The organism is Exiguobacterium sp. s34 (genome assembly GCF_018617435.1).
In the GTDB taxonomy this organism is placed as follows: Bacteria; Bacillota; Bacilli; order Exiguobacteriales; family Exiguobacteriaceae; genus Exiguobacterium; species Exiguobacterium aestuarii.
This window is the reverse complement of the sequence record NZ_JACSKE010000003.1, coordinates 113,725-171,395: the sequence shown is the minus strand read 5'-3', so window position 1 is coordinate 171,395 and position 57,671 is coordinate 113,725. Positions and strand designations below refer to the sequence as shown.

General features: G+C 47.1%; 60 protein-coding genes (2 of these 60 only partly in view). 11 read left to right on the top strand and 49 right to left on the bottom strand.

What is annotated here, in order from left to right; genetic code table 11:
* The 3 genes from KNO87_RS07805 to KNO87_RS07795 all read right to left on the bottom strand — a co-directional run.
* Window positions 1-227 carry the 5' portion of a DUF3939 domain-containing protein gene (locus KNO87_RS07805; protein WP_214794816.1) on the bottom strand. The gene continues 268 nt to the left of window position 1, outside the view, so the window shows 227 of its 495 coding nt (coding positions 1-227); it begins with the start codon at window positions 225-227; its stop codon lies off the left edge, out of view.
* Between the two features lie 114 nt (window positions 228-341).
* A complete protein-coding gene (gene acnA, locus KNO87_RS07800) occupies window positions 342-3,056 on the bottom strand; it encodes an aconitate hydratase AcnA (protein ID WP_214794814.1) in 2,715 nt (904 codons plus the stop codon).
* 195 nt (window positions 3,057-3,251) lie between these two features.
* On the bottom strand, window positions 3,252-4,850 hold the full coding sequence (locus tag KNO87_RS07795) for a peptide chain release factor 3 (protein WP_214794812.1): 1,599 nt from the start codon (window positions 4,848-4,850) through the stop codon (window positions 3,252-3,254).
* A 178-nt stretch (window positions 4,851-5,028) separates the two neighbouring features.
* Here KNO87_RS07795 and KNO87_RS07790 point away from each other — a divergent pair, with 178 nt between their 5' ends.
* The 3 genes from KNO87_RS07790 (at window position 5,029) to KNO87_RS07780 (ending at window position 7,600) form a co-directional block, all read left to right on the top strand.
* Window positions 5,029-5,460 (top strand): DUF2621 domain-containing protein, encoded by a 432-nt coding sequence (locus KNO87_RS07790; protein WP_074033193.1) that lies wholly within the window; start codon window positions 5,029-5,031, stop codon window positions 5,458-5,460.
* Window positions 5,461-5,714: 254 nt separating this feature from the next.
* Window positions 5,715-6,044, top strand: coding sequence for a DUF485 domain-containing protein (locus KNO87_RS07785; protein WP_214794810.1), 330 nt, complete (start codon window positions 5,715-5,717; stop codon window positions 6,042-6,044).
* Window positions 6,041-7,600: a solute symporter family protein gene (locus KNO87_RS07780; protein WP_214787747.1), complete on the top strand. Its 1,560-nt coding sequence runs from the start codon at window positions 6,041-6,043 to the stop codon at window positions 7,598-7,600. The genes KNO87_RS07785 and KNO87_RS07780 overlap by 4 nt, the downstream gene beginning before the upstream one ends.
* A gap of 33 nt (window positions 7,601-7,633) precedes the next feature.
* Here the strand turns inward: KNO87_RS07780 and KNO87_RS07775 are convergent, their stop codons facing one another.
* Together KNO87_RS07775 and KNO87_RS07770 are read right to left on the bottom strand one after the other, a co-directional pair.
* On the bottom strand, window positions 7,634-8,086 hold the full coding sequence (locus KNO87_RS07775; RefSeq protein ID WP_214795362.1) for a CcdC family protein: 453 nt from the start codon (window positions 8,084-8,086) through the stop codon (window positions 7,634-7,636).
* A gap of 19 nt (window positions 8,087-8,105) precedes the next feature.
* Complete coding sequence (locus KNO87_RS07770; protein ID WP_012726450.1) at window positions 8,106-8,804, bottom strand: cytochrome c biogenesis CcdA family protein; 699 nt, start codon at window positions 8,802-8,804, stop codon at window positions 8,106-8,108.
* A gap of 188 nt (window positions 8,805-8,992) precedes the next feature.
* On the opposite strand from KNO87_RS07770, the gene KNO87_RS07765 reads away from it, so the two are divergent.
* Window positions 8,993-9,175: an aspartyl-phosphate phosphatase Spo0E family protein gene (locus tag KNO87_RS07765; RefSeq protein WP_214787745.1), complete on the top strand. Its 183-nt coding sequence runs from the start codon at window positions 8,993-8,995 to the stop codon at window positions 9,173-9,175.
* Between the two features lie 77 nt (window positions 9,176-9,252).
* Here KNO87_RS07765 and KNO87_RS07760 read toward each other — a convergent pair whose 3' ends face one another.
* The 7 genes from KNO87_RS07760 to KNO87_RS07730 all read right to left on the bottom strand — a co-directional run bounded on the left by KNO87_RS07760 (window position 9,253) and on the right by KNO87_RS07730 (window position 16,681).
* Complete coding sequence (locus KNO87_RS07760; RefSeq protein WP_214787742.1) at window positions 9,253-11,016, bottom strand: ABC transporter ATP-binding protein; 1,764 nt, start codon at window positions 11,014-11,016, stop codon at window positions 9,253-9,255.
* Window positions 11,006-12,760, bottom strand: coding sequence for an ABC transporter transmembrane domain-containing protein (locus KNO87_RS07755; protein WP_214795360.1), 1,755 nt, complete (start codon window positions 12,758-12,760; stop codon window positions 11,006-11,008). Before KNO87_RS07755 ends, KNO87_RS07760 begins: the two co-directional genes overlap by 11 nt.
* A 124-nt stretch (window positions 12,761-12,884) precedes the next feature.
* Window positions 12,885-13,118 (bottom strand): YneF family protein, encoded by a 234-nt coding sequence (locus KNO87_RS07750; protein WP_012726454.1) that lies wholly within the window; start codon window positions 13,116-13,118, stop codon window positions 12,885-12,887.
* A 125-nt stretch (window positions 13,119-13,243) separates the two neighbouring features.
* Window positions 13,244-15,235 carry a transketolase gene (gene tkt / locus KNO87_RS07745; protein WP_214787739.1) on the bottom strand — a complete coding sequence of 664 codons (1,992 nt, stop codon included), beginning with the start codon at window positions 15,233-15,235 and terminating at the stop codon, window positions 13,244-13,246.
* Window positions 15,236-15,434: 199 nt separating this feature from the next.
* Window positions 15,435-15,668 (bottom strand): DUF896 domain-containing protein, encoded by a 234-nt coding sequence (locus KNO87_RS07740; protein WP_012726456.1) that lies wholly within the window; start codon window positions 15,666-15,668, stop codon window positions 15,435-15,437.
* A gap of 60 nt (window positions 15,669-15,728) precedes the next feature.
* Window positions 15,729-16,373, bottom strand: coding sequence for a YneB family resolvase-like protein (locus KNO87_RS07735; RefSeq protein WP_214789824.1), 645 nt, complete (start codon window positions 16,371-16,373; stop codon window positions 15,729-15,731).
* Between the two features lie 71 nt (window positions 16,374-16,444).
* Entirely contained in the window at window positions 16,445-16,681 is a 237-nt protein-coding gene (locus KNO87_RS07730; protein WP_214787737.1) for a hypothetical protein, read from the bottom strand.
* A gap of 203 nt (window positions 16,682-16,884) precedes the next feature.
* On the opposite strand from KNO87_RS07730, the gene lexA reads away from it, so the two are divergent.
* Entirely contained in the window at window positions 16,885-17,505 is a 621-nt protein-coding gene (lexA, locus tag KNO87_RS07725) for a transcriptional repressor LexA (protein WP_214794808.1), read from the top strand.
* Window positions 17,505-17,945 carry a metal-binding protein gene (locus tag KNO87_RS07720; RefSeq protein WP_214794806.1) on the top strand — a complete coding sequence of 147 codons (441 nt, stop codon included), beginning with the start codon at window positions 17,505-17,507 and terminating at the stop codon, window positions 17,943-17,945. The genes lexA and KNO87_RS07720 overlap by 1 nt, the downstream gene beginning before the upstream one ends.
* Before the next feature lie 139 nt (window positions 17,946-18,084).
* Here the strand turns inward: KNO87_RS07720 and glnA are convergent, their stop codons facing one another.
* The 4 genes from glnA to hflX all read right to left on the bottom strand — a co-directional run bounded on the left by glnA (window position 18,085) and on the right by hflX (window position 22,518).
* Window positions 18,085-19,425, bottom strand: a complete 1,341-nt coding sequence (gene glnA / locus KNO87_RS07715; protein WP_214787731.1) for a type I glutamate--ammonia ligase — start codon at window positions 19,423-19,425, stop codon at window positions 18,085-18,087.
* A gap of 47 nt (window positions 19,426-19,472) precedes the next feature.
* Complete coding sequence (locus tag KNO87_RS07710; RefSeq protein WP_214794804.1) at window positions 19,473-19,877, bottom strand: MerR family transcriptional regulator; 405 nt, start codon at window positions 19,875-19,877, stop codon at window positions 19,473-19,475.
* 92 nt (window positions 19,878-19,969) lie between these two features.
* The gene (locus KNO87_RS07705) at window positions 19,970-21,268 is read right to left on the bottom strand and encodes a methionine gamma-lyase family protein (protein ID WP_214794802.1); all 1,299 of its coding nucleotides are present in this window, start codon (window positions 21,266-21,268) and stop codon (window positions 19,970-19,972) included.
* Between the two features lie 2 nt (window positions 21,269-21,270).
* Window positions 21,271-22,518, bottom strand: coding sequence for a GTPase HflX (hflX, locus tag KNO87_RS07700; protein ID WP_214787723.1), 1,248 nt, complete (start codon window positions 22,516-22,518; stop codon window positions 21,271-21,273).
* Window positions 22,519-22,619: 101 nt separating this feature from the next.
* On the opposite strand from hflX, the gene KNO87_RS07695 reads away from it, so the two are divergent.
* On the top strand, window positions 22,620-23,624 hold the full coding sequence (locus KNO87_RS07695; protein WP_214794800.1) for a site-specific integrase: 1,005 nt from the start codon (window positions 22,620-22,622) through the stop codon (window positions 23,622-23,624).
* 42 nt (window positions 23,625-23,666) lie between these two features.
* On the opposite strand, the gene KNO87_RS07690 is transcribed toward KNO87_RS07695, so the two are convergent.
* Both KNO87_RS07690 and KNO87_RS07685 read right to left on the bottom strand, forming a co-directional pair.
* On the bottom strand, window positions 23,667-24,722 hold the full coding sequence (locus KNO87_RS07690) for an enoyl-CoA hydratase/isomerase family protein (RefSeq protein ID WP_214794798.1): 1,056 nt from the start codon (window positions 24,720-24,722) through the stop codon (window positions 23,667-23,669).
* Between the two features lie 82 nt (window positions 24,723-24,804).
* Entirely contained in the window at window positions 24,805-25,602 is a 798-nt protein-coding gene (locus tag KNO87_RS07685; protein ID WP_214794796.1) for an enoyl-CoA hydratase, read from the bottom strand.
* Window positions 25,603-25,760: 158 nt separating this feature from the next.
* Between KNO87_RS07685 and KNO87_RS07680 the strand changes: the two genes are divergently transcribed.
* The gene (locus KNO87_RS07680; RefSeq protein ID WP_214787710.1) at window positions 25,761-26,180 is read left to right on the top strand and encodes a MarR family winged helix-turn-helix transcriptional regulator; all 420 of its coding nucleotides are present in this window, start codon (window positions 25,761-25,763) and stop codon (window positions 26,178-26,180) included.
* 48 nt (window positions 26,181-26,228) lie between these two features.
* Here KNO87_RS07680 and KNO87_RS07675 read toward each other — a convergent pair whose 3' ends face one another.
* Window positions 26,229-26,777: a GNAT family N-acetyltransferase gene (locus KNO87_RS07675; protein WP_214794794.1), complete on the bottom strand. Its 549-nt coding sequence runs from the start codon at window positions 26,775-26,777 to the stop codon at window positions 26,229-26,231.
* A gap of 15 nt (window positions 26,778-26,792) precedes the next feature.
* The gene (locus KNO87_RS07670; RefSeq protein WP_214794792.1) at window positions 26,793-27,743 is read right to left on the bottom strand and encodes an alcohol dehydrogenase catalytic domain-containing protein; all 951 of its coding nucleotides are present in this window, start codon (window positions 27,741-27,743) and stop codon (window positions 26,793-26,795) included.
* Between the two features lie 157 nt (window positions 27,744-27,900).
* On the opposite strand from KNO87_RS07670, the gene KNO87_RS07665 reads away from it, so the two are divergent.
* Window positions 27,901-29,058, top strand: coding sequence for an MFS transporter (locus KNO87_RS07665; protein ID WP_214794790.1), 1,158 nt, complete (start codon window positions 27,901-27,903; stop codon window positions 29,056-29,058).
* A gap of 105 nt (window positions 29,059-29,163) precedes the next feature.
* Here the strand turns inward: KNO87_RS07665 and KNO87_RS07660 are convergent, their stop codons facing one another.
* Complete coding sequence (locus KNO87_RS07660; protein WP_214794788.1) at window positions 29,164-29,583, bottom strand: hypothetical protein; 420 nt, start codon at window positions 29,581-29,583, stop codon at window positions 29,164-29,166.
* A gap of 463 nt (window positions 29,584-30,046) precedes the next feature.
* On the opposite strand from KNO87_RS07660, the gene KNO87_RS07655 reads away from it, so the two are divergent.
* A complete protein-coding gene (locus KNO87_RS07655) occupies window positions 30,047-30,595 on the top strand; it encodes a DUF4256 domain-containing protein (RefSeq protein ID WP_214794786.1) in 549 nt (182 codons plus the stop codon).
* Window positions 30,596-31,275: 680 nt separating this feature from the next.
* Here the strand turns inward: KNO87_RS07655 and KNO87_RS07650 are convergent.
* The 23 genes from KNO87_RS07650 to KNO87_RS07540 all read right to left on the bottom strand — a co-directional run bounded on the left by KNO87_RS07650 (window position 31,276) and on the right by KNO87_RS07540 (window position 54,003).
* Window positions 31,276-32,457, bottom strand: a complete 1,182-nt coding sequence (locus KNO87_RS07650) for a glycine C-acetyltransferase (RefSeq protein ID WP_214787695.1) — start codon at window positions 32,455-32,457, stop codon at window positions 31,276-31,278.
* A 13-nt stretch (window positions 32,458-32,470) separates the two neighbouring features.
* A complete protein-coding gene (gene tdh, locus KNO87_RS07645; RefSeq protein ID WP_214787693.1) occupies window positions 32,471-33,547 on the bottom strand; it encodes an L-threonine 3-dehydrogenase in 1,077 nt (358 codons plus the stop codon).
* A gap of 122 nt (window positions 33,548-33,669) precedes the next feature.
* Window positions 33,670-34,290 (bottom strand): histidine phosphatase family protein, encoded by a 621-nt coding sequence (locus KNO87_RS07640; protein WP_214787690.1) that lies wholly within the window; start codon window positions 34,288-34,290, stop codon window positions 33,670-33,672.
* 90 nt (window positions 34,291-34,380) lie between these two features.
* Window positions 34,381-34,641 (bottom strand): stage V sporulation protein S, encoded by a 261-nt coding sequence (locus tag KNO87_RS07635; protein WP_012726477.1) that lies wholly within the window; start codon window positions 34,639-34,641, stop codon window positions 34,381-34,383.
* A gap of 26 nt (window positions 34,642-34,667) precedes the next feature.
* Window positions 34,668-35,462, bottom strand: a complete 795-nt coding sequence (locus tag KNO87_RS07630) for a TIGR00282 family metallophosphoesterase (protein ID WP_214794784.1) — start codon at window positions 35,460-35,462, stop codon at window positions 34,668-34,670.
* Between the two features lie 48 nt (window positions 35,463-35,510).
* On the bottom strand, window positions 35,511-37,070 hold the full coding sequence (gene rny, locus KNO87_RS07625; protein WP_198930002.1) for a ribonuclease Y: 1,560 nt from the start codon (window positions 37,068-37,070) through the stop codon (window positions 35,511-35,513).
* A 191-nt stretch (window positions 37,071-37,261) separates the two neighbouring features.
* Window positions 37,262-38,311, bottom strand: coding sequence for a recombinase RecA (gene recA / locus KNO87_RS07620; protein WP_074033216.1), 1,050 nt, complete (start codon window positions 38,309-38,311; stop codon window positions 37,262-37,264).
* 76 nt (window positions 38,312-38,387) lie between these two features.
* Window positions 38,388-39,614, bottom strand: a complete 1,227-nt coding sequence (locus KNO87_RS07615) for a competence/damage-inducible protein A (RefSeq protein ID WP_214794782.1) — start codon at window positions 39,612-39,614, stop codon at window positions 38,388-38,390.
* Window positions 39,615-39,676: 62 nt separating this feature from the next.
* Window positions 39,677-40,255 (bottom strand): CDP-diacylglycerol--glycerol-3-phosphate 3-phosphatidyltransferase, encoded by a 579-nt coding sequence (pgsA, locus tag KNO87_RS07610; protein ID WP_214794780.1) that lies wholly within the window; start codon window positions 40,253-40,255, stop codon window positions 39,677-39,679.
* A gap of 32 nt (window positions 40,256-40,287) precedes the next feature.
* Entirely contained in the window at window positions 40,288-41,160 is an 873-nt protein-coding gene (locus KNO87_RS07605; protein WP_214787679.1) for a helix-turn-helix domain-containing protein, read from the bottom strand.
* Window positions 41,161-41,187: 27 nt separating this feature from the next.
* Entirely contained in the window at window positions 41,188-41,964 is a 777-nt protein-coding gene (locus tag KNO87_RS07600) for a YmfK family protein (protein WP_012726484.1), read from the bottom strand.
* A 93-nt stretch (window positions 41,965-42,057) separates the two neighbouring features.
* The gene (ymfI, locus tag KNO87_RS07595; protein WP_214787676.1) at window positions 42,058-42,753 is read right to left on the bottom strand and encodes an elongation factor P 5-aminopentanone reductase; all 696 of its coding nucleotides are present in this window, start codon (window positions 42,751-42,753) and stop codon (window positions 42,058-42,060) included.
* On the bottom strand, window positions 42,750-44,009 hold the full coding sequence (gene yfmH / locus KNO87_RS07590; RefSeq protein WP_214794778.1) for an EF-P 5-aminopentanol modification-associated protein YfmH: 1,260 nt from the start codon (window positions 44,007-44,009) through the stop codon (window positions 42,750-42,752). Before yfmH ends, ymfI begins: the two co-directional genes overlap by 4 nt.
* Entirely contained in the window at window positions 44,006-45,244 is a 1,239-nt protein-coding gene (gene yfmF, locus KNO87_RS07585; protein ID WP_214794777.1) for an EF-P 5-aminopentanol modification-associated protein YfmF, read from the bottom strand. The genes yfmH and yfmF overlap by 4 nt, the downstream gene beginning before the upstream one ends.
* Before the next feature lie 7 nt (window positions 45,245-45,251).
* The gene (locus KNO87_RS07580; protein ID WP_214794775.1) at window positions 45,252-45,803 is read right to left on the bottom strand and encodes a cob(I)yrinic acid a,c-diamide adenosyltransferase; all 552 of its coding nucleotides are present in this window, start codon (window positions 45,801-45,803) and stop codon (window positions 45,252-45,254) included.
* A 49-nt stretch (window positions 45,804-45,852) separates the two neighbouring features.
* Window positions 45,853-47,559, bottom strand: a complete 1,707-nt coding sequence (locus KNO87_RS07575) for a sensor histidine kinase (protein ID WP_251126609.1) — start codon at window positions 47,557-47,559, stop codon at window positions 45,853-45,855.
* The gene (locus KNO87_RS07570; RefSeq protein ID WP_026825821.1) at window positions 47,559-48,275 is read right to left on the bottom strand and encodes a response regulator transcription factor; all 717 of its coding nucleotides are present in this window, start codon (window positions 48,273-48,275) and stop codon (window positions 47,559-47,561) included. Before KNO87_RS07570 ends, KNO87_RS07575 begins: the two co-directional genes overlap by 1 nt.
* Window positions 48,276-48,435: 160 nt before the next feature.
* Window positions 48,436-49,620 carry a c-type cytochrome biogenesis protein CcsB gene (gene ccsB, locus KNO87_RS07565; protein ID WP_214794771.1) on the bottom strand — a complete coding sequence of 395 codons (1,185 nt, stop codon included), beginning with the start codon at window positions 49,618-49,620 and terminating at the stop codon, window positions 48,436-48,438.
* Window positions 49,620-51,164: a cytochrome c biogenesis protein ResB gene (gene resB / locus KNO87_RS07560; RefSeq protein WP_214787659.1), complete on the bottom strand. Its 1,545-nt coding sequence runs from the start codon at window positions 51,162-51,164 to the stop codon at window positions 49,620-49,622. The genes ccsB and resB overlap by 1 nt, the downstream gene beginning before the upstream one ends.
* A gap of 19 nt (window positions 51,165-51,183) precedes the next feature.
* The gene (locus KNO87_RS07555; protein WP_214794769.1) at window positions 51,184-51,765 is read right to left on the bottom strand and encodes a redoxin domain-containing protein; all 582 of its coding nucleotides are present in this window, start codon (window positions 51,763-51,765) and stop codon (window positions 51,184-51,186) included.
* Window positions 51,766-51,901: 136 nt separating this feature from the next.
* On the bottom strand, window positions 51,902-52,660 hold the full coding sequence (locus KNO87_RS07550) for a pseudouridine synthase (RefSeq protein WP_214787653.1): 759 nt from the start codon (window positions 52,658-52,660) through the stop codon (window positions 51,902-51,904).
* A gap of 4 nt (window positions 52,661-52,664) precedes the next feature.
* The gene (scpB, locus tag KNO87_RS07545; RefSeq protein WP_214787650.1) at window positions 52,665-53,258 is read right to left on the bottom strand and encodes an SMC-Scp complex subunit ScpB; all 594 of its coding nucleotides are present in this window, start codon (window positions 53,256-53,258) and stop codon (window positions 52,665-52,667) included.
* Window positions 53,236-54,003: a segregation/condensation protein A gene (locus KNO87_RS07540; protein WP_214692804.1), complete on the bottom strand. Its 768-nt coding sequence runs from the start codon at window positions 54,001-54,003 to the stop codon at window positions 53,236-53,238. Before KNO87_RS07540 ends, scpB begins: the two co-directional genes overlap by 23 nt.
* A gap of 83 nt (window positions 54,004-54,086) precedes the next feature.
* Between KNO87_RS07540 and KNO87_RS07535 the strand changes: the two genes are divergently transcribed.
* On the top strand, window positions 54,087-54,554 hold the full coding sequence (locus KNO87_RS07535; protein WP_214794767.1) for a DUF309 domain-containing protein: 468 nt from the start codon (window positions 54,087-54,089) through the stop codon (window positions 54,552-54,554).
* Between the two features lie 30 nt (window positions 54,555-54,584).
* Here the strand turns inward: KNO87_RS07535 and KNO87_RS07530 are convergent, their stop codons facing one another.
* The 5 genes from KNO87_RS07530 to KNO87_RS07510 form a co-directional block, all read right to left on the bottom strand.
* On the bottom strand, window positions 54,585-54,866 hold the full coding sequence (locus tag KNO87_RS07530) for a hypothetical protein (protein ID WP_214794765.1): 282 nt from the start codon (window positions 54,864-54,866) through the stop codon (window positions 54,585-54,587).
* A gap of 92 nt (window positions 54,867-54,958) precedes the next feature.
* Window positions 54,959-55,315 carry a GNAT family N-acetyltransferase gene (locus tag KNO87_RS07525; protein ID WP_214787644.1) on the bottom strand — a complete coding sequence of 119 codons (357 nt, stop codon included), beginning with the start codon at window positions 55,313-55,315 and terminating at the stop codon, window positions 54,959-54,961.
* Between the two features lie 89 nt (window positions 55,316-55,404).
* Complete coding sequence (locus KNO87_RS07520; protein WP_214787641.1) at window positions 55,405-55,845, bottom strand: peptidylprolyl isomerase; 441 nt, start codon at window positions 55,843-55,845, stop codon at window positions 55,405-55,407.
* 115 nt (window positions 55,846-55,960) lie between these two features.
* The gene (locus tag KNO87_RS07515) at window positions 55,961-57,262 is read right to left on the bottom strand and encodes a pyrimidine-nucleoside phosphorylase (RefSeq protein WP_214794763.1); all 1,302 of its coding nucleotides are present in this window, start codon (window positions 57,260-57,262) and stop codon (window positions 55,961-55,963) included.
* A 28-nt stretch (window positions 57,263-57,290) separates the two neighbouring features.
* Window positions 57,291-57,671, bottom strand: partial view of a purine-nucleoside phosphorylase gene (locus KNO87_RS07510; protein ID WP_214740965.1) — the end only. It continues 429 nt past the right edge of the window; 381 of the gene's 810 nt are visible here — the last part of the coding sequence; the start codon falls outside the window, past its right edge; it ends in the stop codon at window positions 57,291-57,293.

The following is a 57,671-nucleotide window of genomic DNA, read 5'->3' as shown; positions in this document are numbered from 1 at the left end:
TGTTTCGGTACCCCGGACAAATGATGTTTCAATCGCTTGGTGTCAATTTCTTGCGTGTCATCGAGTAAGACCGTACGATTGACGCCTTTTGGCAACGTCTGTTCATATTCGTGAATCGCATGACGCAATTCAGGTAAAGTGATGTCGATTTCCCGATCAGGTTCTACCTCTTTTTGCTGTGTCAATCGTTTCCACCAACTCTTGCCCTTATTTTCTTCCCGCACCATAAGCACACCCCTCCCTGTCTTCCTGTTCCCGATTCTTTTAAAACTTTCACCATAAAATCGCATATTCATGAAAAAACCTTCCTTTTTTCAAAGGAAGGTTTGATCAGCGATTGTTTATTTGAGTTTGTTACGGAGAACCATCTGTAAGATTCCACCGTGACGGTAGTAATCAATTTCCACTTCCGAGTCGAAACGAGCGATGACTTTGAACTCTGTCACCGTTCCGTTTTCGTGTGTCGCTTTTGCGTTTAAGATATCGCGTGGACGAACAGACTCATCGACTTGGATATCGATTGCCTCCTCACCAGTCAATCCGAGTGACTCTGCTGATTCACCCTCTAAGAATTGAAGTGGAAGCACACCCATCATGACAAGGTTTGAACGGTGAATCCGCTCGAAACTTTGTGCGATGACCGCACGAATGCCAAGGAGGTTTGTTCCTTTCGCTGCCCAGTCACGAGATGATCCCATTCCGTAGTCGTTTCCAGCAAGGACGACAAGACCAGTACCTTGTTCTTTATACTTCATCGCTGCATCGTACATCGGCATGATCTCACCTGTTGGCCAGTAAGTCGTGAATCCACCTTCTGTACCTGGTGCGACTTGGTTACGGATACGGATGTTTGCAAACGTACCACGCATCATGACTTCATGGTTACCACGGCGTGATCCATATGAGTTGAAGTCGATCGGTTCTACTCCTTTTGAAAGTAGATATTGACCGGCTGGTGTCGTTTTCGAGAACGATCCAGCTGGCGAGATATGGTCAGTCGTGACCGAATCCGCGAACTTCCCGATGACGCGTAATCCATTTAATGCATGCACTTCCCCCGCTTCTGGTTCAAGTTGTTCGAAGAACGGTGGGTTTTGAATGTATGTCGACTCGTCTGAGAAGTCATACAAGTTACCTTCTGGTACGTCAAGCGCGTTCCAGCGTTCGTTACCAGTGAAGACTGTCTCATATTCTTTACGGAACGCTTCTGGTGAAACGACGTCTTGTACGACCATTTTGATTTCATCGTTTGATGGCCAGATGTCTTTGAAGTACACTTCATTTCCATCTTTGTCCGTACCGAACGAATCGTTCATGATGTCGAAGTTAACCGATCCCGCAAGTGCGTAAGCGACGACGAGTGGTGGTGACGCCAAGAAGTTCGCTTTCACGAGCGGGTGAACGCGTCCTTCAAAGTTACGGTTCCCAGAAAGGACAGAAGATACGAGCAAGTCGTTCTCCGTGATTGTTTCTTCGACTTCACGGTCAAGTGGACCCGAGTTTCCGATACATGTCGTACAGCCGTAACCGACTGTGTTGAAGCCGAGTTCGTCCAAGTAAGAAGTCAAGCCTGCTTTGTCGAGATAGTCCGTTACGACTTTCGAACCTGGTGCGAGTGATGTCTTCACGTATTTCGGAACAGTCAAGCCGCGCTCTACCGCTTTCTTCGCAACGAGTCCAGCACCGACCATAACGTAAGGGTTTGACGTGTTCGTACAGCTCGTGATCGCAGCAATCGCGACATCTCCCGTGCTCATGTCGACTGCTCCATCTTCATAGTTGACAGTTGCCTTCTTCTCGAGTTCCGAGCGGTCAAGTCCGAAACCACTGTTCCCAGCAGGAGCGCTTAAACTATCGATGAACGACGTTTGAACGTCTGAGAGGTTGATTCGGTCTTGCGGACGTTTCGGACCTGCAAGTGAAGGTTGAACTTTCGACAAGTCGAGCGTCAACACTTTCGTGAACGTCGGATCAGCTTGATCTGGCGTGTAGAAGAGGTCATTTGCTTTTGAGTATTCTTCAACGAGTGAAATCAATTCTTCAGAACGGCCGGTTGTACGCATATAGTTCAATGTTTCCGTATCGACTGGGAAGAATCCACATGTCGCACCGTATTCTGGAGCCATGTTTGCGATTGTCGCACGGTCTGAGAGTGGCATCGTGTGAAGCGATGGGCCGAAGAATTCAACGAATTTGCCGACAACTTTTTCATGACGGAGCATCTCTGTCACGACGAGGGCAACGTCTGTCGCTGTCACGCCTGGATTGACTTCACCGATGATTTTAACACCGACGACTTCTGGTACTGGGAAGTATGACGGTTGGCCGAGCATACTCGCTTCCGCCTCGATTCCTCCTACTCCCCAACCAAGGACACCAAGTCCGTTGATCATCGTTGTATGCGAATCTGTCCCGACGAGTGAATCCGGATACGCAACCGTACCTGCTGCATCGTCTTTCTCAAGGACGACAGATGCCAAGTACTCCAAGTTTACTTGGTGAACGATACCCGTTGCTGGTGGCACGGCACGGTAGTTGTCGAATGCCGTCTGAGCCCAACGTAAGAACTTATACCGCTCTTCGTTACGTTCGAATTCGATATCCATGTTTTTCATCAATGCGCCTGCAAATCCGTACGCATCTACTTGAACAGAGTGGTCGACGACGAGATCGACAGGGATTTCTGGGTTGATTTTGTTCGGGTCTCCACCTAGGTCCGCCATCGCTTTACGAAGTGACGCGAGATCTACGACTGTCGGTACACCTGTGAAATCTTGAAGTACGACTCGTGCCGGCTTGAACGGTACGTCAATGTCTTTCGAGACGTCGGCAGTACCCCATTTTGCCAAGTTCTCGACATGTTCTTTTGTAATCGCGCGACCGTCTTGTTGACGGAGTACCGATTCGAGAAGAACGCGAATCGAGTAAGGTAAACGACTGATGTTCGTTAACCCTTCTTCTTCTAACTTTTTCAATCGATAAAAATCATACGATTGCCCGTTCGCCTCGAACGTTGTCCGAGATGCGAAGGCGTCTAAAACATTCGTCTGTTCCATTGCAATTTCCCCCTTTTTGAAAGCGCCGACCACACGACAATGCGTAATCGCTTACTTTTCACATATTTATCATAATACAAGTATAGCGTGACGTAAAATACATTCCGTCACAAATTAGTCATAAGTAAAACTTATCAATTCATTCAGAAAGGGATAAACGACAAAAAAACACCTCAAAACTGAGGTGTTTACAAATTATTCTTCTGTTCCAATCTCTTCGTTGACATCAAGTGCCTCGACGAGCGTCAAATCGTCTGCATGACGTTCAGCGAACCGCTCATACGTGAACTCGTTCGCGAAAAGGAAAACTGGACGTTCCCAACGGTCTGTAACGAGCATGTTCCGTGAGTCCTGGAAAGGTTTCAACGCTTTCAATTCCTTGTCCTTTACCCAACGTGCAACGCTGTACGATACAGGTTCCATCCGGATGTCTACGCCATATTCATTGTTCAAACGATATTCAAACACTTCGAACTGGAGTTGGCCGACCGCACCGAGATAAATCTCATTGTATTCGTTGCGATAAACTTGGATTGCCCCTTCTTGCGCGAGTTGCTCTACACCTTTGTGGAAGTGTTTCGACTTGAGCGAGTTGACAGGCGACACACGCATAAACAACTCAGGTGGGAAAGTCGGCAATGCTTCAAAGGCGATCTTTTGCTTCGATGTCGTGATCGTATCCCCGATTTGATACGTACCTGAGTCATAGATCCCGATGACATCTCCTGCGAACGCTTGGTCGACCGTTTCACGATCGTTGGCCATCAGTTGTGTAGACTGGCTCAATTTGATTTTCTTACCAGTCCGGGTAAGCGTGACGTCCATTCCACGCTCGAACACACCTGAACAGATGCGGACGAATGCAATCCGGTCACGGTGAGCCGGGTTCATGTTGGCTTGAATCTTAAAGACGAACCCACTGAAGTCTTCTGATGTCGGATTGATTGGGCCTACGTTCGATTTACGGGCTTCTGGAGCTGGAGACATCTCCAAATAATGGTTCAAGAACGCAGTCACACCGAAGTCAACGAGTGCCGTCCCGAAGAATACAGGCGTCAACTTACCGCTCTGAATCGCCTCTACATCAATCTCGTTCCCCGCTCCGTTGAGAAGGTCAATCTCATCGCGAAGATTCGTCAAGTTTTCTTCAGAGAGATGATCAGCGAGCACCGGGTCGTTTACCCCGTCCTCACTTAATTGAAGGGTTGACTTGTCTCCGCGGAACAAATGAACTTCATTTTTCATCCGATCATAGACCCCTTCGAACTGCATCCCACTCCCGATCGGCCATGTGATGGCAACGGAAGGCATGCCGAGTACTTCCTCAAGTTCTTCCATCAATTCGAGCGGGTCTTTTGCCTGACGGTCCAATTTGTTCATGAACGTAAAGATTGGAATACCGCGCATCCGACACACTTGGAAAAGTTTTTTCGTCTGCGTCTCGATCCCTTTAGCTGCATCGATGACCATGACCGCGCTGTCGACCGATGTCAATACGCGGTATGTGTCTTCACCAAAGTCATTGTGACCTGGTGTATCCATGATTGATACGACTTTATCTTGATAGATGAATTGCATGACAGACGATGTAACCGAGATTCCACGCTGCTTCTCAATTTCCATCCAGTCTGACTTCGCATGTTTTGAATTTTTACGCGCTTTGACGGTACCGGCTTCACGAATCGCGCCACCGTGCAAAAGTAATTTCTCTGTTAATGTCGTCTTACCCGCATCCGGGTGAGAGATGATCCCGAATATTCGGCGTCTCTCGACTTCTTGTTTCAATTGGCTCATATGTGATAGACCTTTCCTTTCTCGACTCACTTCATGCTTATTCTCGTAGCAACGCTATCTATTCTAACGAAATCGGTTGAGTTCGTCTATCCTAACGAGACGTGCTCCTTTTGCAAATGGATTCTTTTTTGTATACTAACGATGATAGCAAGTGAATGTATAGAACGGGGGAAAGACGATGCCAGAAAACTTGATGATGTATTTCATTGTATTCTGGGGATTCGTCATGATTGGACTCATGACGATTGGCGGATACTTCATGTTTCGTAAGTTTTTAAAACGAATGCCGAAAGAAGACGGACGTTCCCTTCTAGACATTGAAGACGACTATATAGAGAGAACACGACACCTATGGACGCCAGAGACACGGACGTTATTAGACCGACTCGTCTCACCGGTTCCAGAACTGTTTCGTGACGTCGCCATCCGAAAAATCGCTGGTAAGATCGGCCAGTTTGCGCTCGAATCGCGCGCGAAGAAAATGACGACCGAACTCGTGGTGAAAGGGTATATTGCCGCAACGCCGAAACGAGACCATAAGTTTTTAAAGAAAGCACTAGCCGAGGAACAAATCGACTGGACGCCTTACGAGCACTATTTTCAGCAATAGACTCTATCCGACCTGGGTAGAGTTTTTTATTTGTCGAATTGTGCTTTTTGCCTATTGGGTCAAAAGTACCTTTTCTCAAACTATTTACTTTTCAAACATAACGTTCAATTTTTAGACAATATTGAAAACGCTTACAATAAATTGGTATGACCAATATTACAATAATGTTGAAGGATTCGACATGAAAAAAAGGCATGACTCCTCTCATTTTTACATCGCATAATGGATTTATCTTACAGCTTAGGAGGGATTTTATGCATGACGTGACGCAAGTTGCACAAACGACCAGTAGTCATTCCGCTCAGTCGATCACAGAGCACGAAACGTTCCATCGATTGATGCGTGAAAAAAATCGATTCATCGTTCCAGCTATCATCTTCTCACTCATTTTTTATTTCACACTCCCCGTTTTAACAAGTTATACGACCATTTTGAATATGCCACTTGTCGGAGACATCACTTGGGCATGGGCGTTCGCCTTCTCCCAATTTATTATGACGTGGACATTATGCGTACTCTATAGTCGACGTGCCCGCCGGTTTGATGCACTCGTGAGACAATTGAAAGAAGAGGTGAAATCATGAACTGGACAGCGATTGCCCTTTTTACTGCCATTGTCGGCCTCACCCTTGTCATTACATACTTCGCAGCAAGAAAAACGAAAACCGCCAGTGATTTCTACACGGCTGATGGTGGGTTGACTGGTTTCCAAAACGGTCTCGCGATTGCAGGCGACTATATGTCTGCCGCTTCTTTCTTAGGGATTGCAGGTATGATTGCGCTAGCTGGATTTGATGGCTTTTTCTATTCCATCGGATTCCTCGTGGCTTATCTCGTCGTCCTCTATCTCGTCGCGGAGCCGCTCCGCAACCTTGGAAAGTATACGATGGCCGATATGATCGCAGCACGCTTCAACAAACCACGCGTGCGTGGCGTCGCGGCGATGAATGCGATTGTCATCTCCATCTTTTATATGATTGCCCAGCTCGTAGGTGCTGGGGCTTTGATCGAGCTGTTGCTCGGTATCCCATATACGACGAGTGTCGTCGTTGTCGGTATATTGATGACGGTCTATGTCGTGTTCGGCGGTATGACAGCGACATCATGGGTACAGATCACAAAAGCCGTCTTATTGATGATTGGTACGGCCATCATCTCGTTCCTCGTATTCGCACGGTTTGATTTCTCGATCACAACAATGTTCAATGAAGTGAGCAAAGCGACACCGCTTGGTAGTGACTTTCTGAACCCAGGAAACAAGTTCAAGCTCCCGCTCGATACGATTTCGTTAAATATGGCGCTTGTTCTTGGTACAGCTGGTCTCCCACACATTTTGATTCGCTTCTTCACCGTCAAAGATGCACCGACCGCGAGACAGTCGGTAGTGTATGCGACATGGATCATCGGTGCCTTCTATATTTTGACAATCTTTTTAGGTTTCGGGGCAGCAGCTTTCGTTGGACGTGATGCCATTCTCGCTGCGAACCCTGCAGGTAACATGGCCGCTCCTCTCCTCGCGCAAGTACTCGGTGGCGATCTCTTGTTCGCTTTCGTAGCAGCAATCGCATTTGCGACTATTCTTGCCGTCGTCGCCGGGCTCGTTTTATCGGCCGCTTCTGCTTTTGCTCATGACTTCTATGGTCATATCATTCGTAAAGGGGAAGCAACAGAGAAGGAGCAAGTGAAAGCCGCTCGTATCGCCTCTGTTGCAGTCGCCCTCGTCTCGATGGGACTTGCATTCTTTGCTCAATCGATGAACGTGGCGTTTCTCGTATCACTCGCATTTGCTGTTGCGGCAAGTGCGAACTTACCGGTCATTCTCTTCACGATCTTCTGGAGACGGTTCAATACTGGTGGAGCAATCTGGGGAATGGTCGTCGGGTTGTTCTCTTCTTTAATCTTGGTCGCACTTAGTCCGAACCTTTGGGCACCAGACGGCTCAGCCATTTTCATTGGAGAAGCGCTCTTCCCACTCTCGAACCCAGGAATCGTCTCGATTCCACTCGGGTTCATTGCAGCCATCATCGGTACGCTCGTCACGAAGTCCGATGAAGTTGCAGGAAACTACGAACGTATTCTCGTCAAAGCAAACACAGGAATCGATGCGGAGACGGAAGTGGCCGTCACAAAAGAATCGTAAATAAAAATGGAGTGGCCATGAGCCGCTCCATTTTTACATGATCGCAATCCGTTTATATTTTTGATACATCGCAATCCGCCAAGGGACGATCATCCCCCAGGCAATCAAGTAGAACAACCCACCTGTAGAGAAGATATCGACTTCATGCCCGACCCAAACTTTCATCGCTGTACGAATCGCGAGTAGCGCGAATACGACGATAAAAAATGCTTTCGAGCGTGACAGATACACTTCTCCATCCCGCTTTTCAAAGTTTGACGTTTTGATGAGGAACAGACTAAAGATTAGTCCTACCGCTAACGCCTCAAGCACTTCGAACCATGACAAACGAAATGCAGGAATCAAAAATTGAATCATCCCGGTCGTCATGGCAAGTGGTGGAATTAAGATTTTTTTTGCATTTGTCGGTTTCGCTGATGCTTTCACACGAACGAAACTCGCCACGATCCCCATCAATAATGCAATGAGAGTCGACCCCCATAACATTGACATCTCGGTCAACCCCTTAAAATCCGGTGAATCCGACAAGCTCGCTCATCCAAGCAGCGAACCGGTTCATTCCGTCAAAATATAATAATACGCCGAATGCCATCATCAAATAGCCTCCGACTTTTGCAACTTTCGCACTGTTTCGTGCTAAGTACTTGATTTTGCCAACAAACGCGACCATCACTAAAAACGGAATCGCGAAACCGATGACATACGCCAACATGTAGCCGAGACCTTGACTCGGGTTAGTCGCGGCAAGTGCAATCACACCAGCTAAAATTGGACCCGTACACGGTGTCCATCCCGCAGCAAAGCCAATTCCGATTAATACGGTCCCAAAATATCCACTCTTCCGTTCGCCGATATCCATTTTCTTCTCGCGCATCATAAACTGAGGTTGCCATAGACCTGCCAAAAAGACGCCGAACACGAAAATTAAAATGGCGCCAAACATCCGCAAACTATCTTTATATTGGATGAATACATCAGCAATTAACGAGGTCGATAATCCGAGCACGAGGAAAACGATTGAAAAGCCGAACAAGAACGAAAACGTGTGGAACCAAGCTGTACGCTGTTTCAATCCTTCATTTTTTAATTCAGATACGGAAACCCCTGTAATATACGAGAGAAACACCGGATATAACGGGAGCGTACATGGTGACAAAAACGATAAGACGCCCGCCCCAAATGCGAGCCATAATGTGACTTCCATGACGATTTCCACCTTTCACGACCATTATAGCGAAAACCTATTTAAATTGCTCGAATCTTTTCTTTCGAAATGAAACATCATTTTGTAATTTTTGAAATGGAAATGAAACTTGTCATCTGTAAACGTAGGTGCTAAGATTTGGATATTCTAGTTCGCAAAATTCTAATTTACATGATGGGGGAACGAACGTGGCAGTCACCGCAGCAGATACACTACACCAGGCCATTGAACAGAAACGTGATGAACTGTATAAAATCGCGTCAACACACACTTGGACCTCACCAGAAGTTATTTTGGTCAGTCAAGAGCTTGACTCTCTCATTACACGTCACGTCCTATCAAAGCATAAAAAAGATCAGCATTCGAATTAACCTTGATGGCTCGTCACTTATGGTGACGAGCTTTTTTTCCATGGAAAAAGGACACCCCAATAGGTATCCTTTCCAATTCAAGACATCAGACGTTGCCCCGACTGCAATTCGTACATTTTTTTGTATAGACCATTTTGTTTTAATAATTGTTGATGATTGCCACGCTCCACGATTTCTCCACGGTGCAACACCAGAATCAAGTCAGCATCTTGAATCGTTGATAGCCGGTGAGCGATTGCAATCGTAGTACGGCCACGGCGCATGCGGTCGAGCGCGATCTGTACACGTTCTTCCGTTTCTGTATCGATTGAACTCGTTGCCTCATCAAGAATGAGTACTTTTGGATTACGGGCAACAGTCCGGGCAAATGCGAGCAATTGCCGTTCGCCGCTCGAAAATGTCGCGCCACGCTCTCCGACGACGTGTCCATACCCCGCATCTAACTTCTCAATGAACGTGTGTGCCTGGACGAACTCGGCAGCTTCACGAGCACGTTCTGAATCGATGTTTGGATTGAATAGTTTCAGATTTTCTTCAATCGTCCCGGTGAATAAAAAGGGATCCTGCAATACGAGTCCGACCTGTTGACGAAGTTCTTGCTCTTCAAATTGCTCGAGCGGCTGTCCATCAATCGTGATTCGACCAGTTCCATACGGATAAAAGCGGGTCAAAAGGTTGATGATTGAACTTTTCCCACTTCCGGTGTGTCCAACGAGCGCGACCGTCTCACCAGGTTTTGCAACGAATGAAATCTGTTTCAATACGTCGACTTCTCCGTCGTAGCTAAATGTCACATCCTCGAATCGCACTTCTCCTTCTGTAACCTTTGCCTCGCCCGGCATCTGTTTCCCTGGAGCGGGTTCATCCGTATCTAAGATTTTAAAGACCCGGTCCGCCGAGACGACGGCTTGTTGGAACTCACTCAATCGCTGCATAATATCGAGGACAGGTCGGAAGATCCGTTCAATGTAACTGATGAACGCGTAGACGACCCCGACCTGAACTTGTTCACTCATTGAGAGCACCCCGTAATATCCAAGCAACCCAATGATTGAGAAAGCAAGAAGGAGTTCGATGATTGGTCGTAGCAACATGCTGTCGAGCTTTAAGTTACGATATCGTGCCTCTTGGTGCGCCTCATTCGTCTCTTCAAACTGACGAATGAGCCGCTCTTCTTGACGAAACTGTTGGATAATCCCCATGCCGTTGATTGATTCGTTCAACTGGGCGTTTAGCTGTGACAACAGGTCTCTCACTTGCGCGAAATATTTCGTTGAGAAACGACGATATGCCCAAATGATGAGCCAGAAGAGCGGCAATAAGACGAGTCCCATCGTCGCAAGCGGCGGTTCTAATATGTATAGGAAAATATACGTCCCAATCAATTGAACAGCCGACTGCACGAACGTACTCATCACTCCGACGTACAGTTCTTTTACTGCCTCCGTATCATTGGTGATTCTTGATACGAGGACGCCCGCTGGTGTTCGATCAAAATAAGCGAGCCGCATCCCCATGACGTGGCGGAAAATATCCATTCGTATGTTTTGAACAATCTTCAATGCAATCTTCTGGAATGAGATGGATTGCAGATAGTCAAATAGGATCGCCGATAAGTGAAGAACCATATAGACCGTGAAGAGTGCAATGACCCAGTTCGTCGGGTAGACACCGGGAGTGACAAATTCATCGATGAATACTTTGATTAAAAAAGGACCAGCCAACTTAGCACCTGTCGCAATTAATAGAAAAACGAAGGCGACACTGAGTGACTTTCCGTAACGCTTCGCATAGCTGAGTAACCGTTTGATGACTTCCCATTCTTGAACATCATGCTTCATCATATCCACCCCCTTCTACAATCGCTTCAAGTTGTTGGCGATCATACGTTTCACGATACCAACCTGCTTCTCGAAGCAATTCGTCGTGACGCCCCCTCTGTACGATTTTCCCATCTTCGATCACAAGGACCTCATCCGCGTGTTCTACGGCAGAGAGGCGATGCGCAACGATGACACGAGCTTGATCAGGATTTCCGACACGGAAGTGTTCGATGATGGACTCTTCCGTCTTCGCATCTACGGCAGATAGCGCATCATCTAAGATTAAGACATCCGCTTCAGTCATGAGCGCACGCGCAATGGATATACGTTGTTTCTGTCCACCTGACAAGGTCACTCCACGTTCCCCAACGAGTGTCGCATACCCTTCCGGGAGACGGACGATATCTTCATGCACCTCAGCGACTTTGGCCGCCTCGATGATTTCCTCCATGCTCGCCTCAGGTCTTCCGAAAGCGATGTTGTTCGCAATCGAATCCGAGAATAAGAAATGGTCTTGTGGCACGACCGCAATTTTGTCCATTAACAGTGATTTTTTCACTTGGCGGATATTGATGCCTCCGATTTTAATCTTTCCATCTTTTACGTCATACTCACGGGTCAACAGACGGACAATCGTCGTCTTACCTGCACCTGTCCTTCCAACAATCCCGATTGTCTTCCCACGCTCAATCCGAAAATGGACATCATGGAGTACAACGGTATCGTCATACGCAAAGTTTCGCACATCGACTTCCACCTCTGAGTGTGCAAGTGTCGTCGCGGCCATCCGGTCATCTTGAATCTCTGGTTTGACGGCGATCATTCGTTCAATCCGGTCGTACGACGCCCGTCCACGCTCGACAATGTTGAAGAGCCATCCAAAAGCTAACATCGGCCATGTCAAAAGTGCCAAATAGGCAGTGAAGCTTACAATTTGTCCGATTGTCAATTCACCTTGTTCAATCAAGACCGCCCCATAGCCAACTGAGAGGATATACGACAAACCGACAATACCAAAGATAGTTGGATCATACAGGGCATCGATTTTGGCAACCCGTACGTTTTTTGCCATGACCTCACTCGATAAGTTCTCGAACGAGTCTACGTCTCGTTCGACTTCCCCGGTCGACTTCAAGACACGAACCCCACTCACACTTTCCTGTACTTTGTCATTCAATTCTGAAAATGCCGCTTGGGCGACCCCAAATCGGCTATGTAACATCTTCCCATATCGCGTTGTCAGAGCGACCATGATCGGGAGTGGGAGCAAAGCGACGAGCGTGAGCTTCCAACTGATTGTTGTAATCATCGTGATGATGACGAACGTTCCAAGTGTCACGCTATCGACAAGTGTTAAAATCCCTGCCCCTGCCGTCATGGATACGGCTTGTACATCATTTGTTGCGTGAGCCATCAGGTCGCCGACACGTGACTTTTTGTAAAATCGTTGATCAAGATCTGTAAAGTGCCGATACAGTTGGCTTCGAAGCATTCTCCCTAGTCGAATTGAAGCGCCGAAGATAAAATAGCGCCAAAAGAAGCGGGCAACATAATTTCCGATTCCGACGGCAGCCAGACCGCCTAGTAACATCCAAAGCGTGTTCGACGAAAGTGAACCACGGTTGATCTCATCTACGATCCGACCGATGATGCGCGGTGGAATTAATTCTAATCCCGCCACGAATACGAGTAAGACGATGCCAAGTGCATACGTCCTCCACTCGAGACGTAAAAACCAAGATAATTGTTTAAATACACGAATGTGAAACGCCCCCTTTGTCTTTACATGAAGATTATTCATTAATCGTAGCGAAAGTTTGTTCGATTGTCTAACAAAAAGAGGAAGCAAAAAAGCACTTCGGAGACCGAAGTGCTTTCATGACTGATTATGATTTCTTTTCGTTTTTCATCTGCACGTTCATGGCGCGCATCACTTGGTTGACTTTCTTCTGTGATGGCTTTTGACCCATTTGCATCATCAACGTACGAATCATATCTTCATTGATTGGCGGGTTCTGTTCAAGGTAGTTCATCATGTATTTACGCGCGATGAAGAATCCGATCGCGATACCCCCGATGAGTGCTGCCACGACAAGAAGAATCCAGAATAATGTACTCAAGGCTTTACCTCCTCTACCATATGAAACATCGTTTTTTACTATACACTAAATTGAACAACTTCGCTAGTCGTGCAGAAAAAAAGTGACGGCCAAATGAGCGGCCGCCACAACATTCTAGCATTCGATTAAAGTGATTTCACTGCATTGACGACGTTGTCGACTGACATCCCGTATTCCTTCATAAGAAGGTCTCCAGGTGCAGATGCCCCGAACTTGTCGATTCCGAGTACTTTTCCACCGAATCCTACATATTTGTACCATCCAAGTGTCGCACCCGCTTCAAGTGATACACGCTTCGTGATTGAAGATGGAAGGACAGATTCTTTATATTCAGCAGATTGAGCTTCAAAGAGTTCCCATGATGGCATTGAAACAACTGCCGCATTCACACCTTCTGACGCGAGCTGTTCACGCGCTTCGACGAGGACGTGTACTTCCGAACCTGTTCCGAGTAAGAGGACGTCTGCATCTTTCGATTCTCCTGCAACGACATATGCTCCTTTTCCTGCCGTTTCAATCGATGTGCCTTCAAGCTCAGGCAACGCTTGACGAGTCAAGACAAGAAGTGACGGTGTCGTTTTCGATGTCACAGCTTGTTTCCAAGCAGCAATCGTTTCTTTACCGTCTGCCGGGCGAAGAACAGAGAGGTTTGGCATCGCACGGAAGCTCATCAAGTGTTCAACCGGCTCGTGTGTCGGACCATCTTCACCGACTGCGATTGAGTCGTGCGTCAAGATGAACGTCGATGGGAGTCCCATGAGTGCAGCAAGACGGACTGCCGGGCGAAGGTAATCCGAGAAGACGAAGAATGTCGCACCGTAAGGAAGTACGCCACCGTGAAGTGCCATTCCGTTTACAGCTGCCGCCATTGCGAACTCACGAACACCGAACCAGATGTTACGTCCAGCTGGATCTTCATCGAAGTCCACTGCACCCTTAATCATCGAGTTGTTTGAACCGGCAAGGTCAGCCGATCCACCGAAGAGTGTCGGTACTGCTTTTGCGATTGCGTTCAACACTTCACCGCTCGTTTGACGTGTTGCTTTTTTCGAACCGATTTCGAATGTCGGCAACTCACTGTCCCAACCTTCAGGAAGTTCGTTGTTCATCGCACGCTCGAACTGTGCACCGAGTTCTGGGTGTGCCGATTTATATGCTTCTACGAGTTCGTTCCAGTCTGACTCGTATTTTGCGCCAGGCTCGACAACTTTCTCGTTGAACAAGTCGTATACTTCGTTCGGCACGTAGAACGATTCGCCTTCCCATTTATAGAACTGTTTCGTCAATTCGATTTCAGCGTCTCCGAGTGGTGCACCGTGTGAGGCTGATTTCCCTGACTTGTTCGGTGAACCGAATCCGATGACCGTTTTCACTTCAATCAATGTTGGTTTTGACGTCTCAGCTTTCGCTGCGTCGATTGCTTTTGCGATTGAATCGATATCTGTTCCGTCTTCAACACGAATGACTTGCCATCCGTATGCGTTGAAACGGTCTTCTACGCTTTCAGAGAACGACTTGTGAAGATCGCCATCGAGCGAGATATCATTTGAATCGTAAAGCACGACAAGTTTACCGAGCTTCAAGTGACCAGCGAGTGATGCTGCTTCCGCTGAAACACCTTCCATCAAATCTCCATCTCCGCAAATCCCGAACGTGTAGTGGTCAACGACGTTGAACTCGTCGCGGTTGTAAGTCGCTTCTAAATGCTTCTCTGCCATGGCCATCCCGACAGCCATCGCAATCCCTTGTCCAAGCGGTCCCGTCGTCGCATCTACACCAGCCGTATGACGGTACTCTGGGTGACCAGGAGTCTTCGAGTCCATTTGACGGAATGATTTAAGGTCGTCCATCGACAAATCATATCCAGACAAGTGAAGGAGCGAATACAAGAGCATCGATCCGTGGCCTGCCGAAAGTACGAAACGGTCACGGTTGAACCAGTTCGGGTTTTTCGGGTTATGACGCATTTTGTCTGTCCAAAGTGTAAACGCCATAGGTGCAGCACCCATCGGCATCCCTGGGTGACCAGAGTTCGCTTTTTGGACCGCATCAATTGAGAGCGTCCGGATCGAGTTAATCGCTAATAATTCTTTAGTAGTTGTTTCCACTAATTTCATCCTCTCTGTGTTAAGAAGGTTTTCTACCCGTCATATTTTATCACACTCATTCGTGTGTCACAACTAATTAATTAGTATAACACATTCATTGAAATCGTTTCCTTCAATTGCATGAAATGAACCGAAATCCGTTCGTCTGATGAGCGTTCGTGTATAACAAAAATGCACATCCTATACGAAATAGGATGTGCATTCAGCATCACTCGCCACGATAGCGTTTTTGATCTTCTTTCAATTTCTCAGGCGTGACGTCGTTGCCATCTGGATCCACGACTTTCATGCCCATCATTTGCGACTTGAACGATTGACGGAACGCCTTCAAATATTCTTGGCGTAGGTTTTGTTGCTCGTTCATTTCATCTTGAGACAGTCCTTCTGTCTTCGCTTTGTTGGCGAGGAAATTGATTCGCTCCAATTGTCCTGGTGCTAACATCTGACTCGCCCCCTCTCTAGTGAATTTGTTCTTATACTTTACAAAATCAGAGAGGAAGAATCAAGTTTCAGCAACTGACTGGTGCTCGAGATACCGTCGATTCACGGTCGCTTTCGACACTTCATACCCGAATCCACGGAGCGTTGCCGCAATCTCGGCAAACGTCAACCCACGTTCGCGCAGTTGAATGATCTCTTCAATTGGTACTTCGATTCGATGTCGCCCACCTTGATCGTTGTTCTGAATGTTCCGTTGCGGATTGAATCCGTTGGCGACGGCACGACGCATCCCACGAGAAATTTTAGCGTTGTGAATTTTCCGCTGATATTCTTCAACGACACTGACAATCTCCAACACCATCTTCTCGGCATCGGAAACGACGTAGTCCGATGTCGATTGCATCGTCAACAACCGAACGTCGTGTTTCATTAATGTGTGCAAGATGGCAATCTTGGCATTTCCTCGCCCCAAGCGACTGTCGTCCGTGACAAGCACGGCGTCCAAATCAGACGTCGACACGTGGTCAAGTAAATCAAGCAAACCCTTTCGATTCACCTCGTACCCACTTTCTTGTTCCGTGATGATATCTATGACTTCTGCCCCTAGTTGCGAAGCCAATTGCTGTAATTCATCGACTTGCCGACTGAGTGATGTCTCTTGGGTGGACTTGTTCGTCGATACCCGACAATAGACGACGACTCGCATCGCATCACTCCCTTTCATCGCATTCATTCCTTACGATACACAGTTCGAGAACGGTACGCAATGATGAACGATCACTCAGCGGCATACCATTTTGTTTTACGTTCGTTATGCTCTTCTCGCTCCGCCATGATCTGTGCTTCGAGTGATTCTGCCTGGACATACGCGACCTCTTCTTCAATCGTGCGTTCCGATGTGACGACTGGTTCAACCGCTGCCGGTTCCCCCCGCATCTCTCCTGCCAAATAAAAAGCGAACATCCCGACCAAGAGCATTCCGACTAAAATGATTCCGTTGAGTGTATCTTTCATAATTGCATTGCCTCCTGTATAAGAATATATGTTCGTTAGAACGTTTGTTCGTTTATCTGTTCTCATCATAAAACAAGAACCCGTGTTCGGTCAACAGAAAATAACGAACGAATGTTTGTACGCTCATGTGTTCTTGTGTTACACTAGACACATAAAGAATAGGATGCGTTTGCAGGTTATTCGATTACATCGAGGTGAACATAATGAAAAAAATGTCAGCGCGACAACAACAGATTCTTGATTTCATCAAAGATGAAGTTCGAGCAAAGGGATATCCACCTTCTGTTCGTGAAATTGGAGAAGCCGTCGGCCTTGCTTCTAGTTCGACCGTACACGGTCACCTAGATCGTCTAGAAAAACGCGGGTTGATTCGTCGAGACAAGACGAAGCCTCGCGCGATTGAGATTTTGACTGAAGATATGCCGACAATGGAAGAACAAGAGTCCGTCATGTACGTACCGGTTATCGGGAAAGTTACCGCCGGGACACCGATTACCGCCATCGAGAACGTGGAAGAACACTTCCCGCTCCCGGCACATATCGTTGGTTCAGATAATGTATACATGTTGTCGGTTTCTGGGGATTCGATGATTAACGCTGGGATTTTGGACGGAGACCGCGTGCTCGTCCGCCAGCAGAGCACGGCCGACAATGGAGAGATTGTCGTCGCCATGACCGATGAGGGTGAGGCGACGGTGAAACGAATCTATAAAGAAGCTTCAAAAGTTCGTCTCCAACCGGAAAATGATGAGTTAGAAGCGATGTATTTTGACAATGTTTCGATTTTAGGGAAGGTTATCGGTGTATACCGGACGATTCACTAATGGCTAGTGGCAAGACACATACTCGAACGAATCTCGTGGCAACCGGAGCACTTGCGGTTGCCACGCCTTTTCTTGAAATCGATGTTCCGTTCGCATTGATCATCGGTGCGATTATCGGCACACTCTGGCTCTCCCCGGACCTCGATTTAAAATCAGATGCCTATTATCGATGGGGTCCACTTAAATTGATATGGCTACCTTATGTGAAGCTCATGCCGCACCGCTCGCTCTTCTCGCATTTACCTGGTCTGAGTGATGTGATTAGGATTGCATACATCGGCTTTCCGCTCATCCTGCTATTACCTTTTACGGCATATGAGGCGGAGATTCGGTCATGGGTGGACGTTCACGGCATGCCGTTCTTTCTAGGACTCGTATTCGCGACGACATTGCATACGGCACTCGACTATACATCGACATTTATAAAAAAAGCATTTTGACCGACGAAAGGACCACCTTCCGACTGATCACGGAAGGTGGTCCTTTATATATATCTGCTTCATCTGAAGCACAACAAAAAGAGCAATGAACGATCCTTCTGAAGAAGGACATCCATTGCTCTTTTGCATACTTCTATTATTAGTAGAGCGTCATGTACTGATCGCGCTCCCACTCCGTTACTTGCATACGGAACATATCCCACTCGATTTCTTTCAATTCGAGGAAATGTTCGCCGATGTGCTCACCGAGTGAATCCATCACGACTTTATCCGCACGAAGGACTTCGAGTGCATCAAAGAGTGTTGCTGGGAGATCGTCGATTCCGTTCGCTACACGCTCTGGCTTGTCCATCACGTAGATGTTGCTGTCGATTGGTTTTGGTGCGTTCAAATCTTTTTCGATTCCGTCAAGACCTGAAGCCAAGAGGGCAGCAAGTGCAAGGTACGGGTTAGCCGCTGGGTCAACCGAACGTACTTCGATACGAGTCGAGAGACCACGTGCTGCTGGAACACGTACGAGCGGTGAACGGTTACGTGCGCTCCATGCAACGTAGCAAGGTGCTTCGTAGCCTGGTACGAGACGCTTGTAAGAGTTCACAGTCGGGTTACATACTGCCGTGAACGCACGAGCGTGCTCCAAAATACCAGCTGTGAATGCGCGAGCTGTGTCTGAAAGTTCCATGTCGCCATTTGGATCGTAGAAGACGTTCGTGTCGCCTTTGAAGAGTGACATGTTCGCGTGCATTCCTGAACCGTTTACACCAAAGAGTGGCTTCGGCATGAATGTCGCGTGAAGACCATACTTCGCAGCAATCGTCTTAACGACGAGCTTGAACGTTTGGATGTTATCTGCCGTTGTGACAGCATCCGCGTATTTGAAGTCGATTTCATGTTGTCCTGGTGCAACTTCGTGGTGTGATGCTTCGATTTCAAAGCCCATGTTTTCAAGTTCGATCACGATTTCTTTACGGCAGTTCTCACCGAGGTCAACTGGTGCCAAGTCGAAGTATCCACCTTGGTCGTTGAGCTCAAGTGTCGGACGGCCTGATGCGTCTTTCTTGAACAAGAAGAACTCTGGCTCTGGTCCAACGTTGAACGCTGAGAAACCGAGTTTTTGCATTTTCTCAAGGTTACGTTTGAGTGTACCGCGTGGGTCACCGCTGAACGGTGTACCGTCTGGATTATAAATATCACAAATTAAGCGAGCGACTTTTCCGCTGCCATCTGTCCACGGGAAGACAACCCATGTGTTGAGGTCTGGATATAAGTACATGTCTGATTCCTCGATGCGGACGAATCCTTCGATTGACGATCCGTCAAACATCATCTTGTTATCAAGTGCTTTGTCCAATTGGCTGATCGGCACCTCGACGTTTTTGATTGTTCCGAGGATGTCCGTGAATTGAAGACGAATAAAGCGTACGTCTTCCTCTTGTGCGATGCGTTTAATGTCTTCTTTTGTGAACGTTTTTCTGGCCATGGTAAAATGTCCCCTCTCACATTGTGTAATGGTTGATGTGTGCGTCGTTATCGATAAAAACGCGAAAGCTCACCTTGAATGAGCGACGTCTTATTGAAACGGCCGGCTTCTTGAAGCTGTGTTTTCAATAAATGATGTAACTCTTTTTCCGAAACCTTTGGTGCTTCATTGACCGGTGCGGTCGGAGCAGTTGTTTCCGCTTCCTTCTCACCTTCTTGCTCTAACATGTGGCGAATTGCCGCCAAATTAAAGCCTTGGTCAATGTAATCCTTGATTGCGAGTAGACGTTCGACATCATTAAAGGAATAAAGCCGTCGTTTCGATTCCGTCCGACTAGGCGAAATCAGACCCTGTTCTTCATAATACCGAATCTGTCTACCAGTCAGTTGCGTCAGATCTTGGACGATTCCAATCGGAAACAACGGGTTGGAGCGACGAAATTGATCAGCCATCCTTACCCCTCCTTTTCTGTCTCACAATGTGAGAATAATACATGACAACAATCCTGTCAATAGATGTTAAGAAAGTTAACATGACAGAATGGTTACAAATGCGTGTGTTGATTTTGATCGTTGAATTCGACCAATCCTTTGTCGTGTAATTGGCTCAACGCCAACATGAGAGCGACTTTTACGTGAGCATACGTCAGACCACCTTGAACGTACGCTGTATAAGGTGCCCGAAGCGGGCCATCCGCTGATAGCTCGATCGACGAACCTTGAATGAACGTTCCAGCCGCCATGATGACATCGTCTTCGTATCCCGGCATGTAGGCCGGGACGGGTAACGCATGTGCGTTTACCGGCGATGCCATTTGGATGCTTTGACAAAATGCAATCATCTTCTCGCGGTCGCGGAACGTCACCGATTGAATCAAGTCCGTTCGAGGAGTCGTATAGTGCGGGTCTGTCTCAAATCCAATCAAAGACAGGAGACTAGCTGTCAAGTGGGCTCCTTTGAGCGCCTGCGCCACAGTGTGAGGGGCCATATAGAAACCTTGATACATCTCCTGAAGCGAATAGAGTGAAGGACCTGCCTCACTACCGATACCTGGTGTTGTCATCCGGAAAGAACAACGTTCAATCAATTCTTTTGTTCCGGCAATATAACCACCCGTTTTCGCCAATCCGCCACCTGGGTTTTTGATGAGAGAACCCGCCATCAAATCTGCCCCGACATGCGTCGGCTCGATCGTCTCGACGAACTCTCCGTAACAGTTGTCAACGAACACATATACGTGCGGATGCGCCGCTTTGATCCGTTCGATCGCGACTTTGATCTCTCCGACAGGAATACTGCGACGATTCGCATATCCTTTCGAACGCTGAATCCCGACGAGTTTCGTCTCCGGACGAATCCGTTCAAGAACGAGGTCGATGTCGATTTCACGATCCTCTTTTAATTCGACGGTATCGTAATGGACACCAAGTTCTTTTAATGAACCACGACCGTCTCCACGGATACCGACGATTTCCTCGAGCGTGTCGTAAGGTTTACCTGTGATATACAGTAATTCGTCACCCGGTAACAGGACACCGAACAAGGCAATCCCAATTGCGTGGGTACCCGAGATGATTTGCGGTCGGCATAATGCGAGCTCTGCTCCGAACACGTCTGCATAAATCGACTCGAGCGTGTCACGACCGAGATCATCATATCCATACCCCGTCGTCGGATTAAAATGAAAATCCGATACTTTGTGCTTTTTAAACGATTCGAGAACACGATACTGGTTGAACTCAGCCGTCTCCTCAATCTTTTCAAAAAATGGTTTCACTCGCTCCTCGGCCTTTTTCACATACGGCGCGAGTGCATCATAATGTTCAATCTTTTCTTGCCACATACTTACACCTCAAATTGTTTTAGCGTCGCATATAGACGCGTGTCTTCTCTCATATAACCGATCAACTCGACCGAGCCGTCATCTAAGAAACTCTCCTCAAGACGATACATCGCCTCTTTCGCCGGGTGATAATGTTCAAAAGCCGTCACCGGTAAGACGACGTGGACTTTTGTCAAAATGTCCGAGATTTTATCTTCGAGTGCACCAATCAACTGTTCGATATCTTCTGGTGCAATTGCCGAGATCAACAGGGGTCCACCGACGAAGTCTTCCGTAAGACGGTCTTTCTTATTATATACCTCGAGTTGTGGGACCTCACTCGCACCGAGTTCTTCCAATACGGCATTCGTCGTATCGATTTGGTTCAAATAATGTGGGTTCGACGCATCGATGACATGAAGGATCAAATCGGCACCGACCACTTCTTCCAAAGTAGAACGGAAGGCGGCAACGAGTTTCGTCGGTAAATCACGGATAAATCCGACCGTATCTGTGATCAGCACTTTCCCACCGCGTGGAAGTTCGAGTTCACGCGTCAAGGGGTCAAGTGTTGCGAACAACTCATCCTGTTCATACGTATCTGCATCCGTCAATCGGTTAAAGATTGTCGATTTCCCGGCATTCGTATACCCGACGAGCGCGACCTGGAATACGCGATTTTCTTTCCGACGTTCCCGGTAGCGATCCCGGTGTGCGACCGTTCCTTCGAGTTGTTTCGTAATCTCATCGATACGACGCTTGATGTGGCGACGGTCCGACTCAAGTTTTGTCTCACCCGGTCCACGTGTCCCGATTCCACCACCGAGTCGCGATAACTGTGTCCCTTGTCCGATGAGACGTGGTAGTAAATAGTTCATCTGCGCGAGTTCGACCTGCAATTTCCCTTCGCGCGATTGCGCACGGCTCGCAAAGATGTCTAAGATGAGCTGCGTGCGATCGATCAGCTTCATCTCATCCGGGTCGTTCAAGGCGATGCGAATGTTCTTCGACTGCGCCGGTGTCAACTCGGCGTTGAAGATTAACAAATCCGGCTCGAACTGTTCGACGAGCATCGCGAGCTCCTCAATTTTCCCTTTCCCGATAAAGGTACGACGGTCGACTTGTTGACGTTTTTGGTCGAGCCGAGCGACGACTTCACCTTGCGCCGTATCCACGAGTTCGACGAGCTCGCCCATCGACTGTTCATATGTCCAATCATCGACATTCGGTAACTGACAGCCGACGATGACAACTTTTTCACGTTCTATCATGTAATCCCTCATTCCATAAAGTCTCACCTTTCATCTTACCACGAATCAGCGTATAGAGAACGTCCGTTTGTGGTAGGATAAAGGAAGAAGGAGGCTCGACCATGACGAAACGTAGAAAAGACTATCCGCTCCCCGAATTTATCGAAACATACTTGTATCATCTCGGAGCAAGCGGCCGTCAACCCTCGACGCTTAAACGCTATCGCTACGACTTGATTGATGTGCACAAGTACTTTCACGACCACAATGTCGAATTGAACGAACCGACGGACTGGTTAGACGTTCCAATCGAATCATGGAAAACGTTCGTGAATGATTTTCTAATCGAAGAAAAGCATTATCAACAGGCGACCGTCGCCCGAATCGTCACGGTCATCAATAGCCTGACCCACTTTTTAAATCCATTACGAAAAAAAATGCTAGCCTACTCGCAACCGGCACATACGTTGTCCGTCGACCAGATCGCGCTCGAGTCTGAATTTGACCGACTCGTTCATACGATTCGTTCGACGAGAGGATTGAGCGAGAATCAGTTGCAAGCCCATCCCTATCTCGTCAATCGGAATGAACTGATCGTGACGCTCTTCTATAAATACGGCTTGCGCGTCCATCACATCATTCGTTTGCGAATGAGCGACCTGCATCTGGCCGACCACACCTTTGACGTGTATGACCGTCTTGGAAATCAGTTCACCTTGAAACTGTCACAGGAAGACCAATCGTTACTCATGAATTATTTGGCTGATATCCCTACACCAGTACGACCACGTTGGTACTCGGAAGACCCGGTCTTCGTCTCATTCGATTTCGCACGGATGACGTTCCGCTGGGTGTATGCGAAAAATCAACCGAAGCAATTGACGATCGTCATGATCACGAAGATGATGCGGCAGCTGAACGAACGGAGCAGACTCGCGCGTTCGGTCACCCCGTCAATGCTACGGAACGCTCATGTATTAAAGACATATGCGACCGACATGACTCCAATCGAGCGGATGAACCTTACGTGTATGCATAAAGAATCTTCCTTACGTCGATACGAACAGGCGTATGAAGAATTTGGAACTGAATTATTCAAATCAGACGAAAGACCCGCCCTCTCGTGAAGGGCGGGTCTAGTTCTGTCATTACGCGTCAACGACCCTGAGCTATACCGTTTTGAAAAAAGATTCAACTTGCTGTTCTGTCACTTCGTCAAGTGTAGTAGGACTCCATTTGGGAGAACGATCTTTATCAACTAGAACTGAACGAACCCCTTCATAGAAATCATGACATTTCATAAAATTCAATGCGAGGTTTTGTTCCATATCAAAACAAGCTTGAAGAGATAGCCCCTTCCCTTTCTGAATTTGACGAAGGGTTACTTTTAGTGACGTCGGTGATTTAGATAGAAGTGTCCTCATCGTGATTCCTTCCCATTCATCACCTTGATTTGCAGATACCTGGAGTGATGAAATGATTTCTTCAATCGTTTCAAACCGAAAGTGATGATCAATTTTGTCTTGTATCGATGATATTGACGAAGGAAGAGAAACAGGGCTTCGAAATGACTCCAATAGTTGATCGAGTTCTGTTTCAACTGCATTTGGCGTCCAATGTTTTTCCATCATGCTTTCTTTTAATCTCGGCCAATCTTTGCTCTCCATATAATAGTCAGCCGCTCCAACGTAAAGTACATCGGTTGCATGTATGACACTAGCGGTTAGCGCGACGTAAGTACCAACCAAACCAGGCATTCGATTCAAAAAATAACTTGCCCCGACATCAGGGAAAAAACCGATGTTCATTTCAGGCATTGCCCACTTTGATGACTCGGTGACAATCCGATGTGAGGCACCAATGGAGAGGCCAACGCCACCTCCCATAACTACGCCATCCATCAATACGACGACTGGTTTTGGATAATGATGAATTGCATTGTCTAATCCGTACTCAAGCGAAAAGAACTGATTGGCGTACGCTTCATTACCTTTTTCTTTTAAATCGTATAAGGTTCGCATATCCCCACCTGCACAAAAACCCTTTTCGCCTTCTCCATAGATGCATATCAATGACACACGGTCATCTGACTTCCATTGCTTTAACAGTTCATTCATCGTATCTACCATGTCAACATTTAAAGAGTTTAACGCACGGGGGCGATTCAGCTTGATCCATCCAATCCCATTTTGAACTTCTGTGACGACACTTTCTCGAGTATCCACTATCGATCACCGCCTTGAGTATAGGTAATATGACTACTACACAACATAAACTTGCTGAAAACAGGTTGAAATGATCCAATCATTATTTATCTTGGAATTCTGCCTCACGTTTTTCGATAAAAGCATTGACTCCTTCTTTCATGTCTTCCGTTGTAAATAACTTCGCCCAGAGGTCCGCTTCAATTGCGAGACCTTCGTCTAATGTTGTTTCCAACCCTTTATTTACCGCTTCCATCGTTGCCGCAATCGATAATCGACTCTTTTTAAGCGCAATGGCTTCGGCAAGTTGTTTCGCTTCATCCATCAACTCGACAAGGGGCACTGATTTGTTGACTAAGCCAATCGATTCCGCTTCTTTCCCACCAATGACTTTACTAGTCAAAATCATTTCAAGAGCCTTCGATTTATTTGTGAGCCGTGCCAACCGCTGTGTTCCTCCAAAGCCCGGTATTAATCCTAAGTTCAGTTCAGGTTGTCCAAGTTTGGCTTCGTCTGCAGCAATCCGCATGTGACAACTCATTGCAAGCTCCAAACCTCCACCTAAGCAAGCTCCATTAATCGCAGCAATGACAGGTTTGTTTAATTGTTCGATCTTGTTTAAGACAGCTTGTGCTTCTACAGATAGTAATTTTCCTTTATCTTCACTATCGAACGCTGATACAAACTCTTTGATATCAGCACCCGCAATGAAGAATTTTCCTTCCCCTGTAATCACGACTGCCTTGATCTCTGAATCATTCGCGACATAATCAACGCAAGCTGATAATCCACTAACCGTCTCTGAACTGATTACGTTTGCTGGTGGATTATTGACGAAAAGATAGGCTACGTGATTTTCGACTTTTACATGGCAATTTGAAAATTGTTTTTCATTACTCATTTTTTGTTGTCCTCCTCATTTTGCATTACGTTTCATCATGAAGTTGATTTCTAGCTGTCAAACCTAGATTCGCATATCAAATTGTTTTGTACCAAAACTGTTTCACCACGAAATTTAACATGATATGATAAGTAGTGTCAAGATAAGGGGAGAACGATATGGAATTGAAAGATTGTATTAACTTTTTACTAAGCGCAAGCCAGAATAAGGTTTTTAAATATTTCAGCAAGCTACTAGAAGAATATGAAGTGACTCCAGCTCAATATGGGGTATTGAATTGTTTATGGAGGGAAGGACAACTTTCCCCGAAACAGATTGCAGAAAAGTTATATTTAGAGGCTCCGACAATTTCAGGAATACTCGATAAAATGCAAAAGGCAGGACTCGTCGAGCGTTCGATTGACCCTGATAATCGTAGAAACGTATTGGTTGTACCTACTCAAAAAGCTGAAGAATTGAGAAGTGGAATCGAAGCTGCGACAATCGAACTGAATGAAAAAGTTTTCGACCATTTATCGGATCGAGATGTGGAAATTTTAAAAAAGTCATTAGAAATTATCATACAAACCGATTATTGACTTGCAAAAAGGACATTCTCCCATCAAGAGAGAATGTCCTTCCTATTTTTATCTTACCCATTCATTCCGTAGCAACCCGTAAACGACATGGTCGACATAACGATCATATAGCCATTCCGCATCTCGAATGACCCCTTCTTCTTTAAAGCCAAAGCGTTCAGGGAGAGCCCGACTCTTCAAGTTCTCTGTCGCGACTCGAATCTCAATTTTATTTAGATTAAGATCACGGAATCCATATTCGATGATTGTCTCGAGTGCCTGACTCATGATTCCCTTGCCTTGAAAATCTTGTCCGAGCCAGTAACCGATCGTACCACATTTGATACCACGGTCGATTTCGTTGAATCCGATCGTCCCGGCAAGCACGCCTTTATACATCAAAGCGAACGATTTTGGGAATCCACCCGTTTCAATCAATCCTTTGATTCGTCCTTCTATGTTCTGCTTTGAATCCTCTACTGACTCGATATAATCAAGCCACCCCAGCCACTCTCTTAGGTAAGGTTTCGATTCCATCGTCAGTTGAAATAATGCTTCCGCGTCCTCTACATTAAACATTCTCAGTGTTATATCGTCATTTATTTTATAATCAAGCATATGAATCCATCCTTCTCACTCATCAAATGATGTATTTTCGTTTTTATATGTCACGGAAACTTTAATTGGATTGATGACACCTTCACTTAATTCTTGAAACGTACCAATCAAGCTATCTTGTTCAATGTCTAACTCAAAAATCTCTTTTATGTATGGAGTTCGCCGACTCGCTTCAAAATACCAGCTGAAGTGTTCTGTATAATCCCAGCCATCACTAGACCCAACAATATGTAGTTCTTTCTCATAAAATTGAGGTTGTAGCACCAATTCTTCTCGATTACCGTCTGATAAAATACAGATCGATCCATTCGGCTTAACAGCTTCTTGAAGGTTCATGAATCCATCATTGCGAGCCGAACATTCAATGCCGTAATCATAAAAGCTCTCTTTCACCTCATTCGGGGTATATACACAGCCAGCTCCAAACGTATGAGCCAGTTCTTTTCGATTCGAATCTGGCTCAATCGCATCAATCATCGTCACACCATAATAGGTGCGTAGATAATAGATCGCGAGTAACCCTATCGTTCCCAGACCGGAAACAATGACCGAATCGGTAGAAGATGGTGCTAATTTTCTAACTCCTTTCGCTGCATCGCAAGATAAAATCGCTAACAACGCTGTTTCATAGTCTACTTCAGGTGGAACATAAAACGCTTTTTGTTCAGAGACAATCCCATACGTTTGTTGCCCATAAAAGGCAATTACTCGGTCGCCAACATGGAGTGTTGTGACATTCTCACCCTTATCTACAACCCTTCCATAACTCTCATATCCCACTTTACGAGGATAGATCGGACTTGCATCAGTCAAATCCGTTGCTTCAAATTGGGGAATCTCTGCACCAATGCTAATGGCAGTAGCGATGGTTTCAATCAAAACCTGATCCGCCTCAAGAGTCGGTATTCGTGTTGTAACCCACTCCAACTTCTTTTTACCTACGAGTTTCAAAGCTTGTTGAATCATTTCATCCTCCCACTATGACAATTTCACCCATATGACAAGTTTACAGAATTCATCAAATTTTGTATAATTATTTTTATATCATTTTATGAAGAGGTGAAAATGTGTAAAAACGATTCGTCCAACCCACCTAATTGAATAGATTCGGAGGAGATTTGTGATGAAATCGTTTTACACACTGCTCGTTAGCCAATGGCTCGCAAACATTGGCGATGTCCTATACATCGTCGCGCTCATTGCCTTGCTGTATCAACAAACTGGGTCCGCTCTCATGGCGGCTAGCTTCCCGATTGCCGTGACTGCCGGTATGACGCTCAGCGGCCTCTTTTTCGCCCGCATCCTCAGTCGCTTCTCGCTCGGGAAAACGCTCGTCCTGTCACAACTGATGAAGACGGTCACCCTTGTACTCGTTCTCTTCACGGATTCGATTCTTGTTCTCGGACTTGTCGTGTTGATTGCATTCCTCGATGGGTTCGCGCGTCCGATCCAAGCGTCATTTATCCCAAGATTGACGACGAATCGTCAACAAGCGAACAGCCTAGTTCAAGGGTCCAATCAGTTCATCCAACTCGCGATGTGGCCAATTGGCACGATGCTCGTCTCTCTCATGTCGAGTGCCTTTGCGTTAATCGTTTCGCTCATTCTTTTCAGCCTCTCCACAATCGTGACGTTTTACTTCAATCAATCGCTTACGGAAGACGTGATGGATGACGAAACGGATGAATCGATTTCCTTACTTGAAAGCCTCACTTATGTAAAGACGTCACCATTCGCACGTCGCGTGACCTGGTTTGTCACGTATGAATCCTTCGTCAGTACACTTTGGATTTCCGCCTTGCTTCTCGTCTATCTCGAGCGACATTTACAAGTTGATACGGGCTGGTGGGGAACGCTTAACGCATCCTTTTTGATCAGCATGATTGCGGTGAGTGCCTACCTTTATCGATCACGATACGCACCCTCGCTATCGTCGACTGTCATCTTATCCATTGTCGCTGCCATTTTGTTCGGCATGACTGCACATCTCGCGTTTGCGATTCTGGCGTTAGTCATTCAAGGGGCAGCCACACAAATGCGGATCATTCAGACAAATACCGTCATTCAAGACCGGATCCCGGCTACACAGCTTCCTTATGTATATAGTGTGCAACAAACGGGATACGCCCTCGCATTCAGTATAGGAAGTTTATTGTTCGGTCTTCTCGCGGACGGCCTACCGATCGATTCGGTTTACCTTCTCGGAGCACTTTTGACCCTTCCGTTGATTTGGATTGGGCGATTGACTGAACAGTCCATGTTAACCGTATCATCTGTATAAACAACAGGCGCCTTCTCTAAGAGAGGGCGCCTTAAGTATAGAATTTTCCACCGAAATAAATAGTTGGACGTCCTTTTCAATGACAATCCAGTGTTTCATTTCCCCCTATTCGTCACTCTCGTATTGAAATACTCCTACGCCATAGCCTCGCTTCACATCTCCTAAAATAAAAAGTGACAGAAAGCTTGCCTCGGTCTCAATCAAAAATCGAAAGCTTTCCAACTCATCACTCTCCTCAATCATCGTAATCAATTGAAGAAGTTCAACTTCAGATACGTTTGGAAGATGACAGGTCATCATATACTCATTCGACCACATCCATTTTCCGTAATACTCGACACTGTATTCACACTTTTTCACATCTGCCCATTTTTTGAGATCAGATAGAAATCGATTTTTCTTCGACACCACCTGAAAAGAAGAAACGTCTAGTAATGTTAATAGTCGGGAGATGAACGATGGGGCCGACGTCACTTTTGGTAACCCATACTCCCTCCAGCTGCTATCCAACGGTAAGTTAAACATTCTTTCACTCTTTAGTGAATACGAATCAGGATCATGAAAGTTGCGACTATTAGCACATAAGAAATCAACAGTCGAGATACTATGATCATTTAGATGATTGACAAATTCATGGGATGAATAGATTTCTCGACGATATGGATCGTATAAGAAAAGGAGTTGTTCCTCTATATAAACGCCCAGAGGCAAGGTCAAATCAACGTACCGAAGTCGTCCTAATTGTGACTTTGTGATAATCACGTCAAGTTCACAGTAATCTGTGACTCGATATGAACTGACAGGCAATCGACTCAAATAGTCTGTTTTCAATGTGAACAGATCCATTGTCTGAAATGAGTTTACCTTTAGATGCTCAACGTTTATTTCATCAAAATTCAATTTGGATTCCCCTTTCTCACAATGGAATAGACAAACAGTATCGACTCATATCGTATACTAGAAGAAACAAATGATCGGAGTGATTTCCATGTCGAAACTTTCACAGGAAGAAACCCTCGAGTTACTAAATACCTTAGAGTCTCGTTTTGCCGAAAACGTTGAACGTCATCCTGACGAAGTGTGGTCAGACGTATTGGAACGAATTCAAATTAATCAGGACAAGTTGGCTACACTCTCATTAATGGAACAGACAGGAGGCGAACCCGACGTAATTCGTCTAGCTAACGGAGATCTCGCTTTTTGCGACTGTTCAGTCGAGAGTCCGAGCGGTCGACGAAGCCTCTGTTATGACGAACCAGCTCTTGAGGCACGTAAAAAGAATAAGCCCGTCGGAAGCGCGGTCGCCTTATCTGAACAGATGGGCATAACCCTTCTCGACGAAGAAACATACCGACACTTACAAACACTCGGTGCATTCGATTTGAAGACGTCGAGTTGGATTCACACACCAGACACCATTCGTCAAAAAGGTGGCGCCCTATTCTGTGACCGCCGCTATGATCACACCTTCGTCTATCACAATGGTGCAGACTCTTATTATGCGGCTCGAGGATTTAGAGGAATACTCGTGATTTAAGCAAAGCATTGCGCTTTGCTTCTTTTTTATCGGAATAACCAACTAAGGAGTTGCGGAATATACATGATGAAAAACAAACTGACAGGAATCACTGCGAAAAGCCTTAATATCCACGTATATTTACCCTTGAACTTCCTGAAGTAGAACAGCAACGCACCAAACGCAATCGCATTCGCTGTCAAATTCGGTTCTTCTATTCCGTTCTCAATCCATTGCTTGAAAAAAAACTTCCATCCAGGAAAGGATTCGAGGGCGAACGACTCACTGAAACTCGGTGTAAGGTTGTATTTCAGCCTCACAAACCAGGCTCCTATATAGACAGAGATGAATAAGAGCGCGTAGCACATTAGTACAACGTTCCACAATTTCTCTTTCCAACCCTCACTCCGAAAGTACAAGACATACATCACAATCAAGACACTAAAGATCACATTTATGATGAATGGTGGTGAAATCGTCAGAATCGAAAACGTCTCTCGATCTAACACCATTCCCACTTGAAATATTCCTTGCTGAAACATATCCTTTCCTCATTTCTGATATGTACTGATTAAATTAGATTGCGGTAATTGAAATATTTTTAAAAAATACGTTATACTTCGGCTTACTCTATCTGAATATACTCGATTTCACGTGCAAATCCATCAAAAAACTGCAGACAAATCGTCTGCAGTCCTCATTCATGCGTGTAGTGTCACATTCAACTCTTCCGCTACCGTTTTAAACGCCTCGAGTGCACGTTCGAGGTCATCTCGCGTATGCTCCGCTGTGACGATGGTCCGGATGCGTGCTTTTCCGCGCTCAACTGTTGGGAAGGCGATACTCTGTGCGAATACGCCGTGCTCCTTCAACTTGTCCGAGAACGTATGCGCGAGCGTCTCTTCACCGAGCATGACCGGTGTGATTGGTGTTGTCGCATGTCCGATATCGAAGCCGAGGTCGCGAAGTCCGTTCTTGAAGAATTCCGTGTTCGCCCATAGCTTATCGAACAACTCTTCTTCCTCTTTCATGACACGGATTGCCTCACGGTTCGCCGCAACGACTGCCGGTGGATGTGATGTCGAGAAGAGGAACGGGCGACCTTTATGAATCAAGTAATCCCGCACGTCTTGTGAACAGGCGACGTAACCGCCGAGAACTCCGATCGCTTTTGAAAGCGTCCCGACTTGTAACGCGACACGACCGTCCAAACCGAAGTGGTTGACCGTTCCGCGACCGTTCTTCCCGAGAACGCCGGATGCGTGAGCATCATCAACCATGACCGCAGCATCATATTTCTCTGCAAGTTCGACAATCGCTGGAAGTGGTGCGATGTTCCCGTCCATCGAGAACACACCGTCCGTTACGACGAGACGTGTCCGATAATCTTGTGTCTCTTTTAACGCCTTCTCCAAGTCTTCAAGGTCGACGTGCTTATAAATGCGTCGCGCTGCTTTCGTAAGACGAATCCCGTCGATAATCGACGCATGGTTGAGTGCGTCACTGATGACGACATCCTCTGGTCCGAGAAGTGCAGACAAGACCCCGAGGTTCGTCGCGAATCCTGATTGGAAGACGAGTGATGCTTCTGTATGTTTGAACTCTGCAAGTTCGCGCTCAAATGCTTCGTGCATCTCGAACGTACCGGCAATCGTCCGAACCGATCCTGTTCCCGCACCGTACTGTTCGACCGCTTCAACTGCCGCTTGTTTTAATCGCGGATGGTTCGCAAGTCCGAGATAGTTGTTTGATGACAACTGGACGAGTGATTTCCCGTCGATTGTCACTTCGTTCCCTTGTGCCGATTCGAGCGGGACGAGCTTACGGAACGTCCCTTGTTCTTTCATCTCATTGATTGCTTCTGTAATATGTTCAAATGCCATGTTGTTTCCCCCTTTATGGTAGTAAGACGACCTTTCCACATTTCCCTGCCCGCATGAGTTCGAATCCTTTTTCAAACTCTTCAAGCTTGAAGACGTGTGTGATGATTGGTTCGACATTCAATTGACCCGTCGCGAGCATCGTCGAGACTTGGCCCCACGTCTCGTACATCTTACGTCCCGTGATGCCTTGTACACGGACGCCTTTAAAGACGACATCCCGTGTGAGGTCGATGGCGACCGGACGAGCTGGAAGTGACAAGACGTTAACGTCCCCACCTGCCGTGACCATTTTGAACGCTTGGTCGATGGCGATTGGATGTCCGCTCATCTCACAGACGACGTCGATTCCATCTCCATCTGTTTCGCGTTCGATTAATTCGAGCGGATTCTCTTCTAAGCTGTTGATGACGACATCCGCTCCCATCTCTTCAGCAAGTTTCAAACGATACGGGTTGACATCGATCGCATAAACGCGACTCGCGCCAGCTGCTTTGGCAACGCCGACTGCCATGAGACCGATTGGTCCACATCCGACGATGGCGACCGATTTGGCGGATACGTCACTCGCTAGCACAGTATGCACCGCGTTTCCGAGCGGTTCTTGAATGGATGCGAGTTTTGCCGGCATCGTTTCCGGGTTCACCCAAAGGTTCTCTTCAGGCATGACAACATATTCTGCGAAACAGCCTTGCGTATCCACACCAATGATTTTTGTGTTTTTACAGATGTGATATTGTCCACGTAAGCATTGTTTACATTGATGACAGACGATATGCGTCTCAGCGGACACTGTCTGTCCGACTTTGATGCGCTTCGTCCCTTCCCCGAGTGCCACGACTTCTCCCGAAAACTCATGACCGAATACGTACGGTGGTTTAACGCGGCTCTGTGACCACTCATCCCACTCATAGATGTGGACATCGGTCCCGCAAATCGATGTCGCTTTGACTTGAATGAGTACCTCTCCAGGTCCCGGTGTCGGAACGGGTACTTCGACTAGCTTTGCCCCAAACCCGGCCGTGTGTTTTTGAATCGCTTTCATTACTGGTGTCGTTGTTTCCGTCTCTGTGGTTGACACGAGTTGTTCCATTGAAAACGTCCCCCTCTTGTCTCTTATGATCGAACGATACGTTCTTTATCATCTTGTCATAAAATGACGAAACTGAGAAGATGCATCATGATTTTTTTATGACATTCTTCTGATGTCTAGTCTTAATATGTTCCACTCAGTTGATGGGAGGTGTCTCCAATCAGCATTTCTTTAAATCCTTGCGTTGAAAACTCAATAATCGATAAGCTCGTTCCTTCGATTTCGTCATCGAACCACAATTCGGACAGATTGACTTGTCGCACTTCCCTCAATATTGCCTGAATCACCATTCCGTGTGTCACAATCAGAACATTGCCGTGTTCGTTCGACTGAATGATTTGATGAATCACTTTCGAAATACGACTCGTAAAAGCTATCAGTTCTTCCCCTTGATTCGATTGAGGATCATATTGACTTGGATTTGACCAAAAAGTTTCGAATACATCCATTCGTTCGATTTCATGCTCAGCCTTCCCTTCCCAATCACCAAATGAGATTTCATTCAAGTCATCTAAGATATGTACAGGTGTATCTAAAGATACGTTCATCGCTTCTAACGTTTGAACGGCTCGACCACTTGGGCTCACATAAACAGACTCGAATTTAATCGTTCGAAGTCGGTTACCTAACTTTTCCGCATTCAGTACCCCCTCACTCGTTAACTGCGAATTCTGTCGCCCTTGTAGACGTCCTTCTTTATTCCACTCTGTCTGCCCATGTCTGACAATATATAACTGCAACACCTTAATCACTCCTTTGACTTCACCATAAAAAGAGGAGCCATCCGCGCCGATGGCTCCTCTTCACAAGAATAGGACCTATGTCCCGACCGCTCACCTTGGCTCGATGATGAGCTTGATGGCAGTGCGTTCCTCTCCGTCAATCATAATATCGGTAAAGGCTGGAATGCAAATCAAATCGAGACCGCTTGGCGCGACGAAGCCTCTGGCAATCGCGACGGCTTTGATGGACTGATTCAGTGCACCTGCCCCAATCGCCTGTATCTCACACGTTCCTTTTTCACGTAGCACACCCGCTAAAGCACCCGCAACGGAGTTAGGGTTCGATTTTGCCGAAACTTTGAGTACGTCCATTCTTGTTTCCCCCTCGGGTAGGTTGTTCAATCAAACCAGACGGTCTGATCATCTAGGTGTATTCGTTCGATTTTTGTCGCTCGTTTCGTCTGATCATCGATTGTAATGAAAACTCCATTAAGTTGTTCCCGTCCCTCGGCAACTTCAAACCGAACTGGGAGTTGTGTCATAAATTTTTTTAAAACGACCGACGCATCCATTCCGAGTATCCCGTCAAGCGGCCCCGTCATCCCAACATCTGTAATATAGGCCGTCCCGTTCGGCAAGATACGCTCATCTGCGGTCTGTACGTGTGTGTGTGTCCCGACGACGACTTGGGCACGCCCATCAAGATGATAACCCATCGCAATCTTCTCACTTGTCGCCTCAGCGTGAACATCAACGAAGATCGCATCGACCTCGTCTCGCACTTCTTCGATGAGACGGTCGACAGTACGGAACGGGCAATCGAGAGATGGTAAGAACACATTACCCATGACGTTGATCACGGCAAGTTTCTTCCCATTCTGCTTCAATTTCATCACCCCGACTCCAGGAGTTCCGTCAGGATAGTTGGCCGGGCGGACGATTCGGTCGGCATCGTCAATCCAATCAAAGATGTCGCGATTATCCCACGTATGGTTCCCCATCGTCACTCCATGAAAGCCGAGCTCTAAAAACTGTTGATAAATCTTTTTCGTGATGCCGCGCCCATTGGCCGCGTTCTCCCCGTTCACGAGCATGAACGTCGGATTGTATTTGTCTTTCAATCGTCCAATCTGATTGCTTAAAATATCTCGACCTGGTTTACCGACCACATCACCGATAAATAAAATTTTCATATAAAATCCTCCCTCAAACAGAAAAAGCGGAGAAATTCTCCGCTTTGTTTACTTCGCATAATCGACGGAACGTGTTTCACGAATGACCGTCACTTTAATTTGTCCAGGATAATCAAGCTCATCCTCGATTCGTTTACAAATATCGCGTGCCATCTTACCAGCGACGACATCGTCGACGACATCTGGGCGAACGATAATACGGACTTCGCGTCCTGCTTGAATCGCATACGATTTCTCGACACCTTCAAACGACTCACAAATCGACTCGAGTCGCTCGAGACGGCGAATGTAGCTTTCAAGTGTCTCTTGACGGGCCCCTGGGCGAGCCGCTGACAATGCGTCAGCCGCTGCAACAAGTACCGCAATCGTTGATGTCGCTTCGACGTCCCCGTGATGGGAAGCAATCGAATTGATGACGACCGGATGCTCTTTGTACTTCGTCGCGAGCTCTACACCAATCTCGACGTGACTGCCTTCGACTTCGTGGTCAATCGCTTTCCCGATATCGTGTAAGAGTCCAGCCCGCTTCGCGAGCGTGACGTCCTCACCGAGTTCCGCTGCCATCATCCCGGCAAGGTGTGCCACCTCGACCGAGTGAGACAAGACGTTCTGACCGTAACTCGTACGATAGCGCATGCGACCGAGCGTCTTGACGAGGTCTGGATGAAGTCCGTGAATACCGGCTTCGAAAGTAGCCTCTTCCCCGTATTCACGAATGCGTTCGTCCACTTCACGACGAGACTTCTCAACCATCTCTTCAATTCGAGCCGGGTGAATCCGACCGTCTTGAACGAGTTTTTCAAGCGTCATTTTTGCGATTTCACGGCGAACCGGGTCGAAACCTGACAAAATGACAGCTTCTGGTGTGTCATCAATGATGAGGTCAATCCCAGTCAACGTCTCAAGCGTACGGATGTTACGTCCTTCACGCCCGATGATGCGACCTTTCATCTCATCACTCGGTAAGTTGACAACGGATACCGTCGTCTCCGCGACATGTTCAGCAGCGTATCGTTGCATCGTGAGAGATAAGAGGTGTTTCGCTTTTTTATCCGCTTCTTGTTTTGCTTTTTGCTCGATTTCTTTTTGAAGGAGAGCAGCATCGTGAAGCGCTTCCTGCTTCGCTTCGTCCATGATGATGGTACGTGCTTCATCTTTCGAGAGGGATGCCACGCGTACAAGTTCTTGGCGTGCCTCTTCGTATAGTTCCTCCACTTTGCTTTCGAGCATTTCTGCTTCACGCTTGCGTTTTTCGAGCCCGCGCTCCTGTTCATCCAGCGAATCTTCTTTCCGCTCGAGCATGTCTGCTTTGCGGTCGAGAAGCTCTTCTTTTTGAACGAGGCGATTCTCTTTCACTTTCTGGTCTTCGCGACGTTCACGTAATTCTTGTTCCGTCTCATTACGAAGTTGAATCATCTCTTCTTTTACTTCAAGCCGTGCTTCTTTTTGCATCGCTTCCGATTGTTGTTTTGCTTGCTCTACAATCTTGGTCGCTTCCGTCTCGGCACCTTGAATCTTCGCTTCGGCGATCGATTTACGCACAAAAAAACCTGCAACAAAAGCTATCGGCAAAAGGAGGATCAGAATAAGCATATATTGCCATTCCATCATGTTCACCTCCCTTTCGCAAGGTTATTTTATTTTTTTAATAAGTGAGTAACGCAGGCAAGCCCGCGCATAACTTTATTGTACTTATTTAAGCAGGAGAATGCAATGCACGGACAGGATAGAACTACCAATCGCCTAAAAAATTATACTAAAAAAATCTCACTCGAATGATTTCGAGTGAGACCGTATACTTATTCGTCATCAAGAAGCGAGAGAACTTCGTCATCTTCCCCTTCAACTGTGACCGTTTTTTCGCCGTTCAAGCCGTAGTGGTCACGAATTTGTCGTTCCACCTCAGCAGCGATTGCTGGATTTTCTTTCATGTATTGCTTCGCGTTTTCACGACCTTGACCGAGACGTTCCTCATTGAACGAGTACCAAGCACCGCTCTTTTGCACGATATCGAGGTCTGCACCGATGTCGATGAGTTCCCCTTCACGTGAGATCCCTTCACCGTACATGATGTCGACTTCCGCCGTCTTGAAAGGTGGTGCGATCTTGTTTTTTACAATCTTGATCTTCGTACGGTTCCCGACCATGTCTTGACCTTGCTTGAGTGTCTCCGCACGACGTACTTCGAGACGTACTGAAGAGTAGAACTTCAAGGCACGACCACCAGGTGTCGTTTCTGGGTTACCGAACATAATCCCAATTTTCTCACGGATTTGGTTGATGAAGATGACAATCGTTTTCGACTTGTTCGTTGCACCAGACAATTTACGAAGAGCCTGTGACATCAAACGAGCTTGAAGACCGACGTGCGAGTCTCCCATTTCCCCTTCGATTTCGGCTTTCGGTACGAGTGCCGCAACCGAGTCGACAACGAGGATATCAACTGCTCCCGAACGAACGAGCGCTTCAGCGATCTCTAGCGCTTGTTCCCCTGTATCTGGTTGAGAGAGTAACAACTCATCAATGTTGACGCCAAGATTTTTCGCATACTTTGGATCGAGTGCGTGCTCAGCATCGACGAATGCAGCTTGACCACCACGCTTTTGAACTTCTGCAATCGCATGAAGGGCAACAGTCGTCTTACCTGAAGATTCTGGTCCGTACACTTCAATGACACGACCGCGTGGATATCCGCCTGCTCCAAGTGCGACGTCGAGGGCAATAGACCCAGAAGGGATGACCGATACTTGCTGGTCTGTATTTTCACCAAGGCGCATAATCGAGCCTTTACCGAATTGTTTCTCAATTTGGCGTAATGCCATTTCTAACGCTTGTTTACGATCACTCATAGATAAATGAGCCTCCTTTAATTGATACTTTCATTATACGTGAACAAATAGCGATACACAAGTTTTTTACGAACATTTATTCGCCTTTTTTCATTCGTTGAATCAGTGCCCATAACCCATCTTTCGCAGCTCGCATACGGATGACGTTACGTTCTTGATGCGGATACATCCGTTCGATGACCTCGATTCCTCTCGGCGTCTTCACGCCGATATATACCGTACCGACAGGACGTCCCGAGCTCGAGGTTGGTCCGGCTTCACCTGTAAAGGAGAGTGCGTAGTCCGCATTTGTTTGATCGGCTAATCCATCTACCATCTCATATGCAACTTCTTTTGAGACGACTGAGTGCTGTTCAATTGTATCAAGAGCAACCCCCAAATACCTATTTTTTAGCTCATCTGAATAGGTAACGACACCACCTAAAAAGACAGCCGATGCTCCCGGGGTCGATGTAATCATCGACTGAACTTCTCCACCGGTCAACGATTCGGCGATTGCGAGTGTTTGATGATGACGTGTCAATGATTGCACGAGGTATGAGGCAATCGTCTCATCATCCGATCCGAAATAATAAGAACCGACGCAACTTAAAATTTCAGATTTCATTTCCTGGATCATCGCTCTTGCAGCCGTCTCATTAATCGCACGAGCACTGATTCGCAGTCTCGCCTCTCCCGTTTCGGCATATGGTGCAACGGTCGGATTAGATCCGTTCAATAAGTCTTTAACGGCATCATCGAGTGCAGATTCTCCAATCTCATAAAATCGTAGCGATTCCGAGACGAGCGTCGCGCCTGAAAACTTTTTCGGAAACGTCACATCGACGAGCGCTCGCATTTCACGAGGCACACCTGGTAGGAGCATCCACGTCGTCTCCCCTTCAATCCACATCCCAGGAGCGAGACCGACCGGATTTTGTAAAACATCAGCACCAGCCAAGACATCCGCCTGACGAGCGTCCCCTTCATTCATCTCACGGTTACGTGAACGAAGGAATTGTTGAATCGTATGAAATGCTGCTTCATCTCGTACAATCGGGCGCTCAAGCAAATCTGAAAGGACCGTCTTCGTGACATCATCTGCCGTCGGCCCGAGCCCACCTGTGACGATTACGAGGTCTGAACGACGACGCGCCATCTCAAACGTCTCACGCATCCGTTCCGCGTTATCGCCGACAACTTGATGATACAGGACGGAGACACCGTATTTCGATAGTTGTTCCGATATGTAACTCGCATTTGTATTGACGATTTCCCCTAAGAGCAACTCGCTTCCTACCGCAATGATTTCGGCTCGTTTCATCTTATTTCCTCCTCGACTTCAAAAAAAAGACGAGCTAGATCAACCAACTCGTCTCTGTCGACTTACATCGACTTCACAATAATCTTGTAGTTTTGTGCGAAATACTCGGCTCCGGAGTAAATCGTTAGTGCGAGTGCCAACCACATCGCCCATTCTCCGAACGGGATACCGACATAGCTGAAAATCGGATTACCGAAAAGCAAGAAGATGATGGCGAACAATTGCACCCATGTTTTTGCTTTGCCCGACTTACCTGCCGCAACGACAATCCCTTCGTCGGCAGCGACTAGTCGTAGACCTGTTACCGCAAACTCACGAGAAAGAATCACGACAACCACCCATGCGGCAACGAGGTCCATCTCGACGAGCAACACGAGTGCCGCTGTAACGAGTAACTTGTCCGCAAGCGGGTCCATAAATTTCCCGAAGTTCGTGACCAAATTGTGTTTTCGCGCCAAGTGACCGTCCAACCAGTCTGTAATGGCCGCGATGGTAAAGATGACACCAGCGATAAATTGGTGAAGTGGGATATTAGCACCTAAAAAGGCGATGTTTCCCCAATCAAAATCAACAGCGAGTAAGACGACGAATACGGGGATCAATACCACGCGTAGCATCGTCAATCGGTTAGGTAGGTTCATGTAGAACGCCTCCTCTTAGAAGGAGAGTCGACTTATTCTGCGTCGACTCTCTTTACAAAAATATTTTGTGTGACCGGAGACTCTTGAAGCTCGAGCTCGCGACCGTTGACGACGATTTTCTCAACACCTGCGATCAGTCCGATTCGGATACGTAGCGTATCCGTTTCAGCGTCTTCAATGACAATCGGGTTCTGTTTCGATTGGTTCGGATACTCAGGAGCAAGGAACGGACCTTCTAATGAAGTATCACGAACACCGACATATGAGGCTGGTGATTCTTTCACATAAATCTCGGTCGACAGTTTATCACTCGTCGCTATCTCATAAGTGATGTCCGCCCCGTTCGATTCTGTTACCGCAATCGGACCAGACTCTACTGGCGGTTCTTCTTCAGCCGGCTCCTCAGAAGCCGGTTCCTCCTCGGCTGGTTCATCCGCCGGGACGTCTTCATTCTGGTCGACTGTGACACCAGAACTCGGCGGCTCGGCCGGACTCGCTTCTTGTCCGCCGAAGTCAATACTTCTCACCGCAAAATAAACTGCTGTAATGAGCAAGAATACCGTGAGGGCAAGCAGTACTTTCGGAACCCATCTCGACACCCGACTTGTCGACTCTGACGCTTTTGAATACGTCTTTTTCCGAGAAAGTTGAACGGAGGGTTGTGCTTCGATTTTTGGTAGATCTTTAGCGTATGTCTCATACAGTTCATCCACATCGAGACCGAGTGACTCCGCATACGTTTTAATGAACGCCCGTGCATAGAAAGAGCCAGGGAGATTTTTGTAATCACCTTCCTCGATCGCGATGATATAGCGCTTTTGAATCTTCGTCGTCTGCTGGATTTGGTCGAGCGTTAATCCGCTCTCCTCACGCTTTTGTTTCAAAAAAGTCCCTAGTTCTGTCACAGGGGTCCACACCTTCCATTCACATAATTATTCAAACCATTCTGACTCACGATGTGTTTCTTGTGGGATGATGATTGTCTCATCCGGATTGTTTCTCAATTCAATAATATAATCAAAGTCTTCGTACACGCAATCGGTGTTTCGGACGTAAAGGTCTGGGTGTTCAATGACTTTTACGGCAGGCAACCGCATGACCTCACGGATCAGTTGACGATGTCGCTCATCCATCGTACGCGTAGAGACAGCTCCATCGATTATGTATACATGATCGCCTTCACGCTCTTCTTCAAATAAAGAGGTCCGGACGGTCTGTTTCATCAGTGTCGATGACAAGAATAGCCACCGTTTGTTCGCACACACACTTGCTGCGACAATTGACTCTGTCTTGCCGACACGCGGGTTTCCCCGTACGCCAATCAACAGATGACGCTCTTCTTTCATCAGCTCTGCGACAAAATCTACGAGAATCCCTAAGTCTTCTCGGACGAAACGGAACGTTTTCTTATCATCACTGTCATGGTCGATGTATCTCCCGTGTCGAATCGCAATTCGGTCCCGTAACTTCGGGCGACGCAACTTGATCACGGCGATGGCTTCCATTCGTTTTAAAATATGCTCGAGTCGATGGACGTGATCAGCTGCAGGAGCTTTGAGCAACATGCCTCGACGCTGGAGGTCGACGCCGTTAATGGTGACGATGGAGATTTGAAGCATCCCCATGAGAGACGCGATGTCTCCAAGGATACCCGGTCGATTTTGACACAATTCATACTCGAGATACCACTCTTCGAATTTATGTTCCATCCCCAACCATCCTTTCGAGCGAGTTTGCTACCTAGCCTATTTTAAATTATTTTAGAAGAATTGAAAAGAACTGGTTTCTGCATCATGCCGAGATCATTGCCAACCGCCATCAATGCGCAACACGGTGCCAGTCATATATGAAGCATCCGATGAACATAAAAAACGAATCGTCTTCGCCACGTCCTCAGTGGAACCGAGACGTCCAAGAGGAATGTCGTCCATCACGGTTTGTTTCGACTCTTCTACCGTATCATTCATTGGCGTATCAATCCACCCTGGCGTCACGGCATTGATCCGAACATGGAACGGTCCCGCTTCACGCGCGAACGCTTTAACGAACCCGATTTGAGCCGCCTTGACCGTAGAGTAAAATACTTCAGCCGCTGCTCCGACTTCGCCCCAAACACTCGAGACAATGACGATATCGAGTGGATGGTCATACGGTTTACAGGCTACGGTGGCTTGAATCAATCGAACCATGGCGCGTACATGCACCTCATAGAGATGGTCCAGCTCATCAATCGATTGGTCGACGACGAGACCATGTACCGCGTGGCCTGCTACATAAATGATTCGATCAACGGTATCGATCGACTTTATCCATTTCTCTACTGCTTCACGGTCGGATAAGTCACAAGTGACGAGTTCCGCCTGTAACCTTTCCGACTCAATCATGCGACTGATCGTTACATGACCTTGATTCGCATGCAGGAGAAGATGGTCTTCACGAAAAGCGAGCGAGACGGCACGTCCAATGGCACCGCTCGCTCCAACAATCAACGTCTTCATGGCTTTTTGACGACACATACCGTACGTTGTTCGCGGCGGAACAAACGCTCGTATGATTCGTAAAGTTCATCTAATGTAATCGCATCAATCAAATTCGGAATCTCGAACAAGTTTCCATCATTAAGGGCATAGCGTGAGAACTGGTTCGCAATAAACTCTGGTGAATTCAACGCTTTTAAAAATTGCCCTTGCATCATCCGCTTCTTACGATCGAGCGTTTCTTGACTGAGCTCGAGTGGACGTTCTAATGCACTCGTGACACGCTCGACAAAGGCATCGACATGAGACGATTCCATCGACAAGGCGGCAAAAGCGAATGATTCTTCTGACGTATAGTCAAATGAGAACGCATCATCAATCAAACCTTCCGCATACAGTTCCGTGTAGAGCGGGGCTGTCGTGTCGAAGAGTGCATGCATGAGGAGTTCCACCGTCAACTCTTGTTTGAGGCCGGCTTCCCCTGCTTGCGGGACATCTTTATAGCCAATCATCACTTTCGGGACCGAGACGTCCATCTCAATGACGCGCTCTGATAGACGAACCGTGGCCGGTTCATCTATCGTCTCACGAGCACTCAACGGTGGTGCGTCAAATGATTTTGCGGCCTGATTGCTTTGAATCAGCTCGAGCATCTCATCTGGCTCGATGTTCCCGACTACGAACAACGCCATGTTGCTCGGGTGATAGAACGCCCGATGACACGTATACAAATCTTCTGCGGTGATTTTTGAAATCGATTCGATTGTTCCGGCGATATCGATTTTGACTGGATGTGTCACATACATCGCTTCAATCAATCCGAAATAAAGACGCCATCCCGGATTGTCTTGATACATTTGAATCTCCTGACCGATAATGCCTTTCTCTTTCTCGACCGATTCTTTCGTGAAGTATGGTTCCTGAACGAAATTGAGTAGTGTTTGAACATTTTCCGGGACGTTCGATGTCGCGCCGAACAAGTAGGCCGTCCGCGTGAATGAGGTGAAGGCGTTCGCCGATGCTCCTTGGCGGCCGAACTGCTGGAAGACGTCGCCATCTTCTTTCTCGAACATTTTATGCTCTAAGAAGTGAGCAATGCCGTCTGGTACCTCTATCCAATCCTCTAATTTGAAGCGACGATCAATTGAACCGTATTTCGTCGTGAACGTCGCGAATGTTTTTTCATATCCAGTCTTCTTCAATAAATATACGGAGAGGCCGTTATCAAGAACGTGGTGATGTAATGTCTCTCCAACGTTTGGGAAATCTAGTTTCATGCTTCTCCTCCTTTCAAGCAATAGACAGCTTCGAGCGTGATCTCATTCGCAAGCGCGATGACATGGTCGCGTGTCGTATTTTCGATGATCGCAACCTCTTCGTCGAGCGAAAACGGCCGTATGTCTGCGCCACTCATCCACCCGATTAACTGGCGTGGACTATCTCCGAGCTGACGACGTTGGTGGAATAACAGTTCTTTCGTCTGTTGCAACGTCTCGTCCTCAAACTCACCCGCCTGAAGAGCTTTCAATTGTTCTTCGATGATTTGCTCGGTCTTCTGCTGATTCGATGCATCGATTCCTGCATAGACAAATAGCTTTCGACTAAGCGAACTGTACTGCGAAGCGGCGTAGTATGCCAAGCTTTCCTTTTCACGGACGTTCATGAACAGTTTCGAGTGCGGGAAGCCCCCGAACAATCCGTTCACGACTTGCATACGAATCGCATCTTCTGTGCGAGGGTCGACATCAAGCGCATAGGCGAGATGAAGTTTACTTTGTTTGATGTTTTGATGTTCTTCTAAGCGCTTGAATTCTCCTCGACTCGGTTCAGGTAAACGTCGCGGTTGACGCGTCCCGAGCGATTCGAGCGGGTTGAATGCCTGTTCGACCTGTGCACGGTCGACATCACCAACGACATAAATGTCGACGCGGTCGTTTTGAATCATCGATTGATATGCATCGAAAAGCGATTTCGGTGTGACATGGTCGAGCTGTTCGAGCGTTCCGAGTGAAGGGATGGCGAGTTCGCCTCCGAGCATCTCTTGTAGACGCTGCTGGGCGAAGCGCATCTTGTCATCATAGACGGATTCGATTCGCTGGCGCTGCAATCGACGTTCTTGCTCCACAATGAGCGGTTGGAACGCGCCGTCATAGACGTTCGGACGCAACAGTACTTCTTCGAGCAATTGAATCGCCTGACTAAGAACGTCTTCTCCGACGAGATGGTCATTGACGACTTCGAGCTGGAATTGAATGACATGCTCTTTGCCAATTTTTGATGCACCTGCGTAAAGGTTTGTATCGTACAAATCTTCTAGCGGTGTGTGAAATAATTCAATGGATGGATATGCTTCCGTCGATTTTTCCATGATAAATGGAAGTAGTGCTCGGTCTGCCACCGTGTCTTCAGACAGCGGAGCCGCAAACGAGACGAGGCACGTCGTCGTTTTAAATTTTTTGGTCGGATAGACCGAGTAGTGCAATTGATGTTGGAACTGTTCGATTCCTTTCATCAGCCGATCACTCCTTTTTTCGTTTTGGTTGAAACACGGCAGCGCCGCGTGCATATTCTTGGTCTGGTACGCCAGCGACAACATTCGCATAACGTGCGACCGTAAACAAATAGTCACTCAATCGGTTGAAATATGGGAGCTGTCGGTCAGCGACACCGAGTGCTGTCAAATCCCGTTCGACACGACGGCAAACGGAACGTGCCACATGCAAGCTCGCCGACTCCACGCTTCCTCCTGGTAAGATGAACCGAACGAGTTCCGGACAAGACTTTTCCCATTCGTCCATCCATCGCTCAAATTCCGTCACAATCGACAAGTCGACTGTTTTTGGAGGCGAATCCGTATACATCAGCTCTGACCCGAGGTCGAACAGGTCGTGTTGAATCTTCGTCAACTGTTCGCGGAGCGACGTGTCGGTCTGATGCGCAATCGCCAATCCGATGTGACTGTTCAATTCATCGAGAAGTCCCATCGCTTCGATTTGAGGATGATGTTTGTCGACACGGCTCCCAATCAAAGACGTTTCACCCGTGTCACCCGTGCGTGTATATCGTTTCATTCGGCTCCCCCCTCAAAATGCCACAAATGGTGACTCAGACGAGTCACCATTATGTATTGTGTGGTTGTTCAAATGGTAAGTAAATCTCAAACGTCGTTCCGACACCAAGTGTACTCGATACGCTGACCGTCCCATGATGGGCATCGACCACGTTCTTCACGATGGCGAGACCAATCCCCGTACCCGTCTTCGATCCACTCGTTCGCGCCTTGTCGGCTTTATAAAATCGCTCGAACACGAACGGTAAGTCTTCTTTCGGGATACCGTGACCCGTGTCGGTCAATCGAATCTGTAATCCGTCAGTTCCTTCAGTCGCCTCGATTCGAATTTCTCCGGAATCGGTATGGGCAATCGCGTTACCGATCAAGTTCGTGAACACTTGCTCGAGTCGGTCTCCGTCTGCCTCCATCAGTCGATGTGGTACATCCGTCTGTAATCGAATCTCTTTCTCAGCTGCCATTTGATTGAATTTCCGCATGACACGTGGAAGGAAGTCACCGATATCGAACGAAGTGAAGTGCATCGTTTCTTTACCCGATTCAATGCGAGCTAAATCAAGCAAGTCGTTGACGAGACGTGCAAGTCGAAGTGATTCATCATAAATGATCGATGCAAACTCTTTCGTCGCCTCGTCACTCTCTGTCATCCCATCGATAATCGCCTCTGAATAACCTTGTAGCGTCACGAGCGGTGTCCGAAGTTCATGACTAATATTTGCAACGAAGTCGGTCCGCATCTTATCGAGACGATGACTTTCAGATGTGTCACGAATGACAACGACGGCCCCCTCAAAATCGTCTTCTCCGATGAGCGGCGTGACCGTCAACGTATAATAACGGTCATCTTGTTTCACTTCAATCGTCTTCTCTGCCGTCCCTTCCATCACTTCTTCATAGAGTGACAGAACAACTTCATGTGGCTGGCCGTCTTGAAGTAATGGACTAGCCTGCGGATTCGTGACGATCACGTTGGCATGACGATCGAGCGTGATGACGCCGTCCGCCATCGATCGAAGGATGGAGGCAAGTTGCAGCCGTTCTCGGTCTAACGCATCGACATATTTCGCCAGTTGACTACTCATTGCGTTGAAGGAAGCGGCGAGTTCTCCGATTTCGTCTCGTGTCTTCGTCTCAAGACGCAAGTCAAATTGACCTTCCCCCGTCTTATTGACCGCATCTCGCATCGCTCGAAGCGGTGCCGTGATTCGTGTCGATAAGAAGAAGGCAAATACAGTCGTCACGATGATGGCCGAAGCGACCGTCCAAAGAATAATCGTTCGAGCACCGGCATTCGCACTCGAGATCGCATCGAGCGGTTCGAATAAGTAGAGCGTATATTGACCGGTCGATAATGAGAACGTCGTCCGGTAAGCAAGTGCGGCTTGATCATCAAATGAAGAGAAATTGCCAATGGCCGTCTCACCGACCGCCTGATAGGATTCCCAATCTTGACGTTCCAATTCGACCATCAGCCCGTCCACTTCATTCCCAAAGTTCGATCGTACAGTACCGTTTTCTAATATATAATTCGCACCATATACTTCGATGATTTGATCGATCGTCTGGGACGTATCACCTTCATTCAACAATACCGACTGAACCTGTCCCCCCAGTTTTGCGAGATGACCACGCTCTTGGTCGATGTGAAAAGAATTGAAAAATTCAAGCATCAATACCGAGACGATGAATAAGATGACACTGACCAAAACGAGAATCGTCAGCCACAGTTTCGTGACGATGCTGTTTCGACGAATCATCATTCACTCGCAGCTTCGAACTTGTACCCGACACCCCATACGGTCGTGATCATATGAGCCGCATCCGGTGAGACACGATTCAATTTCTCACGAAGACGTTTCACATGCGTATCGACGGTCCGAAGGTCTCCGAAAAATTCATAGTTCCATACTTCTTTCAATAACTGTTCACGTGAAAAGACTTTATCGACTTGCTTCGCAAGGAAAAACAGTAGTTCATACTCTTTCGGTGTGAGCGCAATCTCCTCCCCATCGACCGTGACACGGTGAGCATCATTGTCGATCGTCAAATGTGGGAATACGATCAAATCTTTCGATTTCTCACTCGTCTGCATGAACTTAGTCGAGCCAGAGCGACGAAGGAGCGCCTTGACGCGAAGGACGACTTCACGAGGACTGAATGGTTTGACGATATAATCGTCTGCTCCGACTTCAAATCCTTGGACACGATCAATTTCTTCACCTTTCGCCGTGAGCATGATGACCGGTGTCGCTTTCGTTTTCCGAAGTTCTGTACACACTTCGACACCATCCATCTTCGGCATCATCAAATCGAGCAGGATGACGTCATATTCATTCTCAAGAGCAAGGGCAAGCGCCTCTTCTCCATTGACGGCTTCTTCAATCACATATTGTTCGCGTTCTAAGTACATTTTCAAAAGTCGGCGAATTCTTTCTTCGTCATCGACTACTAAAATCTTCGTTTTCTCAGCCATACTTGAAACCCTCCTAAGACCCATTACGAGTTGTAGCGAATGTTGCACAATTGTGAACATTCCACTCCCTGCCATAACTATACCACTCTATTATTTCGCTTCACAACGATGATTTGATGGACCAAATGAAAAAGAAGTCACAATTGTGACTTCTTTCGCGTCATGCATATGAATGAAGACCGGCGATGACCAAGTTGACGAAGACGAGGTTGAACATGATGATGGCAAAACCACCTACACATAACCATGCCGCTTTCGTTCCGGTCCAGCCACGCTGAATGCGCATATGCAAGTAGTAAATATAAATAAGCATCGTAATGAGGGCCCATACTTCTTTCGGGTCCCAGCCCCAGAAACGGTTCCAAGCAATCTGTGCCCAAATCATCGCGAAGATCAATCCTCCGAGAATAAAGACGGGTAACCCGATTGCGACTGAACGGTAGCTAATCTCATCTGCGAGATCAAGATCGACTTTTTTCGCAAGCGGTTGAAGCGCTTCGGCGATTCGTTTGCGCAAAATGACGAATCGGAGCAATGCATAAATGACGACACCACCGATGACGGACCAGATGAGTGTGTTTAATTTAAGCGTATTGATCCAGTTCGGCAATTCAAGCGACAAACCGCTCGCGCCCGACAACAGTTGCGCCCCTTCTGGTACGAATAGGATTGGCATGAGGTATTCATACGTCTCGGCCTGGCCACGGTCATTCGTAAATTCGACGACACCACCAGCACCGATTCCTTTAAAGAGCATCGACACGATGATAAACCCGAGCGTACACATGAGTACGAACATCGTCACTTCAAGCCAAGTCCGTGATTTAGACTGTTCTTTCATCGATGTCTCATTCAATAAGAAAATGAGACCTGACGCAAAGCTGATTGCCAAAATTCCTTGTCCGAGCGCTGCCGTCGTAACGTGAATTTTTAACCATACACTGTTAAGTGCAGGAATGAGCGGTGCGACTTCACTCGAGAACATCGAGGCGAATGCGATGACGAGTAACGCCACCGGCATCGCGAACAATCCGAGTACATCATTTTTATAAATCCCGTATACGACAAGAAACCCGAGCACCATCATCATGCCGAAGAATGTCGTATATTCATATAAGTTTGATACCGGCGCATAGCCGACACCTGCCCAACGCATAAAGAAATATGTCATTTGGGCGACAAATCCGATAATCGCTAAGATGAAGGCATACTTCCCATAGGCGACACGGTTGACGTTCCGATCCTTACGCATACCACTAACGGCAATTGTAAAGAGAACCGTCGAGATTGCGTATAGGAAGAACGCGATAAACAGCATACGGCTGCTCCATTCAATCCATTCCATCAAGATTCCCCTCTTTCATCTGTTGACTCGTTTTCCGGCTTCGAAGTGAATCTCGCCTGGTCTTCCCACATCGGTAAACCGGTCTGTTCTAGTAACGGCGAAACCTCTCGTCGGAGCGAGGACGGGTTTTTATTCGTAAATCCTGCGACGAGCACCTCATCTTCGTGACGACGAATCCAGACGCGTCGATGCGGCCAATACATCCCCATCACAATACCAATCATGAAGATTGTCGCACCGACAATCAGAATCGGATACGTGGAGTCACTCTTCACACGTAGACCGCTCGTACTTGCCATCTCTGTACCAGCGAATTGCACCTCATAGCGGTTCTCCTCATCGGCGACGTTGAGACGAATACCGATCAAGTTTGACTCTGTTTCACCTTCTGGTGATTCGACATTGAAGAAGAAGGCAGGATTCAGGGCACGTGGTGATTTCGTGTTCGGTTGTCCGTCCTTCACTTCGAAATCAGGATACAAGTCTTTCAAAGTGACTGTGACGCCATTCAAGTCATACGATTTTTCTGGATTCTCGAGGTCGACCTTGAACGGTCCATACTCGTCACCTGTCTGTTTATCGGCGAGCATGAACGACATCGACAAGAACTCCGGACGACTTGAGTATTGCTCTTGATACACTTCATATTTTTCGAACTTAAACGGGTGGTTGACTTTCGTCGAACCGACATCGACTTGTTCGAGTTGCGGCGATCCGTCCTCGTTCGTTCCCGTTTTCTTAAATAATGTCAGTTCCGTCTCATAATTTTTCGGTACGGCTCCTGCTTTTTCAATGGCAGCTGCGAATTTCGCATCTTCCTCGTTATTTTCCGGGTCATACATCTCCAGAATAAACTGGTCATTCCGTAAGTAGTACTCTCCATCAGTCGCCTCTAACGAAACGGTATCTCCTTCACGCACCCATTCAAGCGTATCCGTATGGAATGCTGGGAATACACGGAGCATCGCCCCGAGGAAAAAGATGACGAGACCAACGTGGTTCACGTATGGACCCCAACGACCAAAACGGTGTTTTTCCGCCAATAAGGCATCTCCATCCCGTTTGACATTGTAGCGTTTTTTCTTGAGCGAAGCTTCCATCTCATCAATTTGTGCTTCCGTCCCTTCGCCTTGTCCGAAGAGTCGTTGTCCTTTCATAAAGCGTTCTGTCCGTCTAACTGGTTGGTTCTTGAGCGCTTTATAGAGCGGGACTCCACGGTCAATCGATACGACGATGAGTGAGAGTGTCAACATGACGATGAGACCGATATACCACCAAGATGTGTATAGGTTATGGAATCCAAGTGCATAATAAATCGAACCTGGCGTCCCGTACTCCTCCAAATAATATTGTTCTGGAGGCAACTGTTGTGGGATATACATTTCTTGCGGGAAGATCGTCCCGATTGCTGAACCGACAATAATCAGCGCAATCAACCACAATCCCACTTTGACCGATGCGAAGAAGTTCCACACCCGGTCAATGACCGATTTTGGACGACGCTTCGACCGTAAATCAGCGCCTTCATATTTCATATCTAGCATCTGTGCGTCCCCCGTTCGCTTACAATGACTTCTCGGCTAGCTCCATCAATTTCTCTTTCGTGAGTTCACCTTCATACTTTTCAATTACATTCCCTTCACCATCGATGACGAATGTGACAGGTAAATTATAAATGCCATAGGCTTTCTCGACTTCGCTCTTCGTATCCATCAAGATTGGATAGTCAAGACCGACACCTAGGTCGTTAATAAAGTTATCGACACGAAGCGGCGTTTCACCGACATTCACCGCCCAAAAATCGACGCCCATATCTTGAAGTGTTGCGTAATTTTCTTGAACGACTGGCATCTCTTTCTTACACGGTTCACAGAATGTACCCCAGAAGTTAAGAAGCATGCCTTTCCCTTCGTAGTTTTCACGTTCGTAAAGGGTCGAACCGTCGAGTGTAACGAGTTTGAAATTCGGTGCCTCGTCCCCTGCCTCGATCCGTCCGTCATTACCGGCTTGGTCGAACAATTGCATGACGGTGATGGCTCCCGCAAAGAGAACGACCGTCATAATCATCAAGCGCCAAAATGACCTCTTTTTCTTTTTCGCGACCGCTTGTTCCATCCGGTCGTCTTTGTTTTGATCTTTTGTCATCGTTTTCACACCATCCTTCAGTTGCTATTGTACTGAAAAAACATTAAAAACGCACATTAACAGACTTTTTTCATTTTTTTGTCACACAATCTACACAATCAAAAAAATCATCCTATTTCAGGACGATTTTTTGTTGTTATTTTTTCTTCTTTTTGCCTCGTGGTTTCGGTGGAACAGTCGGGTTCGCAAGTTCACGAAGTTTACTGATTTCCTTATGCGAGAGTTCACGCCAATCGCCTGTGTTGAGACCGTCGAGCGTCAAGAAACCGAATTGTTCACGCTTCAATTTGATGACCTCCGAACCGATTGCCTCGACCATGCGACGGATTTGACGATTATGTCCTTCCGAGATGACGATTTCAAGAATTGCCGTGTTCTTTTTCTGGTCCACAGACTTCATTTTCACTTTCGCGCTACCCGTTTTAAATCCGTCATCGAGCTGAACGCCTGACTCAAGTTGTTTGATCGCCAAATAAGATGGGATATTCTTCACTTTTGCCACATAGCGCTTTTGGATTTTATATTTCGGGTGGGTCATCATGTTCGAGAACTCTCCATCGTTCGTCAAGATGATGAGTCCTGTCGTGTTATAGTCAAGACGTCCGACCGGGAAAACACGCGCGCCTGGTGGTACGAGGTCTGTGATCACTTTACGTCCTTTATCATCATCTACCGTCGACACATAGCCACTCGGTTTGTAGAGTAAGTAGTAGACATGCTCTTCTTGTTCGATTTTGACGCCGTCAACCTCGATCTCTGACTTCGGTCCGACCTTCGTCCCGAGTTCACGTACTACTTTTCCGTTGACGCGAACGCGACCATCCAAAATCATTTCTTCTGCTTTTCGACGCGAGGCGACCCCCGCTTGTGCGATTACTTTTTGCAAACGTTCCATATGATTAATCCTTCTCCAATCTCTCTTCTTGCTTCGGTGATTCCTGACCGAAGAACAAATCGCCTTCGTCTGTCAGTTCATCCTCAAATGTTAATGGTGGTAGTTCCTCGAGCGAATTAAATCCGAAATGGTCGAGGAAATGCTCTGTCGTGCGATACAACTTCGCACGACCAATCGTTTTGGCACGGCCTGCCGATTCAATCAACCCTTTTGACAATAGCGTATGAATGACTCGCTCTACTTTGACGCCACGAATCTCCTCGATATCCGCTCGCGTGACCGGTTGCTTATAGGCGATGATGACGAGCGTCTCCATTGCCGCGCGTGAAAGTGCCTGCTCGGCCATCGTCCCAACATATTTTTGAATGTATGGGGACACTTCCGGAACGGTCACGAGTTTGTACACGCCTGCCGACTCCATCAGTTGGAACGGGCGGTTCGAAGTTTTGAAAGAAGCTTCTAATTTACTGAGCTGTTCTCTCGCAGCAGCCTCTGAAATATCGAGCGTCTCCGCGAGCGCACGGACTTCCATTCCTTCGTCGCCGACGACAAACAATAATCCTTCAATAATCGTTTCATAAGACAGCAACCGCTTCATCCCCTTTCTTTGATGATTCGATGAACGAGATTTGAATGTCTTGGTCAAGTTGTTTCGTTTCGACGACCCGTAGCTTGATCAGCTCAAGAAGCGCCATAAACGTTACCACGAGATCCGAGACGTTCGGTCGTTCTACAAAAAAGGCGAAAAACGAGGTTTGTCGTGTTGAGGACACATGTTCATGAAGTCTTGTCATCTGTTCTTCAAGAGTTCGCTCTTCACGTTTAATCGTCTTTTTGCGCCGCTCTTTCCAACGCTTTCGCTCAATCATTTTGGAATAGGCGTGGAGAAGATCAGAGAAGTTGAGCGGTCCGTCATATTTTGACACTTCTTCTGACATGTAGTTCGTCAAATCTTCTCCCGGTCGCGTATACAGTTCAAGACGATGTTCTTCCTGCTCACGCATGAAAACGACTGCTTCTTTATATGCTTTGTATTCAATCAATTGACGAATGAGTCCCTCACGCGTCGGTTCTTCGCTGAAGTCTGGGACATCTTCATCCTCGACCTGAACAGGCGGTAGTAACTGTTTACTCTTTAACTGGAGCAACGTCGCCGCCATGACCAAGTATTCACTGGCCACGTCGAGTTCAAATTTTTGCATCGTGCGAATATAGCCGACATACTGGTCAGTGACTTCTGCCACGGAAATGTCGACGATATCAATCTCCATTTTTCCGATCAAATGGAGCAACAGGTCGAGTGGACCTTCGAACGTATCGATTTTAACGTTATAGGCTTCCATAGAGACACCTGCCATTTTACATTTTTGCGCTTTAGTATAACATGTTTTATAACACCGTGGACACGAAAGGAGAAAATTGATTCATGACCCCTTTTATTCATTATACGTTGCTTTTTGAATGTCATGCCGATTATTTCGAATGTCATGAGGTTTTAGAAGAGGCGTGGCAGGCGGACGACCGTCGTCACCATGGCTATGCGGCACTCATCCAATACGCTGTCATTCACTATCATCTTCGGCGAGACAATCTCATCGGTGCGAAAAAAAGCTTGCGACTCTTACGTCGAAAGATCGACGTCGCTGCCCCTTTTTTAAGTGAGCTTGGACTTGATGTCGATTCGTTCATCTCCCAACTTGATGAATGGCCGCTACAGACGACGCTTCCCTTAACACAAAACGTTCGTGAGACGGTCGAATCATTGAAACCGACGTTCCCGACGACGGACCTGTCGTTCGAGGAATTGGTTCATAAGCATTTGCATCGCGACCGTAGTGACGTCATCACAGAACGGGAGTTGGCACTTTTAGAACGGCAACGCACGAGAACTTGACGTCAAGCTTCAACACGGATTCTTTTGTGATCAATAAAGATCTTTTTTCACCTTCTCGAACTTTATCAACCAATCCTCGAGATCGCTCTGATCATGTAAATATCGGGAAGGTGTTTCAAGTAAATCCATGCCATAGATTGTTTGTAAGCAGGACCAAACCACTTCGTCGGAAGCTGTCCAATCAAAACCATCTATATTTTCATATTGTTCCATCCACTGATATGCCCAGTCAGAGATTTCTTCTCTCGTCCGTTCATGCCTGAGCACTTGCTCCAATCGATTAATCAATTCTTCGATTGTTACTCGATTCATGAATTCACCTCATTTACCGTGTTGTCGTGATCGCACTCTGCAACATGTAAAACCCCCGCAGTCACGCTTCGTGATTGCGGGGGTTTTTATCGTCAGACGACTAATTGATTCCATTTATCCAATAAATCGCCCGTCTTGCCTGTACCGGTTAACGTCAAATCAAGTGGAAGTACGTTTCTCACCTCGTCTAGAAGCTCGTAAGAACGTTTCTCGCCACGGAATGATGGCGACAAGGCGATATGGTCGATGACCATCGTCGTTCCTTGCTGCTCCATTCCAATGATGCCAACGAAGTCTTCATCGACTTTCCACAAATAGAGGAACTTCGACTCCTCCTCGTCGTACAATCGGACGAGTTCAAGCAAGCTAAGCGGAGATTTGTCACTGCATGAAAATGCGAGTAGACCCATCGCCGTCTTTTCATAAGAACGTTTATATTTGACCAGCATCGCTGGGTTCACCACCTTTAGTCATTCAAGTTTCACGGTGTGAAGACGTGAGAGACATGGTTCATTGTGCCATAACCTTCAGGCAAAAATCAATTCTCGTCCCAAACCTTCACTTCTGCCATCTTCGTTCCTTGACGAAGTTTGACGGCGTGCTCAAGACCAGATGTCACTTTACCGAACACTGTGTGGACACCGTCCAAGTGTGGTTGTGGCTCATGGACGATGAAGAACTGTGAAGATCCTGTGTTACGTCCAGCGTGTGCCATCGAGAGTGATCCCGCTTCGTGTTTGTGTGGGAAAGATGTCGACGTCTCACACGGAATCGTGTAACCTGCGCCACCCATTCCTGTTCCTTGTGGGCAACCGCCTTGGCTGACGAAACCAGGAATGACACGGTGGAACGTCAATCCGTTATAAAATCCGCTGTTTGCAAGCTTTTCGAAGTTTTCGACTGTAATCGGCGCCTCGTTGTGGAATAAATCAAATTCAATCATTTCGCCGTTTTCAAGTTTCATAGAACCTTTTTTCATGTTTCAAGCAACCCCTTTATCAAAATATGTATCCTACTGTTTTACACTCACATTACCCATCTTATCAAAAAAACACGTCTGTCTCCACTTTTTTTGTGGAAACAGACGTTCTGCCTTATTGAATGACAGCGTGAACGAGCGGACGTGCTTCTGGTTTTGTCGCACCAATCGTGTACGCGTGATCTAAACGTTCGACTGCTGAAGACATGTCTTCGATGTTCGAGCGGAGTACAGCGATCACATCGCCCGCCTCGACACGGTCGCCGACTTTCTTCTCGAGCGTGATACCTGCCGCGAAATCGATTTTATCTTCCTTCGTCGCCCGACCAGCTCCGAGGAGCATCGCAGCGACACCGACTTCGTCAGCAATGATCGATTCGACGTAACCCGCTTCTTTTGCGACGAACGTCGTCTCAAATGATGCTTGTGGTAATTTTGTCACGTCATCGACGAGTGACGAATCTCCACCCTGTGCTTCGACGAACTTACGGAACACCTCGAGGGCATGACCGTCAGCAATCCGTTTTTCGAGGTCTGCATACGCTTCTTCGAACGTCGGATAAAACTCACCAAGTACGGCCATGTGTCCTGCGATTGTGAGTGCGATTGTTTTCAAGTCTTCTACTTCTTTGCCCGAGAGGACTTCAATTGCTTCTTTCACTTCGTTTGCATTCCCGATTTCAAACCCGAGTGGTTGGTCCATGTCTGTGATGACAGCGACTGTCTTCCGACCGACATTCTTCCCGATTGCGACCATCTCTTCTGCAAGAGCTTTCGCATCATCGAACGACTTCATGAACGCACCAGAACCCGTCTTGACGTCGAGGACAATACTGTCAGCTCCAGCCGCAATCTTTTTCGACATGATCGAGCTCGCGATGAGCGGAATCGACTCAACCGTAGCCGTTACATCACGGAGTGCATAGAGACGTTTGTCCGCAGGCGTCAAGTTCCCTGTTTGACCGATAATCGACATCTTGATGTCGTTTACTTGTTTTGTGAATTGTTCTTCTGTCAATTCGACGTTAAAGCCTGGGAATGATTCGAGTTTATCGATCGTACCACCTGTATGACCGAGACCACGACCACTCATTTTTGCAACTGGAATTCCGATTGACGCAACGAGTGGTGCGACAATCAAGCTGATCTTGTCACCGACTCCGCCCGTTGAGTGTTTATCGACTTTCTTCCCTTCGATGTTCGAAAGGTCGATCGTATCGCCTGACTTCACCATTTCCATCGTCAAGGCTGCCGTCTCGTTTTCAGTCATCCCATTGAAATAGATGGCCATCGACAATGCCGACATCTGATAGTCAGGGATCGTTTCGTTCGTAAACCCTTCCACGACGAAGCGAATCTCCTCTTCGTTCAATTCTCCACCGTTACGTTTTTTCAAAATCAAATCGACCATACGCATAGCTGTCGTCCTCCTAGAAATAAGTTACTTACATACTTTTAATCGTGCCGCGAACGAGTGAAAGGAAGTCTTGACGAACACGTTCTGTCGTTTCAATGACTTCTTCATGGTTAAGTGGTTGATCTAAAATACCAGCTGCCATGTTCGATACACACGAAATCCCAAGGACGCGCATATCAGAGTGACGTGCAACGATGACTTCTGGGACCGTCGACATTCCGACGACATCGCCACCGAGAAGACGTGCCATTTTTACTTCGGCTGGCGTCTCGTAAGTCGGACCCGTGTTCCCGAAGTAAACCCCTTTTTGTACGGAGAGACCGAGGTCTGAAGCAACGCGCTCTGTCAATTTCACGAGTTCTTTATCATACGCTTCCGACATATCTGGGAAGCGCGTTCCGAATTCGCT

Coding starts and splice junctions, on each gene's coding strand:
- acnA (WP_214794814.1), bottom strand. CDS start 3,056: ATGGAACAGACGAATGTTTTAGACGCCTTCGCATCTCGGACAACGTTC.
- KNO87_RS07795 (WP_214794812.1), bottom strand. CDS start 4,850: ATGAGCCAATTGAAACAAGAAGTCGAGAGACGCCGAATATTCGGGATC.
- KNO87_RS07790 (WP_074033193.1), top strand. CDS start 5,029: ATGCCAGAAAACTTGATGATGTATTTCATTGTATTCTGGGGATTCGTC.
- KNO87_RS07785 (WP_214794810.1), top strand. CDS start 5,715: ATGCATGACGTGACGCAAGTTGCACAAACGACCAGTAGTCATTCCGCT.
- KNO87_RS07780 (WP_214787747.1), top strand. CDS start 6,041: ATGAACTGGACAGCGATTGCCCTTTTTACTGCCATTGTCGGCCTCACC.
- KNO87_RS07775 (WP_214795362.1), bottom strand. CDS start 8,086: ATGTTATGGGGGTCGACTCTCATTGCATTATTGATGGGGATCGTGGCG.
- KNO87_RS07770 (WP_012726450.1), bottom strand. CDS start 8,804: ATGGAAGTCACATTATGGCTCGCATTTGGGGCGGGCGTCTTATCGTTT.
- KNO87_RS07760 (WP_214787742.1), bottom strand. CDS start 11,016: ATGAAGCATGATGTTCAAGAATGGGAAGTCATCAAACGGTTACTCAGC.
- tkt (WP_214787739.1), bottom strand. CDS start 15,235: ATGAAATTAGTGGAAACAACTACTAAAGAATTATTAGCGATTAACTCG.
- KNO87_RS07740 (WP_012726456.1), bottom strand. CDS start 15,668: ATGTTAGCACCAGGACAATTGGAGCGAATCAATTTCCTCGCCAACAAA.
- KNO87_RS07735 (WP_214789824.1), bottom strand. CDS start 16,373: ATGCGAGTCGTCGTCTATTGTCGGGTATCGACGAACAAGTCCACCCAA.
- KNO87_RS07730 (WP_214787737.1), bottom strand. CDS start 16,681: ATGAAAGATACACTCAACGGAATCATTTTAGTCGGAATGCTCTTGGTC.
- lexA (WP_214794808.1), top strand. CDS start 16,885: ATGAAAAAAATGTCAGCGCGACAACAACAGATTCTTGATTTCATCAAA.
- KNO87_RS07720 (WP_214794806.1), top strand. CDS start 17,505: ATGGCTAGTGGCAAGACACATACTCGAACGAATCTCGTGGCAACCGGA.
- glnA (WP_214787731.1), bottom strand. CDS start 19,425: ATGGCCAGAAAAACGTTCACAAAAGAAGACATTAAACGCATCGCACAA.
- KNO87_RS07710 (WP_214794804.1), bottom strand. CDS start 19,877: ATGGCTGATCAATTTCGTCGCTCCAACCCGTTGTTTCCGATTGGAATC.
- KNO87_RS07705 (WP_214794802.1), bottom strand. CDS start 21,268: ATGTGGCAAGAAAAGATTGAACATTATGATGCACTCGCGCCGTATGTG.
- hflX (WP_214787723.1), bottom strand. CDS start 22,518: ATGATAGAACGTGAAAAAGTTGTCATCGTCGGCTGTCAGTTACCGAAT.
- KNO87_RS07695 (WP_214794800.1), top strand. CDS start 22,620: ATGACGAAACGTAGAAAAGACTATCCGCTCCCCGAATTTATCGAAACA.
- KNO87_RS07685 (WP_214794796.1), bottom strand. CDS start 25,602: ATGAGTAATGAAAAACAATTTTCAAATTGCCATGTAAAAGTCGAAAAT.
- KNO87_RS07680 (WP_214787710.1), top strand. CDS start 25,761: ATGGAATTGAAAGATTGTATTAACTTTTTACTAAGCGCAAGCCAGAAT.
- KNO87_RS07675 (WP_214794794.1), bottom strand. CDS start 26,777: ATGCTTGATTATAAAATAAATGACGATATAACACTGAGAATGTTTAAT.
- KNO87_RS07670 (WP_214794792.1), bottom strand. CDS start 27,743: ATGATTCAACAAGCTTTGAAACTCGTAGGTAAAAAGAAGTTGGAGTGG.
- KNO87_RS07665 (WP_214794790.1), top strand. CDS start 27,901: ATGAAATCGTTTTACACACTGCTCGTTAGCCAATGGCTCGCAAACATT.
- KNO87_RS07660 (WP_214794788.1), bottom strand. CDS start 29,583: ATGTTTAACTTACCGTTGGATAGCAGCTGGAGGGAGTATGGGTTACCA.
- KNO87_RS07655 (WP_214794786.1), top strand. CDS start 30,047: ATGTCGAAACTTTCACAGGAAGAAACCCTCGAGTTACTAAATACCTTA.
- KNO87_RS07650 (WP_214787695.1), bottom strand. CDS start 32,457: ATGGCATTTGAACATATTACAGAAGCAATCAATGAGATGAAAGAACAA.
- tdh (WP_214787693.1), bottom strand. CDS start 33,547: ATGGAACAACTCGTGTCAACCACAGAGACGGAAACAACGACACCAGTA.
- KNO87_RS07635 (WP_012726477.1), bottom strand. CDS start 34,641: ATGGACGTACTCAAAGTTTCGGCAAAATCGAACCCTAACTCCGTTGCG.
- KNO87_RS07630 (WP_214794784.1), bottom strand. CDS start 35,462: ATGAAAATTTTATTTATCGGTGATGTGGTCGGTAAACCAGGTCGAGAT.
- rny (WP_198930002.1), bottom strand. CDS start 37,070: ATGGAATGGCAATATATGCTTATTCTGATCCTCCTTTTGCCGATAGCT.
- recA (WP_074033216.1), bottom strand. CDS start 38,311: ATGAGTGATCGTAAACAAGCGTTAGAAATGGCATTACGCCAAATTGAG.
- KNO87_RS07615 (WP_214794782.1), bottom strand. CDS start 39,614: ATGAAACGAGCCGAAATCATTGCGGTAGGAAGCGAGTTGCTCTTAGGG.
- pgsA (WP_214794780.1), bottom strand. CDS start 40,255: ATGAACCTACCTAACCGATTGACGATGCTACGCGTGGTATTGATCCCC.
- KNO87_RS07600 (WP_012726484.1), bottom strand. CDS start 41,964: ATGGAACATAAATTCGAAGAGTGGTATCTCGAGTATGAATTGTGTCAA.
- ymfI (WP_214787676.1), bottom strand. CDS start 42,753: ATGAAGACGTTGATTGTTGGAGCGAGCGGTGCCATTGGACGTGCCGTC.
- yfmH (WP_214794778.1), bottom strand. CDS start 44,009: ATGAAACTAGATTTCCCAAACGTTGGAGAGACATTACATCACCACGTT.
- yfmF (WP_214794777.1), bottom strand. CDS start 45,244: ATGAAAGGAATCGAACAGTTCCAACATCAATTGCACTACTCGGTCTAT.
- KNO87_RS07580 (WP_214794775.1), bottom strand. CDS start 45,803: ATGAAACGATATACACGCACGGGTGACACGGGTGAAACGTCTTTGATT.
- KNO87_RS07575 (WP_251126609.1), bottom strand. CDS start 47,559: ATGATTCGTCGAAACAGCATCGTCACGAAACTGTGGCTGACGATTCTC.
- KNO87_RS07570 (WP_026825821.1), bottom strand. CDS start 48,275: ATGGCTGAGAAAACGAAGATTTTAGTAGTCGATGACGAAGAAAGAATT.
- ccsB (WP_214794771.1), bottom strand. CDS start 49,620: ATGGAATGGATTGAATGGAGCAGCCGTATGCTGTTTATCGCGTTCTTC.
- resB (WP_214787659.1), bottom strand. CDS start 51,164: ATGCTAGATATGAAATATGAAGGCGCTGATTTACGGTCGAAGCGTCGT.
- KNO87_RS07555 (WP_214794769.1), bottom strand. CDS start 51,765: ATGACAAAAGATCAAAACAAAGACGACCGGATGGAACAAGCGGTCGCG.
- KNO87_RS07550 (WP_214787653.1), bottom strand. CDS start 52,660: ATGGAACGTTTGCAAAAAGTAATCGCACAAGCGGGGGTCGCCTCGCGT.
- scpB (WP_214787650.1), bottom strand. CDS start 53,258: ATGAAGCGGTTGCTGTCTTATGAAACGATTATTGAAGGATTATTGTTT.
- KNO87_RS07540 (WP_214692804.1), bottom strand. CDS start 54,003: ATGGAAGCCTATAACGTTAAAATCGATACGTTCGAAGGTCCACTCGAC.
- KNO87_RS07535 (WP_214794767.1), top strand. CDS start 54,087: ATGACCCCTTTTATTCATTATACGTTGCTTTTTGAATGTCATGCCGAT.
- KNO87_RS07530 (WP_214794765.1), bottom strand. CDS start 54,866: ATGAATCGAGTAACAATCGAAGAATTGATTAATCGATTGGAGCAAGTG.
- KNO87_RS07525 (WP_214787644.1), bottom strand. CDS start 55,315: ATGCTGGTCAAATATAAACGTTCTTATGAAAAGACGGCGATGGGTCTA.
- KNO87_RS07520 (WP_214787641.1), bottom strand. CDS start 55,845: ATGAAAAAAGGTTCTATGAAACTTGAAAACGGCGAAATGATTGAATTT.
- KNO87_RS07515 (WP_214794763.1), bottom strand. CDS start 57,262: ATGCGTATGGTCGATTTGATTTTGAAAAAACGTAACGGTGGAGAATTG.